This is a genomic window from Streptomyces sp. NPDC033177 (assembly GCF_055577715.1).
Genome location: NZ_JBVIPS010000010.1, coordinates 112,216 through 167,119, shown reverse-complemented (window position 1 = coordinate 167,119; position 54,904 = coordinate 112,216). Strand labels below are relative to the sequence as shown.

Sequence of the window (54,904 nt, the reverse complement as noted above, 5' to 3'; positions counted from 1 at the left end):
TCCCAAAATGAAAAATGGGATGCGCGCTAGCTCAACGGAAACACTCCGAAATACCGGTCTCCCGAAGGATCGCAGCGGCCTCGACGGCGACCTCCGTGTCGTTCCATTCCGGGCGCAGGATCTTGACCCGGGTGGCGGTCGACACGGCCTGTGCGCGGTTGAGCAGGTCGAGGGTTGTCGCGGTGTCCATCGGCGATTCGGCGACGCCGTCGGGGAACTCGACCCGCGGGCGTTCTGCGGGCGCCCTGCTGCCGAAGTGCACGGCGTCGAGTTCGAGCAGGGCGAACAGGGCGTCGGACATGCCCTGTTTCCAGTGGCCTGCCTTCTTCCTGCGCGTGGTCGTGCTCTTGTCGTCGTCGCTGTTGACCTCGGTCGCGGTCCGGGCGGCGCCTCCGTCCTGGTCGAGGCCGAACGACCGTGCCGCGTAACCGGCGGACTGGGCGGCCTGCCTGGTCAGTGCCTCGGCCGTGCGCTGGTGTTCCTCAACCCTGATCTCGAACTGAGACAAGGTGATCCCGCCGTTTTCGGTGGGCGGCATGTTGAGCTGGGCGTATACCTCGGCGTCCTCGTCGAAGGACGCTCCGCGGCCGGGCCCGTGGCTCCGTAGGTAGCCGTCGGGGACGATCAGGCGCGCGCGGGCGAGGCGTATGTCGCGCATCCAACTCGTCCAGACCTCGTCGAGGCTGTCGAGCTGGTCGTAGATCGGGGCGGCGTAGTCGCTGCGCCCGATCGGCGATCCCCGGTGCAGCCTGTTGGGGGTCATGTTCGGCACGTATGCGGCCGTGAGCTGCCGGATACCGGTCGTCGTCGACTCGCCGTCGCGCTCGATGCTGCCGACCAGGGCGGCTGTGTCGGGGTGCTCGGTGAGGGGGACGCGCCGACCGATGTTGTCGCCGCTGCCCTGGTAGAGCGCGTGGACGATCCGGCCGGGCTCGTGCCGCTCAACGTGGCGCCATACGGCCTGTGTCGTGCTGCCCGGCAGCTCACGCCAGAAGTTCACCGCGGCGAGCATGCCGAAACGCCACTCGGGGATGGCGTTGTCGGGCTGCACGGCGGTGAGTAGCGGCCGGTCGACTAGGTCGCGGTCCCACGTCGCCCGGAGGTAGACACCGGACAGGGCGGCGCACTGCTCGGCGGCCGACAAAAGCATCTGCTGTGTGTGTCCGTCGGTGAGCAGCTGGTCGAGGCGGGTCTGTGTCCGCGCGTCGTCGACGACGACGCGCGGCATGTCCGCGAACAGCATGTCGGCGGATGTCTGGGCGATGTCGCCGGCGAGGGGGACGTGTAGGCGGGTGTCACGGCCGGGACGGTGCGCGGTGCTGCGGCGGCCCCACAGACGGCGGCGCGGCGCCTTGGCCTCGCGTCCGTAGACCCGGGCGAGGCGCTGCCGGTCACCGGAGTACCACGCGTCGTCGACGGCTATCCGCTCGTAGTACGCGGCCCACTCGGGGGGCGGCCATGCTGCGCCGTTCTCGGGCAAGCTCATGTCGGGGCGACCTCCTCACCAATCGATGTTGTAGCAAACGCGTTCCGTCAGCCTTGAAGTTGGGCACCATGGCCACATGGATTCCGGGCTTGCCGCGGTACTGGGGGCGGTAGTGGGGGTCATCGGCGCGCTGGGTACTGCCTGCCTGGCTTTCATCGCTTCCCGCACTGCTGCGCGTCTTCAAGGGCGTGTGGATCACGGTCATTTGATGCGGGAGGAGAGGAAAGGAGCCTATCGAGAGTTCATTCGAGAAGCTAACGAATGTATGCTGAAACTCGGCCTCGCGGCGAGGTTTATAAATCGCCCAAATATGCAAGAGTTACAGGAATCTAAAGCCGATCTGTATGCACGACAAATCATGCTTTCTAATGCCGTTGATGAAGTGATCCTAGTGGGACCCTTGAGCGCTTCCGTCGCTGCGATTCAAGTGAGGGACGCGTTCGACACTGGATTTGGATATCTTCAAGAAGTTACCCCGGATCAGCTCGAATCCGAAGCGAGTGTCACGCGTGTAATCAACGGGGCGGTGAAGATCAAGAGGGTGGTCAATGATTTTATCATCGTCGTGCATGTGGTGCTTGGGACTCCGCCTGGTTAATAGGATTGCGTTGACCAGCGCCACTCGTGCGCCGTGGAATGGATGACATATCTGAGCGCGTCGCACGAGTGGTCATCCACCTTCAGCGGGGCGTCCTCGCCCCGTTCGGTGGCCTTGGGGTCCCAGGAGTAGCCGGGTAGTTCGGCGAGCAGGCCCTCGCACGAGTCGTGCACGAGCAGGCGGTCGGCGGCGAGCAGGCTCGACACGGACCGGATTCCGTCGGTGACGTCGTTGGTGGCGCGGGCGAGGCCGGGGTGCCCGTCCTGCCACATCTGCGTAGAGAAAGAGGCGGCGCTCGGGTCGATGAACGTCCACTCGGGCGTGATGCCGAGGGCGTCGAGCCATGCGCGGACGGCGGCGCTGTACTGCGCATCGGTCATGCTGCGGTGCGCGGTGCGGGAGTCGTGGCGCCACTCGGCGCACACGTACAGACGGCCGTCGGTGCCCTCGCCGAGCAGTACCGCAGCAAACGGGTTGGTGGTGCCGTAGTCCACGCCGCACCAGTGGCGGCGCATCTCGGGCAGCTCCTCGACGACGTGGCGGGCTTCGTCCCACATGTCGTAGATGGCGCCCTCGGCGACCACCCACGCGCCGTCGATCATGCGGCGGCGCCACAGGCCGACGTACTCGGCGGCGAGGTTGGCGACGTACTCGGGTGACAGGCTCGGGTTATCGGCGAGCTTGAAGTGCCAGGCCCGCAAGTTCAGTTCGCCCGCGCGGTCCAGATATCCGGTCTTGAGCCAGTGCCGCCCCGCGGGTGTGCACGACGTGCTGGGCGAGGGGCCCGAACAACGCGCGGTCTTGCAGGGGTTCGAGAATGTTCCTCTCGATCGTCTGGAGACTGCGCCCGCACACGATGATCAGGCCGGACGGTCCGGCGGTGGCGACGGCGATCACGAAAGCCAACAGGCTCGCGATCGTCTTGCCGCTGCGAACGCTGCCGTGCCACAGGTTGACACGGGCGGTCGCCTGCCCAATCGAGCGGAGTTGCTTGCGAGACAGGGGCAGACAGTCGAGGTCGAGCACAGCAGCTCACCCCCCGGCGTCGCCCCCGTCGTCGTGGGCCTGGTCGTCGTTGGCGGCCTGAGTCAGGGCCTCGCCGAGGGAACCGAGCATCGAACGCACCTGCTCGACGCCCTCGCCGCCCTCGACGGGGGCGAGGCGTAGCGATGTGCCGACGGCGGTCTGTACCGAGGCGACGATCGCCCGTTGATCGCCGAACCGCGGTTGCGGTAGGTGGGCTTCGTGCCACTCGCCCTCGCGGCCGGCGAACTCCCCGTGAGTGGTGGGCGCCCAAAGCTGGGTGCGTAGGCGCTCGGCGTCGTCCTGTAGGGCGAGGGCGAGGGCGGCGCGGCGTGCGGCGAGGTCTGCGGTGCGGGCGCGGGTGGCGGCTTCGACCTGCGGTGCGCGGTCGAAGGTGAGCGGTGGGTCGAACGCTGCGGCGATCTTCGACACGGTCGAGGGTGAGCGGCGGATGGCGCGGGCGATCTCGTTGCGGGCCTTGCCCTGGGCATGAAGGTGGCGGACCTGCTCCCGGTCGCGGTCGTCGATGGAGCGCGCCACGTCTCACCTCGATCACGGGTTTGTTCTGGCCCACTGATCGGGGAGCGGAGCCATCAAAGTAGAGGGGTGGAAGCTGCAGAGTTGGTCTTGAAGTATGTAGAGGCGCTGGTGTGGCCTGTCGTGACGGTCGCCCTTGCTTGGGGCTTGCGGGACCACATCCGGCAGGCCTTCACACGCATGAGCCGACTGGAAACCCCAGCTGGGGCAATCGACTTTGCAACGGATGCTCGCGAGGCGCGGCAAGAGGCAGAAGAGCTAGGACAGCGGGAAGAAGAGTCTGCGGAGGAGCCGGACCCGGACCCGGAAGAAGTGCCACGCCCACCCGAGGAGGAAGACCCAAGACTCGGAGCCTTTCAAGAGGCGTGGGAAGTGGCCTCCGCCTCCCCCACTGGAGCAGTCGTATCGGCATGGCTTTTGTTGGAAGACATCAGTCAAGCGACACTCCGGCAAAGGGGCGCGATGCCGACAACTAGGCATATCCGTGGTGTGGCGGCTGCATCGTTGCCACCTTTTGCACTGATTGATGCGTTGCTGACGATTGGGCTATCACCGCGCGGGGCCTCGCTGTTTAACAACCTGCGAGTCCTGAGGAACAAGGCCGTACACGGCGAAATGGTGACTCCGTCCGCGGCGCGCGACTTCGTCGAAACCTGCCGCTTTGTGGCACGTGAGGTGTACGGGCTGCGCTAGTTGCCCCCGCTCAGTGGGGCTGACCGTTGGTGGGTCTATATCTGCCGGGACAAGAACGCCCCGCCGCGGGGGTGCGGCGGGGCGTTCGGGAGGGCGTCCGTTTCCGGGCACGCCGAAGACGGGGCCAACTCTAGGTCACGGATCGATAACGACGCAAGTTCGTTCGAGCTGCCTCACGCGCGGGCGGAGCGATCGTCGTCCGGTCGCGGCTGCGGCCTTGTCGGACGGGCGAGCAGGGTCTCGGCGTACCGGGGACGCAAGTGGGGTCCGGGCGGCGGTCCGGGCAGCATTCGGTCCGTCGGCCGTGGCGCGAGAGTGTCGGACGTGTCATACGTCCTGGTGGCGGGCGGTGCCGTGGTCGGCCTGCTGAGTTGGTAGGCGAGCAGGTTCGGCGCGGTGCCGGGCGGGCACACGCGGTTCGCCCACGCGGTCCGGTACATGTCGGCGAGCTGTCCGACGGCCTGTCGGACGACGTCAGAGAAGTTGTCGCCCGTGCTCATCAGTACGGCGAGGTCGGCGGCGAGGGCCTCGTCGATGCGCACTGACGGGCGTTGTCCGGCCTTGGGCGGGGTCTGCTCCTTGGGCTGGTTAGGGTGGGCGGTAGCCATCGTTTGGGGTCGCTCCTGTTCGGTGGTCAGGGCCCGCCCAACGGTTTGTGAGGAACCGGGCGGGCCCGCTGCATGTGCGGGTCTACTGGGCGCCGTCGGCTCGGCGCTGCTTCTCCTCGCGGATGAACTGCGTGATCCGGCTCGCGGTGTATCCAGACTCGGCGGCGATCTCGTCGGCGCTCATGCCCTTCTCGCGGGCGGCGAGGGCGATGCGGCCCATGGCGTCGGCGGCGGCGTTGGCGGCCGTGCGTAGTGCACGCACGTCGGCGAGTTCGAGGACTTCCGCGGCGAGCAGGTCGAGGAGATCGGAAAGCGCCTCGGGCCCACTGACCTTGTGTCGGTCGTAGTCGTCGGCGATGTTCCGGACTTCGTCCAGAGGATCAAGGTCGTACGGGTTGGGGTCGCCCTCTGCGGCGCGGCGGGCGGCGGTGTCGCGCTCGTGCTGGATCAGTTCCGTGACTACGCGCTCGGCGATGGCGCGGGCGTCTTCGGTGGGCCTGAGTTTGCGGTCCCTGACCTTGCGGATGATCTCGGCTGACGAGTAGCTGCGGCCGGTCTCGTAACTGCTCTCGCTGTCGTCCTGGTTGTCGTCGCGGGGGGGCTGCTCGTTGCTCATCTGGGGTGCTCCTGTCGGTCCGGGGCGGGCCCGCCCTCGGGCGTGGGCGGGCCCGTGGGGTGGACTACTCGCGGGTGGTGGTGGGCGCGGTGGCGCGGCCGTCGAACAGAGCGCCTTGTTCGGTCGGGTGCTCGACGGTGAACAAGGTGTCGGCGGTGGGCTGTTCGCCGATCCATTCGCCGCGCCACGTGCCGTCGGCCTTGGTGGTGGTCCGCTGTCCCTCGGTGTCCGTGGCCGCGCTGGTCGGTTCGGCGTCGAGCAGTGCGGCAACGTGGGGGTGCTCGCGGGCTATGTAGGCGTCGGCGGACGCACGCGCGGCATCGGCGGCTTCGCGTTCGGCCGCCGAGGGGGCGGTAGCGGCGATCTGCTTACGGGCGTGTCCGGCCTGCTCGATCCACTTCCGTGCGGCCTTGCGCTCGGCGGGGGTGGCGTCGTCCACCGTGAGCAGGCTGTCGGCGTACTCGCTGATGACGTTCAGGACGACGGTGGACTGGGGCTTGATGATCAGGCTGCGGCCTCGGCCGCGGCGTCCGGCGTCGAGGGCCTCGCGGGTGGCCTTGCTGGCGGGGTCGTGGTCGTCGGCGCCGGTGGCGAGGTTGGTGTCGGCGAGGTGGTCGGCGAGGGCGCCGGGGATCGTGACCTCACCGGAGCGCGGGGCGGCGGGCGCGGCCGGGGCGGTCTGCTCGGCGGGGGCCATTGTGGCGGCGTCGAGCTTCTGCACGCACCGGGCGTGCAGGGTGCGCACCGGGTCGTCGTACCTGGCGCGGGTGCCCCAGTCGTCGTGAATCGTCGTGTCTGAGCGCGGCCGGATGCTGCGGTTGCACAAGGCGCGGCACTCGGAGTTGAAGGCGTGCGCCATGTGGCCGCTGTGCGCGGTCGACCATACGGTGTCGGTGTCGGAGTTGTACTTGCCCATGGGGTCGCTCCCTTGGTTGATGTTGCGCCGGGTGAGGTCCGGCGTTCCTGCCGGGTGAGGACCCGTCAGGAAGGCCAACAGTAGCCATTGCAGTAACCATTACAGCAATGATTGCAGTAAGCGTTACTACTTCGTGATCGGGGCCGCATTGGTGCGCGAAGACTCCCGAACTCCCCCTAGGTAGAGCTATGTTGAAGCCGTATCACTCCTCGAATGGGGGAGGAGTCCGCCGTAGCCGTGAGGCTGGCCGACCAACCGTCGACCGAACGGTCGAAGTTCGCACGTGAGGTTGCTTCACGTGTAGCGGTCGCACTGAGCGTTCGCGCTCTTGGGCTGTCATCGTGGAACTGTTTCGCGGTGATCTTTGACCGTCGCTCTTAGAGCGATCCGCGGCGCCGGGACCCCCAACCGTCCGCCGCGGAACCCCCACCTCTATGACCCGCTGCGCTATGCCGCGCTCCGCTGCTCAGCGCGCGTCGTTTGTAGCGCAGTCAACAGGTCGATCAGGACGGGCCCGCGCCACGCTCGGCGGCCTCGCTCGGCGTCGACCGGGGCCGGGCACGTCGGACCGGTCGAGCAGGTCGCCACGGCGGCTCGCGGGTCGCCTCCCCCGTTGTGCACGGTGATGCGGCCCGTGCGGCAGAACGGGCATGGCTCGTCGAGCGTGATTGTGCGCGCGGTGCGGCCAAGGGCGCCCTCGACCTGGCGGCGTGCGGTGCGGGCGACGTCGGCGACCTGGTCGAGCAAGGTCGCGGGGGTGGGGGCGAACAGGGCGCGGTCGGCCGTGTCGTCGAGGGCGCGGCCCTCCAGCCATACGGCGGCCCAGTGCAGACCGAACACGCGTGATCCGGTCGAGGCGATGGTCGTCGGGCCTGCGTCGCGGTAGGTGGGCAGGTGCCACAAACGGGGGTCGCTCGGGTCGCTGCCGAGGGTCCATCGGCCGTGGCGGTCGCGGGCGGGGAGCTGCACGCGCTCGGCGACGGCGTCGCACATGTCGAACACGGCGGCCTCGACGTCGAGGGCAGCGTCGAGGGCCCGCAAGTTCGCCGGCGCGGGGTGCTCGCGAAGGATGAGCGGCAGACGGCCGACGGCGGCCTCGTCGAGGGCCTGGTCGTCGTCGGCCCGGTCGTCGGCGGCGAGCTGGTCGAGGAAACCGCGGCGCTCGTAGGGCATCCACTCGGCGGCCCGCGGTGGTTCGGCGATGGCGGCGAGCAGGTCGCCCCACTGCTCGCGGACCGCGGCGAGGTCATCGGCGGCACGCTGGCCGGGGGTGGTCGTCATGCCTGCTACTCCTGGTGCTCGTCGGCGAGGGCCTGCTCGATGCGGTCGGCGTAGATGGCGGCGGCGCCGTGCGGTGATCCGGCGCGCATGCGGGCGGCGAGGTCGCGCACGCGCTCGACGGCCTGCGCGATGCCTACCTCGGCGGCCATGGCGGCACGGTCGGCGTAGCGGTCCCGGCGGGCGGCCAGCCACGCAACGTAGTAGCGGCCCGCTCGGCGTTCGGCGTCGCGGGCGTTGCGCTTCCATCCCTCGGTGCGGCGGCGCTCGGTGGCGAGGGCGATGTCGTGGTCTCGCTGCTGCTCGGCGAGGCGGGCCTCGGTGGTGTCGGCGCGGTCGAGCATGCGGCCGTGGATGTGGGCGGCGGTGGGTGAGAGTCCGTCGTGTTCGGCGACGGCGGCGAGGGCGTCGCCGAGGGACTGGGCGTTGCGGACGCGGGCGAGGACGGCGAGCGCCTGCTCGGCGCGCTGTTGCCATGCGGTGGCGGCACTGTTGGCGAGGTGCACCGTTGAGGAGTCGCCCTGCTCGACGTGGGCGAGCTGCTCCTCGGCACGCTCGGCACGCTGCAACAGGAGGTGACCCAGGGTCTCGGAGTCGGACAGTTTGCCCTCGGCAGTCTCGGCGCGCTGCTCGGCCTCGACGATCGCGGCGTCGGCGGCCTCGCGGTGCTGTTCGAGGGCCTGCGTGGTGCCTGCCATGGCGCGGCGGGTCTCGTCGGCGAGGCGCTGCTCTTCGCGTACGTGCTCGTCGAGTAGGGCGGCCTCGGCCGGGGTCAGGGCGCCGCGGTGAGTGCGGGCGAGCAGGACGTCGACGACGGCCCGCCGGTCGGTGCGGTCGCGGTCGCGGCCCTTGGGGGCGCGCTGCTGGGGGCGGGTGCTCATGCGGGTTGCTGCTCCTGGGCGTCGTCGAGGGTGGGGTGTTCGGGCGGGGCGGGGCGCGGCTGTTGGGCGAGGGCGTACAGGTCGCCCCCGTGTGCCCGGGCGTCGGGCGACTGGTGCTTGATGCGGCACGTGGGCCCGTATCCGTCGGGCGAGGGTGCGCGTAGCGGGCGGCGGCACGCCCGACACGTCCGGGCGGCGGTCACGGGTCGCCCTGGTTTGCGCGGTCGGGCTCGCCGGACAGTCCCCACGCGATCAGGCGTGCGCCGACGGCGAGCAGGGCGACGGCAACGGCGAGGTTCGCGGCGAGGGCGGCGGCCGGGGTCACGGCTCGACCTGGTCGGCTGCTGCGCCCTCGGCGAGGGCCTGTTCGTCGGCGAGGCGGTCGGCGTACGCCCGTATGGCACGCCGGGCGCCGCCGTATCCGGTGAGCAGGCCGCGGGAGCCGCGGTTGAGTCCCCATCGGCTTTCGGTGTTCCTGCGCTCGCGCTCGACCAGGGCGGCGAGGTGATGGGCGTGGGCGGTCAGGATGATGCGGGCGGCGGCGAGGGCCTGCTCGGGGGTGTGCGGAGCGTCGTCGAGCAGGACGTCGCGGAGCGTGGCGAGGGCGGGGTCGCGGTCGGGCTGGTTGAACTTGAGGGCGGCGCGCACGTCGTCGGCGGTGAGCGGGGCGTCGAGATCAGTGGGGCGGGTGGCGGCGGTCATCGTGGGGCGCTCCTGTCGTGAGGTGGTCATCGCTGCGCGTGTGCGGCGGTGCGGGCGCGGTGGACGTCGTGTCGGCGCTGGCGGGTGCCGCTGTGCGAGGTGCACAGGGCGTCGGGCTGCGCTCCGCATGCGGGGCACTCGACGCGGAGTGCGGGGAGGCGCAGCGCGGGGGCGTCGTCGGTGTCCGGGTCGGCGGGCGGGTGAGGCGTCATGGCGGGTGGCTCCGGGTGTCAGTGGTGGGCGCTACGCGTGCGGACCCGCGCGTGAGCGGGCCCGCGTCCGGTCGCGGCGAGGGTCTAGAACGGGGGCTCGTCGCTGTATCCCTGGCGGGGCTGCTGCTGGCCCCACGGGGCGCCCTGAGCGGCTCCGTATCCCTGCTGGGGGGCCTGCTGGCCGTATCCCTGGGGGTGCTGCTGTTGGGCGTTCTGGGTCGCGCCGTTGACCTTGGTGACGACCGCGGTTGCGCGCAGCAGCGAGGGGGCGACCTCGTCGGCCTGAACCTCGTAACTGCTGCGCTTGCTGCCGTCGTTGGCTTCGTACTGGCGTTGGGTGAGGCGCCCGACGACGATCACGCGCATGCCGCGCTGTACGGATTCGGCGACGTGCTCGGCCTGCTGGCGCCATACGGCCACGCCGAGAAACAGCGGGTCGCCGTCCTCCCACTCGTTGGTCTGGCGGTTGAACTTCCGGGGGGTGCTGGCCATGCGGAAGTTGCAGACGGCGGTGCCGGACGGGGTGAACCTGAGTTCGGGGTCGGCAACGACGTTGCCAGTCATGGTGATGGTGGTCTCGCCGGACATGGCTAGGCGGCCCTTTCGAGGGTGCGGTCGGTGCGGGGGCGAAGAGGCTCGACGAGGGCGAGCTGGGGGGCGCGCTTGGCGGCGCGGGCTGCGCGGTTGTGGGCGTTCTTGCAAGCGCGGCACTTGCGGGTGCCGTTGGGCGCTCGGTACGTGTTCGCCTCGTCGTAGGCGTGGCCGGCGGGGCAGTGCGTGACCGTGGCTCGCTGCGCGACGTGGTTCGAGCTGGCGAGGATGTTCTCGCGGTGCGTGAGGGCGCGGAGGTGGCCGGGGTTTACGCAGTCGCGGCGGCGGCACTGGTGATCGACTTCGAGGCCGTCGGGTATCGGGCCGTGGGCCTGCTCGTAGGCGAAGCGGTGGGCTTTGACGGTGCGGGTATGCCAAAAGGTGCCGTAGCCCTTGTTGTTGAGGCTTCCCGTCCACAGGTGGCACGGGCCGTGGGCGCCGCGGATGAGCGGGAGCGGGCCGCGCGGGTCGACCTTGGCGGCGAACCGCTGTGCGGGGGTGGGCCGTTCCACGGACGTACCTCCTGCGGGATGTAGTTGCGTTGAATGTTCTTCCATGAACGGTCGCGACCGTCCACGAGTGGACGATAGCGGACGGGGGATGGCTCTGCCGGTTGGGCTGCCACCCCCCCGTCGGGCGGCTACGCGGCTGCTGGGAGGCCGAGTTGAGCCTCGGAGAGGGTGAGCGTCCAGCCGTGGGCGGTGAGGACGTCGGCGACCTGCTCGGCGACCTTCCCGGCGTCGGCGGGGTCGAGGTGTTGCGTGTCCTCGACGGCGGCGCGGATGGCGGCGAGGGCGGCGGCCGGGATCACTGGCGCGGCCCGGAGACGTGCCGTACGGTGGCGCGTCCGCATGCGTCGCGGGCGACGGGCGGACGCGTCATCAGGCGTGCCACGGCGGCGAGTGCGCGCTCGGCGTCCTGCTCGCGGGCGGCCTCGTTCTGGGCGAGCTGGGCGGCGTACTCGGCGGCGAGGCGCTGCTCGCGCTCGGCAGCGAGGACGGCCTCGCGCTGTGCCTGCTCGGCCTGGTGGCGCTCGGCGAGCAGGGCGGGCCCGTCCACCTCGAACCAGGGCTGCCAGTTGCCGTGTGCGGCGTGCTTCTCGACGGCGACGCGGGCACCCTGATTGGCCATCTTGCGGGCGATCCGGCGTACGGCCTTGCGGTCCGAAGTCACGGCGACCGCGGGCCTGTTCGGGCGAGTAGCCCACGTGCCGGTGATCCGGTAGCGGGTGTTGTTCCTGGTCCGGTCGCCGGTACTGGCGTGGCGACGGTAGGGCGCCTTGCCGGGGTGCTTGCGGTTGCGGTTCATGCTGCCTGCTCCGGGGTGAGGGCGGCGGCGTAAGCGGCCTGCCGCTGGTCGTGGGTGTGGCTGCGGAGTTCGGCGCCGGACGGGCGCTTGCACGGCATCCCCCTGCGGGCGCGGCAGTTGGTACGCGGGCAGTCGACGGCCAGTTCGGGAAAGCGCACGCCTCGGACACCGATGCCGTGCTCGGCGAGCTGCTCGCGAAGGTGGCGCGGCATCTCGCCGATGCGGGCGATCCGGGCGGCGACGTCGGGGGCGGGACCGCCGGTGAGTTCGCGGTACGTGGTGGCGGGCGCAGCGCCGGTGGCTACGGCGTGCCGGGTGCCGAGCAGTTCGGCCCGGTAGGACGCGGGGTCGTCCGGGTCGGCCTGCGGGGTGGGGTCGGTGTGCCGGTCGAGAATGTCGCGCTTGAACACCCACCAGGGGCGCGAGACGTCCGCGGGCTTGATCGGGTACGGAGAGGTGGCGATGTGGTGGCGTACAACCTGGGAGGCGTCCCAGTGGCGGCCGTTGGGGTGCTGGGCGGTGGCCGCGACGTCGGCGAGCAGGTCGGCCCACTGATCGAGGACTTCCGCGGCGGCGCCCTGGTCGGCGGGCGCGCTGCGCGGGTCGAGCTTCACCGCGTAGGCGAGCAGGGCGGCGACTTCTCGGCGGTTCACTGGGCCTGCTCCTGGGGGTCGTCGAGGGCGGCGGCGAAGAGATCCGCGGCGCGCTGCACGCGGCCGGGGCGAGCGGCGGCGAGGGGGATCACCTCGGCGCCGGACGCGGGGGCCTTGCGGATGTCGGCGAGGGCGAATTGCAGCGTGCCGCCGGTGACGGGCTTCGAGGTGGCGCCGAGGCGGTCGAGGGCGGCCCACAGTTCGGGCGGGGCGATGCCGTTGCCGAGGGCTTCCTCGACGGCGCGGCGGATGCTGGTCTTGCCCTGCGCCGTGCCGCGGCCGTACTTGGCCCACCACGCGGTGAGCATCTCGGCCGCGGGCCCGCGCTCCCCCCGCTGAGGGGAAGGGGGGTTCCTACCTCCGTAGGAGGTAGTAGGGGACGGGTCGGGTCGGGGGGAGCGTGACGGGTCCATACCGTCACGCTGTGACGTACCGGCCTGACCTGCGATGTCGTCCGGAAACACGATCTGATTCGCGTGGCTTTCGCGGTTTTCCGGCGACGGATCGTCATCGAATCGCGGACGGTTCGCCGACGAATCGGCGCGATTACGTTCCTGGTTCCGCTGCTCGGTGGCGCGTTCGCGGGCGCGCTGCTGGCGTTCGGCGGCCTTGGCGCGGCTGTCCTCGACGGTCGCGCGGGTCGGGTTGTAGATCAGGAAGTCGTGCATCACGTAGTCGCCGACGGGCGGCTGGGTGCATCGGGGGCAGGTGTGGCCGTGGGTGTGCCACAGGCCGGCGGAGACCAGCTTCCGGGACTGCGGGGCGGTGCCGTAGAGCTGGGCGACCACGCCGGGTACCAGGCCCTCGGTGAGGTGCTGGGCGGCGTAGGCGCCTGCGCGCGTCCACAGACCGAGCGCGGCGTTTCCGGCTTTGAGCATCTTGGGGTGGCCGTACGCCGTGTCGTCGACCTTGAACCAAGTCACAGGGGTTGTGCTCCTTCAGGGGTGGCGCCTGGGGCGAGGGGTCCGGCGGCTCTCCCTCGCCCCAGGGGCCCGTCTAGGCGGCGGAGTAGAACGGGCGGGTGTGGGCGGGCTGGTGCTCGTCGCAGCGCGGCCCGCACGGGTAGAGGCGGACCGGGAGGGCGCCGCATCGGGGGTTGCCGTGTTCGCAGTCCGCGGCGGCGGCCGGGTTGTTGCACGCGTTGCAGTACCGCTTGCCGTTCTCGCGGTGGCGCCCGTGTACGGCCTGGTCGTGGTCGCAGGACGGCGGCCGGTGCTCGATGCCCTTGACGATGGCGAGGGCCGCGCGGTCGCGTTGGCGCGCGGCCTGGTCGTCGACGTGCCCCGGATCGCAGCATCCGGCGTGCTCGCACACGGGGCGGACCGTGCCGACCGGTTGGCGGCCGGTGCGCAGGATGAAAGCGGCCTGATAGGCGGTGTAGTCGCGGCCCTGGTGGCGGAAGCGACCGCCCCCGCTGGTGGGTCGGCCCATCCACTCGCGGTGCTCGCCCACGGCGCGGGTGCGCGCGACGAACTCCTTCGCGAGTTCCTCGGGCACGCCCTGAGTCGGCGTGGTGTCAGGGGTGCGCTCGGTCACTGCTCGCCCCCTGCCTGAGTGACGGGAGCGGGGGCGGGGGCGAGGGCGGGCAGATGGTCGGCGAGGGTGCCCGTGCGCCACGCGGCGGTGACCAGCTCGCGGCCCGCGGCCGGTTGCGTCTTGCTGCCTCGGGTGTAGGTCAGGCGGTGCGAGGCCGCCCGCGACGGGCGTATGTCGACGCCGGGCACGTCGTGCAGCACTCCGGACGCTTCGTCGAGGTAGCGGGCGGCACCGGCCGCGGTCGCCTCGGCGAGGACCCGTCCGGAGAATCCGGGGCGCACGCTGGTGCGGACCTGGGCGGGGACGACCTCGACGACGTGCTCGGTGGGGAAGTGGTCGCGCACCCACGCGCGGAACGCGTCGGCGTCGACAACCGTCGCTTCCCGTTCGCCTCCTTGGCGGGAGACAGAACCGATCTTCGTTCCGTCGGGCAGCGTCGCGTCGATCTTCGTGGTGCCGCTGGCCTTGTACTGCCGTTCGAGCAGGTCGTCGGCTTCGCGCTTGGCGTCCTTGTAGGCGTCCTTGACCTGGTCGAGCAGGGCGCCGAGGACGGCCTGTCGCGTGACGGCATCGCGGACGGCGGCCGGTTGCGGCGCCGCGGGGCCCGCGACGGCGGGCGCCGGGTCCGGGAGGTCGAGCGGGTCCTCGCCGCGGGCGGCGCGCTCCTCGGCCTCGATCCTGTTCAGCTCTATGCGCCCGGTGATGGTGTCGAGGTGGTGCTGTTCGATCTCGGTCAACGGCTTTGCGGTCGTGGTCACTTCGCACCCCCGGCGTTCTCGATCAGGGCGCGGAACTGGTCGAGCTGAGCGGCGAGGGCGTGCTCGATCGGCAGTCCGTAGGCGCGTTCGAAATCAGCGTCAAGGGTGGGCAGGTTGGCACGGGAGGCGGCGAGCCTGAGCGCGTTCTCGGCGTCCGCGGCGGCGGCTTCCATGCTCTTGGGCGGGTTCGGCGGCGGCGCCTGCTCTCGCTGTGGGGCGCTCTGCTGGGGTGTCTGCTGTGCCTGCTGGGCACTCTGGCGCTTCTCGGCGTCGATGCGGTCAAGGCGGGTGAGGAAGTCGGCGGGGGCGCCGGACTTCTCAGCTCGGGCGCGTACCTGGGCGAATGCCTCGGGCGAGGCGGCGGCCTGCGCCGAGGCGAGCAACTGCCGGGCTTGCTCTGACAAGTCGCTGTCCTGCTGGGGCCCCTGCGTCTCCCATGGCCCAGCCTCGGCGCGGTTGCTGCGGCGCGGCTGCTGCCCGCGCTGCTGGCGCTGGTGTCCGCGCTGCTGTTGGCGCTGTTGGCGCTCCGCGCGCTGTTCGGGTGTGGGCTCCGGGTGGTGGCGGTCGCCGTCGTCAATGCTGCGGCTGTCCACAGGCAGCATGAACAGAGCGAAGAGGAAGTACTTAAGAGCGGCGGATTGGGCCTTGTTCATCGACTTGTCCGCGTAGTCGAAAGCCTCGCCCGGCACGTCCGCGACCAGGCAGTCACCTGCGGGCCCGTAAACGCGGTACCGCATCGTGATCAGGGTCCGGGTCATCTTCCCGTCACGCGTCTGCGTGTGGCTGGCGATCGTCGGCAGGATGAAGACGCCGTGCGCCCGCATCGGGCCCGCCATGGCCGACATGACGTCGTCGATGCCGCGGAAGTTGTAGTTCTGCTGCTCGTTGCGCTGGTTCTTCCCGACGGGCATCGCGTCGCACATCACTGCGTTGATGGCAGCGAACACACGGGGGGAGTCGGCCGGGGCCCCTTCGGGGGCAGGGACGTATACGACATCGGTGGCGGGAATGGCGGTGAGCGGGGGCATGGTGGTCCGCTGCTCGGGGCGGGCGGTGGGCAGGGTGGTCACGGTCACGAGCGGGCGTTCCTGTTCTGTGCGGTGCGATGGCGAATGTGGGCGGCGGCCTTGGTGATGCGGGTGGCGAGGGTGATCGCGTCGTCGGGGTCGAGCAGGGGGTCGAGGGCGACGGCGGTAGGGCAGTCCTCGACCAGGGCCTCGCGGGTGGCGTCGGCCTGGGCGGCGCGCATGGCGCGGCCGTAGTCGGTGGCGTCCTCGCTGCACATCGCGGCGTCGAGGGCGACGACACTCGCGGCGTGCGCAGTGAGCAGGCGGCCGACGGCGTCGGGGTCCTGGGCGTAAGCGAGGGCGAGGTCGTCGAGCAGCGGCTCGACCTGCTCGGCGAGCGGGAGGCGGACGGCGAGGCCGTCGGCGGAGAGCTGGGGGCGGATCACTGGTGCAGCTCCTCGGGCATGGTCGGCTCATCGATGGCGAGGGCTCCGGTGATGGCGTCGTAGACGTGCGGGCGTCTCCAGTCGGCGGCGGGAAACGTCCGGCGCATCAGGTCGCGGGCGGCGCGGTGTGCTGCGCGGTCGGCGGTGAGGGGGAGGCCGAGGGCGTCGTCGAGGGCGACGGCCGTTGCGAGGCGCTGCTCGCCGTCGCGGGCCGCCGTCACGAGGACGGTCCGCACACGGGTGGCGCCGGGCGCGATGGCGTCCAACTGCCGGGCGAGCAGGGCGACGGGGTGGGCGAGGTCGGCGCGGGCCTGGCGGGCGCCCTGTACGGCGAGGGCGGCGCGGGAGGGGTGGCGGGTAATCTCGGGCGTGTTCACGATCGGGTCTCCAAGCGGTCGTGGCGGGGCCGCTCCGGGCGCAATCCGGGGCGGCCCCTTGGCGTTGTCAGGCGGCGGCGCGGTGGGAAAGGGTGCGTGCGGCTCGGTCGGCGCGTATGGCCCGTTCGAGGTCGTCCACGGACGGACCGCCGGGGGCGTAGCAGGCTCGGGCGGCGGCCTGGACGGTCATGCCGTCCATCGCGTCGCATCCGGCCCGCCAGACACGGGCTGCGGCTCGCATCGCCTGTCTCTGGGCCAGGCTCGGCGCGTTCACGCGGCGGCCCGCGACATCAGTTGACGTGCGGATACGCCGTAGTGGTCCTCAACGGCCGCGGCCACAGCGGCAGATGGGGCGGTACGCCCATGCCACAAACGCCACGCGGTGTTACGTGCAACCTTCAACCGCCGGGCGGTGTCTGAGGGAGTGCGGTCGCCTGCATTCCGGGCGGCGGCGACCAGGAGAGAGCGGTCGTACACGGCAGCATCGTGCTTCCGTGGCCGGATAGCTTCCGTCCACGAGTGGAACGTTAACACGATGCACGTACATACGTACGCCCCATGAGTCGCACAAGCGTCCGAAAATCCCAGCTGTCACCCTTGACCCACGGTCTAGGCTCCCGGACACTGAGTTACTCGAACGCATATTCGTATGGAAAGTGCAGGTGAGGGGGGACGGTGTCATTCCACGATCTGAAATCAGCTGCGCGCCTTGGGCGCTCTAGAACGCATCGTCCACGCGCGGTATGTTCCATCCATGGAACGAACAGACTCGGCCGCACCCCAACGCTTCGCCGCCTGGCTCCGAGATCAGCTCACCCAGCGCGGATACGACCTACGACCTAGGGGCGGCGGACAAACCAAGTTCGCCGACGACTCAGGCATCGGCCGCGCCACCATCAGCCGCATCCTCGCCGGCCAGGGCGCCACCGACACCGGCGTACTCGCAAACCTCGCCAAAGCCCTACACCTCCCACTGAGTGAAGTACTCGTGATCGCCGGAATCCTCGACGAGAACGAACTCCACGGCGTCCAGAACCCCGAAACAGGGCCACGACGCATTACCCCCGAACAAGCCGCCGACGAACTCGGCATCAAAGACGACCAGTCACGACGCTTGTTCATCAACATGACCCACACCCTGCAACGCCCCCCGAACCCCACTAACGGAGAGAGCCGCGCAGCAGAGCACTAACCGCACGGAGGCACAGTGTTCAGCCGGTACATGCCCGCCATCGCCCTCACCCTTCTTGGGACAGGAATCGCCGCGGGCGTCCTTGGCCTGCTCGGAGACAACGAAGACGTCTACAGAGTCGGCATCTTCGTGACCGTCACCTCACTGCCTCTGCTGATCCTGCGCACCCTCCGCAACGCCCAACGCGCCAGCACCCACCAACTCGCCGAGGCCGACAACGCCGGATACCTCCGAGCGCTCGACCACGTCGCCCGCGGCCTGCTCGACCAACACACCGCGCCGCCCAACCCACGGGACCGCGCCACGATCGAGCAGGTAGCGGGCAACGTGATCCACATTCGCCCGCTCCCCTACAAGAGAGAGGAACGGAAGGCGTTGTGACCAGAGCGCAAACGCCCCTACCGACCCAGGGATCGCCAGGCATACGCGAGCCCTGGGTCGGTTACATCAGGGTCAGTACCTACTACGAGGACAAGATCAGCCCCGACATTCAGCGAGCGGCGATCAACGCATGGGCCGACCGCACCAACCGCCGCATCGTCAAGTGGATCGAAGACCTCGACATATCCGGCCGCACGTTCAAACGCAAAATCATGAACGGCATCAAGACCGTCGAGGAGAGGGAAGCCCGCGGCATCGCCGTCTGGCGATACAGCCGCTTCGGGCGCTCCCGTCACGGCAACGCCGTGAACCTCGCACGGCTCGAACAGGTCGGCGGACGACTGGAGTCGGCGACAGAATCCACCGACACCAGCACCGCATTCGGGCGCCTACAAATGGGAATGGCGTTCAAGTTCGCCGAGTACGAGAGCGACCGCATCGGCGAAGTCTGGTCCGAGACCCGCGAACACCGCCGCGCGCACGGCCTACCGGCCACCGGCGGACAGCGATGGGGCTACAAATGGCACCGCCGCGTACTCGACGAGAAAGGCGTACTCCACCCCGAGTGGTACGAACCGGCCGAAGACCTCGGCCTGATCGCACTCGACCTCTACGAACGCGCCGCCGACGGCCAGCCCATGAACTCACTGACCAAGTGGCTAGGGCGCAACTGCTACACCGGCACCCGCGGAAAGCCGTGGAACCAAACCGGACTCACCCGCTACATGGACTCCGGATTCCCCGCGGGATGGCTCCGCTACCACCCCGACGATTGCGACTGCCCGCCGACAGACCCCGAGGGCAACGTGCACCGCGCCGCCCTGTGCAAGAAGAAGGTCTACATGCCGGGGTCACACGAGCTGATCGTCAAGGAAGACGTATGGGAGGAGTACCAGCGCAGACGCAAGCTCGCCAGCAACAAGCCAGCCACCAACCGAGCACCCGCCTACCCCACTTCCGGACTGGTCGTCTGCGGACGCTGCGGCGGCGCAACCGTGGCAGGGGGAGGCTCCACCTACGGCGCGGGCAAGGTGCTCATTCGGAAGAACGGATACGTCTTCCGATGCAGCGCGCACAAGGACAACGCCACCTGTGACGGCGTTTACATCCTCCGCACCGTCATAGAAGCCAAAGTGCGCGAACGCCTCGCAGAGTGGGCCGACGAGATCGAGGCCGAGGCCGCCAAGCTCGCGGACCAGGAGGCGGCCAACCCCAAGAAACCGAAGGAGGACCCGACCACACCAGCCGCACGACTTGAGGCCGCGCGCAAACGACTGCACGAGCGGCTCGCCGAGATCGAGACCGAACTCGACACGCAAACGAGCCTGGTCTCACGGGGCATCATCCCCGAGGACAGTTACACCCGCGAGCGCGACCGGCTCACGACGGAACAGAAGTCCGTCACTGAAGAGCTAGCCGCGCTCGACACGAGCACCGACCAGACCGAAGCCACCAAGGCCGACTATCTACCGGTGATCCGCGGCCTGATCGACCGTTGGGACATCACACCGGTAGACACCCGCCGGACCATGCTGCGCACGCTGCTTCGTGGCGTGTGGGCGTACCCGAAGGTGAAGGTCGCCGACGGCGAGGACATCGCGCCGTACGCGGTCCCTGTGGCCGTATGGGAAGAACCCCCGGCCACGATCGGGCGCCGCGCCGCGGCATAACCGCAGGTCACGCAACGAGCGTCCGTGCATCGCCTACTTGAGAAGGTTGGCCAGGCTTTCGTTGCTCACGACATCTCCCATTCCCAGGGTGTCCGTTGTGTCCAAAGCCACAGCTCATCAGACCCGAACCCCTGGTGACAAGAGCTTGCCGAAAATTGGTTTAGACCTTTACTCGGCTAGGCGGCTCCTCGCGGGGTTCTCCCTGGTGCGGTGACGGCGTCACCTGGTCGAATACGTCGTCCGGGCTGTCGGTCAGCAGATAGGCCTGCGCCTCGCCGACATGGAAGTACATGCCATGCAGTTCGAGGGAGCCCTCGGCCATGCGTCGCGCCACGGACTCGTGGCCACGCAGATGCGCCAACTGCTGGACCACATTGGTCAGGCAGAGCTGTTCGACCGTGTCGGCGGGCGCCCGCCCGGCGAGCCGCGTCCAGCCCTCCCGCTCGTGGGCCACCATGCGCTCGAGGCTCGGCATCCCGTGCCGCAGCCAACGCTTGAGGGGCGTCTGGGCGCCCCCGGGGGGAGTGGTGAGCAGCGCCTGCATCGCCCCGCATCCGGAGTGCCCGCACACGGTGATGGACCGCACCCGCAGCACGTCCACCGCGTACTCGATCGCCGCGGCCACCGAGTCGTCGCCGCTCTCTGCGCCCGGCAGCGGCACCAGATTGCCGACGTTGCGCACGACGAAGAGGTCGCCGGGGCCGCTCGACGTGATCATCGAGGTCACGAGCCGGGAGTCGGCGCAGGTCAGGAAGAGCTGCGAGGGCTGCTGCCCCTCGCGCGCGAGCCGGGCGAGCTCCCTTCGTACGTGCGGTGCGGTGTTCCGCTGGAAAGCGCTGATTCCGCTTGCCAGTTGATACCCGCTGGGCCCCGTCTCGCCCCGCGGTGTTTCCTGGGGGCGGTCGCAGTGGTGATTGCGCCAGGCCGTCCAGGGCCGGCAGCAGGAGTGCGACGAACTGGCGGGCTCGGCGATCCGCGTCCCGGCACGCCCGGTCACCTCGACGGCGCCACCCTGCGCGGTGTGCGCGTCCTGCCAGCACTGCAGGGCTTCGTACGCCGCGTGGTCCATGAACGATCCGTCCAGCTCGACGACGGCCGAAGCGCCGTGCGGGACGAGATGCAGCGCCCTGCTGAGGCGCGGCACGGCGAGGAAGGTCAACTGCCCGCGCACGCGCACGTGGTGGACGCCGTCCTCCTCGGTGTGCGTGATCCGGGTGCGGGCGAGGCGGTGCAGCGCGACGGCCACGGCGACGGCGACACCGATGCTCACGCCTTCGAGCACCCCGAGGAAGACCACACCGAGCGTCGTGGTCGTGTACACGAGGATCTCGCGGTGGCGGGTGATGGTGCGGATGTGGTTCAGGCTCACCATCTGGATGCCGACCGCCATCACCAGGGCGGCGAGCGCGGCGAGCGGGATCTGCTCAAGCAGGGGGACCAGCAGCAGGGCGGCCACTACTACCCAAACGCCGTGCAGCATCGTGGAGTTCCGGCTGACGGCACCCGCCCGGACATTGGCCACGGTGCGCACCGCGACCCCGGCGACGGGGAGCCCGCCGAGCGCTCCGGACACGGCGTTGGCGGCGCCCTGGCCGAGCAGTTCGCGGTTGAGGTCGGAGCGGACGCCGCCGGCGCGCGGGTCGCGTCGCGCGGAGACCAGCTTGTCCACGGCGACGGCGCCGAGCAGTGACTGCACGCTGCAGACCAGCGTGATCGTGAGGACGGCGGCCACGAGCCCGAGGGCGGGCCCTTCGGGCAGACCGACCAGCGCGTGACTGCGCCACGACGGCAGGTCGACCTTGGCCACGCTCAGCCCGGCGACCACGGCGACGGCCGTGGCGGCGGCGACGGACACCAGGGGGGCCGGTACGCCCCGCAGGGCTTTGCCCGTACGCCCGGGGATCCGCGGCCAGAGCAGCAGCAGCGCAAGGGTCAGCAGGCTGATCGACAGCGCCGCCGGATGTACGTCGGCCAACTGGGCCGGCAGGCCACGGAGGTTGTCGAGCACGGAGCTCTGCGGGGTGCCGCCGAGCACGATGTGCAGCTGGGCGACGGCAATGGTGACACCGATCCCGGCCAGCATGCCGTGCACGACGGCCGGGCTGACGGCGAGCGCCGTGCGGGCCACGTGCAGGCAGCCGAGGGCGAGTTGGCAGAGCCCGGCGAGAACGGTGATGGCGCAGGTGGTCCGCCAGCCGTACTGGTGGATGAGGTCGGCGGTGACGACCGTGAGCCCTGCGGCGGGTCCGCTGACCTGCAGCGGCGATCCGCCGACCCATCCGGCGACCAGGCCACCGACGGCGGCGGCGACGAGGCCCGCCTGGAGCGGGGCGCCAGTGGCGAGCGCGATACCGAGGGACAGCGGAAGGGCGATCAAGAAGACGGCGATCGACGCGGAGACGTCGGCGCCGGCGATGCGGAACTTGCGGACCTTGCGGAACTTGCCGGGCGGCGGCGCGTGCGGCTCGTGGTCGCGTGAGTCGTGGGCCGAGTCGGTGGCATGGGTGGGGACGCAGGCAGACATGGTTTCCCGTCTCCTCCGGGGCGGCGCGGTCGCGGGACAAGGGGCCCTCCGGAGGTCTCCGGTGGGCGGGGTCGCGGCCGTGGGTCACGGCGTTGCAGCGGCGGGATTTCTCAACTCTCGGTAAACGAATCGTAATGGAGAGTAAAGGCTATGGATAGACAAGCGGGGCAAATGGGGCACTAGATCACTCCGAAGGGTGAATAAAGCATTTTGTCGGCTTGTCGTACCACGTGGCTCATGACCCCGTGCGACGTTGGCGGCGCTGTGGTTCATTCCCGGGCATTACGGACCAATCGCTTTCCCGGTGGTGACCCCTGAAGTGCCCCTGTGGGCTCCCTGCAGTCCCCTGCAGCCGTGCCCCATTCGAAGCCGACTTGAAGGAAGAAGGTGGGCGGAAGATGGCCGCCACCCAGAGGATCCAGCGGATCGCCGCGGGCACCACCGCCCTCGTGGCATGCGTCGCGGTACTGGCCGGTTGCTCCAGCGGCGACACCGGCACCAAGTCAGGCGCCCCGGGCGCCAAGAAGGCATCTCCCGCCCCGGCGCCCAAGAGCGCGGTCCGCATGATCGGCGACGGCTCCACCGCCTTCACCGGCCGCCAGCCGCACCTGCCCGAGCCCGCCCGGCTGAGACCCGGCCAGAAGCCGCCCCAGTTCGTGGTCTTCTCCTGGGACGGCGCCGGCGAGGACAGCCAGAAGCTTTTCTCGCACTTCCGCAAGGTGGCCAAGCGGAACGACGCCACGATGACGTACTTCCTCAGCGGCGTGTACATGCTCCCCGAGGCGAAGCGGAAGCTCTACGACCCGCCGCAACACCAGTCCGGCGCCTCGGACATCGGCTTCAACGACCGCGAGGGAATCAAGGACACCGTGGAGCAGCTCCGCGGCGCCTGGCTCGAGGGCAACGAGGTCGGCACCCACTTCAACGGCCACTTCTGCGGCGCCGGCCGCGGTGTGGGCGAGTGGTCGGTCGACGACTGGAAGAGCGAGATCAAGCAGGCCAAGTCCTTCGTGAAGGCCTGGAAGACGAACACGGGCATGAAGAAGGCGCAGCCACTGCCCTTCGACTACGACAAGGAACTCATCGGCGCCCGCACGCCCTGCCTCGAAGGCCAGAAGAACTTCATGCGGGCCGCCCGCGACCTGGGCTTCCGCTACGACACCAGCGGCGTCAACAACCAGGTCTGGCCCAAGAAGAAGGAAGGCCTCTGGGACCTGTCGATGCAGCTGGTCCCCGTCCCCGGCCGCAAGTTCGAGACGCTGACCATGGACTACAACTTCATGGTGAACCAGTCGGGCACGACGTCACAGGGCGACCCCAGCAAGCACGAGTACTGGGGTGACCAGATGCGTGACGGGCTGCTCCAGGGCTTCGAGCGCGCCTACAAGGGCAACCGTGCCCCGCTGATCATCGGCAACCACTTCGAGTCCTGGAACGGCGGCACGTACATGCGCGCCATCGAGGAGACGATCGAGTCGGTGTGCACCAAGCGCGACGTGCGCTGTGTCTCCTTCCGCCAACTCGCCGACTGGCTCGACGCCCAGGACCCGCAGACCGTTCAGCGCCTCACCAAGCTCCCGGTCGGCAAGGCCCCGAAGGAGGGCTGGAAGTCCTTCCTCTCCGCCAGGCCCGCACCGGCCCCGAAGGGCGTACCGGGCGCTCCGGCAGACAAGCCGTAGCCCTTCGCCGCAGCGCCCTCTGGCGCGATTCAGGCCGTGGCGACGGTCCGCTCACGCAGCACGAAGTCGGGGTCGACCTGGGCAGCCAGGTCGGCACCCGTCCGTTCGTTGCCCCAGCTCTGCGCGTTCTTCAGGTGGAAGTGGACCATCTGACGGGTGTAGCGGTCCCAGTCCCTGCGGTCGTACGAGGTGTCGACGGCGCTCTGAAGTGCCCGCAGGGAACGGCGGTTGTCGTCCTCCAGGAACTCGAACCGGGGCGGGCGGCCCTTCTCCATGGCGCGCACCCAGTCCGAGTGCCCGACCGTCACCAGGAGGTCGTCGCCGACCTGCTCGCGCAGGAAGTCGATGTCGTCCTGGCCCTGCACCTTGTTGCCGACGACCTTGAGGTCGACGCCAAAGTCCCGTGCGTATTCCTTGTACTGGCGATAGACGGAGACCCCCTTACGGGTCGGCTCGGCCACCAGGAACGTCATGTCGAAGCGGGTGAACATGCCGGACGCGAAGGAGTCCGAACCCGCGGTCATGTCCACGACCGCGTACTCGTCGCGCCCGTCGACCAGGTGGTTCAGGAGCAGCTCCACCGCCCCCGTTTTGGAGTGGTAGCAGGCGACACCGAGGTCGGCTTCGGTGAACGGCCCTGTGACCATCAAACGCACGGCTGCGTCGTCGAGTTCCACCGGCCGCGCACACGCGTCGTACACGGGGTTGTCCTCGCGCACCCGCAGGATCCGCGAGCCCTCGCCGGGCGGGGTCGTCTTGATCATCGTGTCGGCGGAGGCGATCCGCGGGTTGGAGCCCCGCAGGTAGTCCTTGATCAGGGGGAGGCGCGCGCCCATGGCGGGCAGGGCGGCGGCGTCCGCTTCGTCGAGGCCGAGCGCGGGGCCCAGGTGTTGGTTGATGTCGGCGTCCACCGCGAGGACCGGTGCTCCGCTGGCGGCGAGGTGTCGGATGAAGAGCGAGGACAACGTGGTCTTGCCGCTGCCGCCCTTCCCTACGAAAGCGATCTTCATGTTCACCAAGGGTAGCCGGACGATCACCTGCCGTATCGATGCGGCGTGAAGAAGACCACTCCTTCGTGGGGCGGGCGCCGGGGGTGCGTAGGGTCGTACTCATGAGTACGACAGCCGATCCGCTCGCGGCCCTGGGCGCACTGCCCGGCGTGGCCGACTCCGTGGACTCCGTACGCAAGGCCGTGGACCGGGTCTACGGGCACCGGATCATGCGGCGCCGCAGCAATGAGGTCACCTCCGAGGCGGCGCTGCGCGGCGCACGCGGCTCGGCGGCCCTCTCCGGTGCCGACTGGGCCCTCGAAGAGGTACGCCGACGCAGCGACTTCGGCGGCGACGGCGAGGCCCGCACGATCGGCGCGGCCCTGCGGCTGACCGCGGAAGCCGGTCAACTCCTGTCCATCTGGCGGCAGTCACCGCTCCGGGTGCTCGCGCGCCTCCACCTCGTGGCCGCCGCCGAGAACGACGAGGCGGCGGGGCGGCCCCGCCTGGCCGGTGAGCCGGTCGACGAGCCGCTGGTGGAGCTGGCTGTCCCGGACTCCGACGAGGTGGCGGGCCGCCTGGAGGGGCTTTCGCAGCTGATCATCGCGGGCGGCTCCGCGCCGGCCCTCGTGACGGCAGCCGTGGTGCACGGCGAACTGCTCAGCCTGCGCCCCTTCGGCTCGCACAACGGCCTGGTCGCGCGCGCGGCCGAGCGCATCGTCCTGGTGGGCAGCGGCCTCGACCCGAAGTCCGTCTGCCCGGCGGAGGCGGGGCACGCGGAACAGGGGCGCGCGGCCTACGTGGGGGCGCTCGACGCCTACGCGTCCGGGACTCCGGAGGGGATGGCGGCCTGGATCGCCCACTGCGGGCGCGCGGTCGAACTGGGGGCCAGGGAGTCCACGGCGGTCTGCGAGGCGATGCAGCGCGGCGCCGCGTAGGAGGGCCTCACGCGGGGGTGCGGCGGCCCTGCTAGAGGTCGGCCTGCACAGGGATGCGGCGGTACGAAACTTCTCGTACCGCCGCTGGCATGTTCACCGGGTTACCAAGCGTCCTCGGAGTTGCCCATCAGGTCGGGAACTTGGCCCGTCACCTGGTGCGGCTGGCCCGTAATCGACGGGTCGACGTCGCGTGGGTGCCCTGTGTTCATGCTTCGGTCCGTGGGGCCGTGGTTGCGTTTAAAGGTAATCCTCTCGGATGTCCTTGGTCTCGCGGGCCGTTGACTCCTTTGTACTCCTGTCCTGGGGTAAGCGGAAGTCCTGGCACTGGTTCTTTACTTTTAGGTTCAAACAAGGGTGAATCGGGCGCGTGAGGTCCTGCGACGGCTCACGAACCACACCAAGCCTGCCGTGGCCGCTGCGGCGCCCACGGCCGCCGCCGCGACGAGCGCGGGCCGGGAGGGCGTCTGGCGCCGCTCCTTGAGCCGGACCGGGCGGTGGAAGTCGAGAATCGGCCACCCGCGCGCGAGGGCCTCGCGTCGCAGGGCCCGATCGGGGTTGACCGCGTGCGGATATCCCACGGATTCGAGCATGGGGACGTCGGTCGCGGAGTCGCTGTAGGCGTGGCAGCGGTCGAGGTCGTATCCCTCGGATTCCGCGAGTTCCTTGATCGCGGCCGCCTTGGTGGGGCCATAGGCGTAGTACTCCACCTCGCCGGTGAAGCAACCGTCGTCACCGACCACCATCCGGGTCGCCACCACCCGGTCCGCTCCGAGCAGTTCACCGATCGGCTCGACGACCTCGGCGCCCGACGTCGAGACGATGACGACGTCACGACCTGCGGTGTGGTGCTCCTCGATCAGGGAGGCGGCCTCGTCGTAGATGATCGGGTCGATCAGGTCGTGCAGCGTCTCGGCGACGATCTCCTTGACCTGCTCCACGTTCCATCCACGGCACAGCGCGGAGAGATACTGGCGCATCCGCTCCATCTGGTCGTGGTCGGCTCCGCCGGCGAGGAAGACGAACTGTGCATATGCGGTGCGAAGAACCGCCCTGCGGTTGATCAGCCCGCCTTGGTAGAACGACTTGCTGAAGGTGAGTGTGCTCGACTTCGCAATGACCGTCTTGTCCAGGTCAAAGAAGGCAGCTGTGCGAGGCAAGGAGTGGTTTTCCACGAGGCCGAGCATAGGCGCCCACCATTCGGCGTAAGGTGAGGCGCGTGGGTTTGCTTGAGAAGGCTCTCGGGTACACCATGGAAGTCACGGATCGTTCGCGACCGTGCTAACCCGGTCTGGCTCCTCCCCCCCCGAGTCGGACCGTGGGGACGACCCCCGCTCTCCCCCCCGGCGGGGGTCGTCGCATGTCCGGATGGGTTTTCCGGGCCTCTCTCGACCCTTATCTGATCGCCTGGCGCCGTCTCGCGGCCGTTTTGGGCGATCTTTCGCATGTCCAAGATCCGTCACGTTGTGTAGTCGTCAGGCTGCTCTATGGAAGCCTTCGAGATGTCACCGGTATGGGTGAAGGGGATATTCACAGCCTTCGTCTTGTCCACAGTTATTGACCAAGATCCACACGTTATCCAGGACCGCTGCACGCTGATTCCGCCGCTTCTGCACGTGAAGTTCATGGCCGGATTGCTTTGGCCGGCTCATCGCTGATGTGGAACGCGGCATTCAACGGGCTTGCAGTGAGAGGGGGCTGGAGATCGTGGCTGGAGTGATGACACGTGACGGGTCGCCGTCGTCCGACGGACGGCAGGGCGGACCACTGATCGTCACGGAAGACGTGGACCTGCTGGACGACCTGCTGCGGCTGTGCGCCGCGGCGGGGGCGCGACCAGAAGTGCAGCACGGCGTGCCGGAGCGCAGAGGCGGCTGGGACGCGGCGCCGCTGATCCTTGTCGGGGACGACGCGGTCGACCGGGTGCGGGGTGCCGTGCGCAGGCGCGGGGTCGTACTGGTCGGCCGGGACCAGGACGACTCGGGGGTCTGGCAGCGCGCGGTGGAGATCGGGGCCGACCATGTGCTGGTCCTGCCCGACGGCGAGCGTTGGCTGGTCGACCGCATCGCCGATGTCGCCGAGGGCGTGGGGCGGCCCGCCCTCACGGTGGGGGTGATCGGCGGCAGCGGAGGCGCCGGTGCCTCGACGCTGGCGTGCGCCCTCGCCGTCACGGCGGCCCGCGCGGGGCGGCGCACGATGCTTGTGGACGCAGATCCGCTCGGTGGCGGGCTCGACGTACTGCTGGGCGGCGAGGCGGCCGACGGACTCCGCTGGCCCGCCTTCGCGCAGTCCAGGGGCCGGGTCGGCGGGGGCGCCCTCGAGGAGTCGCTGCCCGAGCTGCACTCCCTGCGGGTCCTGAGCTGGGATCGGGGCGATGCGGTGGTCATCGCGCCCGAAGCCATGCGGGCGGTGGTCGCCGCGGCCCGCAGGCGGGGCGGGGTGGTGGTCGTCGACCTGCCGCGCCGGGTGGACGAAGGAGTGGCCGAGGCGCTGGCCCAGGTGGATCTGGGGCTCCTGGTGGTGCCCGCGGAACTGCGCGCGGTCGCGGGCGCCCGGCGGGTCGCCTCGGCGGTGGGGATGGTGCTGCGGGACCTGCGGGTGGTGGTCGGCAGGGGCGGCGCCGGTCGCGCGGGAGGCGGCGGGCTCGGAGGGCACGACGGGCTCGGGGAATTCGACGCGGAAGAGGTCGCGCGGCTGCTCGGGCTGCCGCTCGTCGGCGAAGTGCCGACGGAAGCGGACCTGTTGGCCGCGCAGGCCGGGGGCATGCCGCCCGGGGGCGTCGCGCGGGGCCCGCTCGCCCGCTTCTGCACGGCCTTCTGGGACCGGGTCCCGGTGGACGCCACCGGGGGCGGCTCATGAGTGCCGTCGTCGGGGCCCGGATGCTGGACGGGGTGCGCCAGTGGCTCGCGGAGAACGGCACGGAGCCGACCCCGGCCCGCGTCGCCGAGGCGCTGCGGGCCCAGGGCAGGGTGCTCGGCGACGCGGAAGTCCTCGGGACGGCTGCGCGACTGCGGTCGGAGCTGGTGGGCGCCGGGCCCCTTGAGGCCTTGCTCGCGGACGACTCGGTGACCGATGTGCTGGTGTCCGCGCCCGACCGGGTGTGGGTGGACCGCGGCGGCGGCCTGGAGCTGACCGCGGTGTCCTTCGAGGACGCGACGGCCGTGCGGCGGCTCGCACAGCGGCTCGCGGCCGTGGCGGGGCGGCGCCTCGATGACGCCAGGCCCTGGGTGGACGCACGGCTCCCCGACGGCACCCGCCTCCACGCGGTGCTGCCCCCGGTCGCCGTCGGATCGACGTGCCTCTCCTTGCGCGTCGTACGCCCCCGGGCCTTCACCCTCGCGGAACTGACCGCGGCGGGGACGGTGCCGCCGGGCGGGGACCGGGTGCTGCGGGCCCTGATCGACGCCCGGCTCTCGTACGTGATCAGCGGCGGGACGGGTTCGGGCAAGACGACGCTCCTGAGCGCCCTGCTCGGTCTCGTCGGGCCGGGCGAGCGAATCGTGCTCGCCGAGGATTCGGCGGAGCTGCGCCCCGATCACCCGCACGTGGTGCGCCTGGAATCCAGGCCCGCGAACCAGGAGGGGGCCGGTCAGGTGGGCCTCGACGACCTGGTGCGGCAGGCGCTGCGGATGCGCCCCGACCGGCTGGTCGTGGGTGAGGTGCGAGGCGCGGAGGTGGCCCATCTGCTGGCTGCCCTGAACACAGGGCATGAGGGCGGCTGCGGCACGGTCCACGCCAACGCCGCGGGGGATGTGCCCGCCCGCCTGGAGGCCTTGGGGACGGCGGCAGGGCTCGACCGGGCAGCGCTGCACAGTCAGTTGGCGGCCGCGCTGTCCGTGGTCCTCCACCTCGTACGGGACCGGGCAGGACGGCGGCGGATCGCCGAGGTGCATGTCCTGGAACGAGACCCCTGCGGCCTCGTGGTGACGGTGCCGGCGCTGCGGTGGGGCGAGAAGGAGTTCGTCCGGGAGCAGGGCTGGGAGCGGCTGAAGTCGCTTCTGGTGAGCGGCGGTTGGAGTGAGGGGCCATGAGCGCGGTGGGCTTGGCGGCGGCTGTGTGCGCGGGAGCCTCGGCCTTTCTGGTGGTCGGGCGGGACCGCGAGTGGCGGCGGCGAACGCGGGCGGTGCTCGGGGGAGAGGTCTCGGCGGGGCCTTCGGCATGGCGGCGGGCGATAAACCGCGTCGGTGGCCGGGTGGGGCACGAGTGGTGGGCGCTGGCGGGCGGGGCGGTGGTCGCGCTGCTCGGGGAGTCCGTGCTGCCGCTGGTACTGGGAGCGGCCGGGGTGCCGCTGATGCGGCGCGTACGGCGGGGCAGGGACGCACGGCTCGACGAGGAGCGCCGGGCCACCGAAGTGATCGCGCTGTGCGGGTCGCTCGCGGGCGAGGTGCGGGCCGGGCGGCAGCCGGGGGAGGCGTTGAGGACCGCGGCGGCCGGGACTGGCGCCGGGCTCGGTGAGGCGCGGGCCGGGGTTCTTGCGGCGGCGCGGTTCGGCGGTGATGTGCCGGGGGCGCTGGAGGACGCGGCGCGGGCGCCGGGGGCGCGAGGGCTTGTGGGGCTCGCGGCGTGCTGGCGGGTGGCCGTGGACCGTGGCGCCGGACTCGCAGCGGGGCTCGAGCGGCTGGAGGGCGCTCTCCGGGTGGAGCGCGACCAACGCGCTGACCTGCGCGCTCAGTTGGCGGGGCCTCGGTCGACCGCGGTGATGCTCGCGGGGCTGCCGGCCCTCGGGCTGCTGATGGGGAGCGCGTTGGGTGCGGAGCCTTTGCGGGTGTTGCTGCACACCGGGGCGGGGTTCGGATGCCTGGCGGTGGGCGGGGTGTTGGAGGGGGCCGGCGTGTGGTGGGCCCTGCGGATCGTACGAGGGGCGGAGGAGCGATGAGCGTTGTTGTTGTCCACAGGCTGGGGGTGGCCGTGTGGGGTGTGGCGGCTGTGCTCTGGCTGGTGTCGGCTGCGCTTGCCGCGCGGCGTGAACGGGCGGTTCGGGGGCGTACGGGAGTCGTACTTGGGGTGATGGAGCGGCTGCCGGGGGATCGGCGGAGGCATGGGTTCCGGTGGCGGGGCGCGGTGCGGGGGTGGCCGGCGGTGGCCGGGGCGGTGAGTGCCGGGTGGGTGCTGGTGGGCGGCGTCGTGGGGCTCCTGGCGGGGGCGGGTGCCGGGTACGGGGTGTGGCGTTGGTGGCGGGGGCGTGGGCCCCGCGTCGCTGAACTCGACGCGGTGGAGGCCGCTCGGCAACTTCCGCTGGCCGCGGATCTGTTGGCGGCATGTGTTGCTGCCGGCGCGGGGCCTGTCGTGGCCGCTCAGGCTGTCGGCGACGCGCTGAAGGGGCCGGTCGGGGAACGGCTGGCGCAGGGCGCGGCGGAGGTGCGACTAGGCGGCGAACCAGCCGACGCCTGGAGGGAATTGGGCGCGATACCGGGCGCGGCTGCGCTGGCCCGCCTGCTGGAGCGGGCGGGGGACTCGGGGGCTCCGGCGGCCGAGCAGGTGGCCCGTCTCGCTGCGGACTGCAGGGCGGAACGGAGCCGTGCGGCGACGGCGGCGGCGCGCAGGGCCGGAGTGCTGATGACGGCTCCGGTGGGGTTGTTCTTCCTGCCCGCGTTCATCGCGGTGGGGGTGCTGCCGGTGCTGATCGGCCTGGCAGGTGGGTTGTTGAGCGGCGTCTGAGCGGCTCGACCGACTGAAGTCTCGATGGCTGAACGTGATGACAGAACGTACGGAAATTTCACGGGGGTTGCGATGTGGGGACAGCTGTGTGCGCGGGCGTCGAAGGTCTGGTCGCGCGGGGTGCGAGGGGACGCGGGGATGGTCACCTCGGAGTACGCGATGGGGCTCATCGCGGCGGTGGGGTTCGCCGGACTGCTCTACAAGGTGGTGACGAGCGGGCAGGTCAGGGCGGCGTTGCAGGCGGTCGTGGAGAAGGCGCTCGATGTCCAGTTCTGAGCGGGCCCGGGGCGGCCGGTGCTGCGGTGACCAGGGCTTCGTGACGGCTGAGGCGGCCGTGGTGCTGCCCACGCTCGTGCTGTTCACGATGGCGCTGGTCTGGGCGTTGCTGACCGCGTCCGCGCAGATCCAGTGCGTGGACGCGGCTCGGGCAGGAGCGCGGGTGATGGCCAGGCAGGACCCCGAGAGCGCGGCCGTGGCTGCGGCTCGGCAGGCGGCGCCACGGGGCGCGGCGGTGGCCGTGCGGCGTGACGGCGACCTGGTGCGGGTGGAGGTCGTGGCGGACTCGCCGGGGCCGGGGGCGCTGGGGCTCGGGCTGCGCCTGCGGTCGGAGGCGGTGGCGTTGGCGGAGGAGACGGTGGGGGTGGGCGCGTGAGAGGGCGGGCCGGATGGCGGGCTGTCGGGAAGGCGTCGGACCGGGGAGCCGCCACGGTGTGGGTCGTCGTCGTGATGGCCGTGCTGTGTGTGGTCTGCGGCGCGGTCCTCGCGATGGGGCAGGTGATCGTGGCCCGCCATCGGGCAGGCAGCGCGGCGGACTTGGCGGCGTTGGCGGCCGCCGACCACTGGATGCAAGGACGTTCGGGGGCGTGTGCCGCTGCCGGTCGGGTGGCCGAGGCGCAAGGTGCGGGCCTCGTGCGGTGCGCGGTGCACGGCGAGGTCTCGGACGTCACAGCGGCGGCGGGCTTCGGCCCGTTCGTGACGGAGGTCAGATCCCGGGCGGGTCCGGCGGGTCCGGCGGGTCCGGTCGCTCCGGAGCCGGAGCCGAAGCCAAGACCGGGAGCAGGGGCTGTGGCGCTTGCTGGGTGGCGACCGGAGGTGCGGGCGCCGCGAGGCGCCGGAGGGCGGCCAGACGCCCTTGAGGGGCTTGCTGGGCAGAGACAGGAGGTGAGGGCGGGGCCCGCGCCCCGGCGAGCCGGCCAGGAGCGAGTCGCGTGGCGGACGGCACGCGGCTCCTCAGGGCGTGGGCGCGTCCTTGAGGAGCGTGGTGAGAAGGCGGATCGCGCCGCGCTTGTGCAGGGGGTCGTTGCCGTTGCCGCACTTCGGGGACTGGATGCAGGAGGGGCAGCCGGCCTCGCACTCGCAGGAGGCGATGGCCTGACGGGTGGCGGTCAGCCACTCGCGGGCCGTGTGGAAGGCCCGCTCGGCGAAGCCCGCCCCGCCCGGGTGACCGTCGTACACGAAGACGGTCGGCAGGAGCGTGTCCGGATGGAGCGGCACGGAGACGCCGCCGATGTCCCACCGGTCGCAGGTCGCGAAGAGCGGCAGCATGCCGATCGAGGCGTGCTCGGCGGCGTGCAGGGCGCCGCCGAGGATCTCCGGATTGACCCGGGCGGCGTCCAGCTGGTCCTCGGTGACCGTCCACCAGACCGCGCGGGTGCGCAGGGTGCGGGGCGGCAGGTCCAGCTTGGTCTCGCCGAGGACCTCGCCGGTGATCAGCTTGCGGCGCAGGAAGGAGACGACCTGGTTGGTGACCTCCACGGAGCCGTAGCAGAGGCGGCCCGAACCCCAGGGGATCTCGGTGTCCGTCTCCAGGACGGAGATGGCCGTGGTGTCGCGGGCGGTCGTGGAGTAGGGCGGCCGAGCCTCCTCGACCAGGGCCGCCGAGTCCTCCAGGTCCAGGCGGCGCACGAGATACGTACGGCCCTGGTGAAGGTGGACCGCGCCCTCGTGGACGGCGGTGTGCGCGGCGGACGCGTCGACGGTGCCGAGGAGCCGGCCAGTGCCCTCCTCGACGATCTGGACGGGCCTGCCGCCCTCGCCGCGGATGTCGGTGAGGTCGGCGGCCCGCTCCCTGCGGGTCCAGTGCCAGGCCTTCGTGCGGCGGCGCAGCAGCTTCGCGGCCTCCAGCTGCGGGAGCAGGTCCTCGGTGGCCGGGCCGAAGAGGGCCAGGTCGTCGTCCGTGAGCGGAAGTTCCGCGGCGGCCGCGCAGAGGTGGGGTGCGAGGACGTACGGATTGTCGGGATCGAGGACCGTCGACTCCACCGGCTGCTGGAACAGCGCCTCGGGATGGTGGACGAGATACGTGTCCAGCGGGTCGTCGCGGGCGACGAGGACGGCCAGCGCGCCCTGCCCGGAGCGTCCGGCACGGCCCGCCTGCTGCCAGAGCGAGGCGCGGGTCCCCGGATAGCCGGAGATGATCACGGCATCGAGACCGGAGACGTCCACGCCGAGTTCGAGGGCGGTGGTGGCCGCGAGGCCGAGAAGTTCCCCGGAGTGCAGCGCTCGCTCCAGGGCGCGGCGTTCCTCGGGGAGATATCCGCCCCGGTAGGCGGCCACGCGGGGGGCGAGGGAGCGGTCGACCTCGGAGAGGCGTTCCTGGGCGATCACCGAGATCAGCTCGGCGCCGCGCCGGGACCGTACGAAGGCGACCGAGCGGACGCCCTGGACGGTCAGGTCGGTCAGGAGATCCGCCGTCTCGGCGGTGGCGGTGCGGCGGACCGGCGCGCCCTTCTCGCCGTGGAGCTCGGTGAGCGGCGGTTCCCAGAGGGCGAAGACGAGTTCGCCGCGGGGCGAGGCGTCGTCGGCGACCTCCTTCACGGGAAGCCCGGTGAGGCGCTCCGCGGCGATGGCCGGCTCGGCGGAGGTGGCGGAGGCGAGGAGGAAGACGGGGTCGGAGCCGTAGCGGGCGCAGAGGCGGCGCAGGCGACGCAGGACCTGGGCGACGTGGGAGCCGAAGACGCCGCGGTAGGTGTGGCACTCGTCGATGACTACATAGCGCAGGGAGCGCAGGAAGGAGGACCAGCGGGGGTGGGACGGGAGTATCCCGCGGTGCAGCATGTCGGGGTTGGTCAGGACGTAGTTGGCGTACTGACGTACCCATTCGCGTTCTTCGACGGGTGTGTCGCCGTCGTACACGGCGGGGCGGATCGCGTTGCCGAGGGGCTCCGCGAGCTCGCGTACGGCGCGGCGCTGGTCGGCGGCCAGGGCCTTCGTCGGGGCCAGGTACAGCGCGGTCGCGCCACGTCCGTTGGGGGCCTCGGAGCCGTCCAAGAGGGCCGACAGCACGGGAGTGAGATACGCCAGCGACTTTCCCGAAGCCGTTCCGGTGGCGACGATGACCGACTCGCCGTCCAGGGCGTGCTCGGCGGCGAGCGCCTGGTGGGCCCAGGGGTGCTCGATCCCGGCCGACTGCACCGCCGCGACGACCTCGGAACGAATGCGATCAGGCCAGACTGCATACCGGGCCTCGCGCGGGGGCAAGTGCTCCGTATGAGTGACGCGCGAAGCACGGCTCGGCCCCGCGGTGAGCCGGTCCAGGACCGTCCGTGGAGACGTGCGTACCGGGGCGCCCGCGGCGGGTCCTCCGGGCGGAGAAAAGTTGGCCATCGGCACCGAGTGTGTCACTGGCGGGATGGACAATGGTCCCAAGGCGTCGTGCACGCCTGCCGGTAAGTGATTGAATGCCATCGCGGCTGGCGATCCGTCCTGGGGGCTCTGCCGAGGTGTCCCGAGGGATGACCGCTCGATAGCAAGGTGCTGGAGGATCCGTGGACCTGTCCCTGTCGACCCGTACCGTCGGCGATCGTACGGTCGTCGAGGTCGGTGGCGAAATCGATGTTTATACCGCGCCCAAGTTGCGCGAACAGTTGGTCGAGTTGGTGAACGACGGCAGTTTCCACCTGGTCGTCGACATGGAGGGCGTGGATTTCCTCGACTCCACCGGGCTCGGCGTACTGGTCGGCGGCCTGAAGCGGGTGCGTGCCCATGAGGGCTCGCTGCGCCTGGTCTGCAACCAGGAGCGCATTTTGAAGATCTTCCGCATCACCGGCCTGACCAAGGTGTTCCCCATTCACACCTCGGTCGAGGAAGCGGTCGCGGCCACCGACTGAGAGCCGGATGTCCCGGGTCGCCTGCTTGCGCGGCCCGGGGGTGGCAGTACAGCAGGGGACCGGGCCTCGGCCCGGCCCCCTGACAGCACGCGCGTATGTCCGAGGGGGAATGCATGGCCACCGTTGAACTCCGCTTCAGCGCGCTGCCCGAGCACGTCAGAACCGCTCGGCTCGTGGCGGCGGCGGTCGCGCGCAGGGCCGGAGTGGACGAGGCCGTCCTCGACGAGGTCAGGCTTGCTGTCGGTGAGGCCTGCACGCGCGCCGTCGGGCTACACCAGAGCAGCGGCGTCTCGGCGCCGGTGCGGGTGGCCCTGATCGAGGACGAGAAGCAGTTCTCCATCGAGGTCGGTGACGAGGCCCCCCACGCGACTCCCGGCGACCGGACATCCGGCTCGGGGTCCGGTACGGCCGACGATCTGGAGGCCGAGGGTGAGGACGAGATGGGTCTCGCCGTCATCAGCGGTCTCGTGGACGACGTGGAGGTCACCGCCGGCGAGGGCGGCGGTCTCATCCGGATGACGTGGCCGACGGCCCCGGTGCCGCTCGTCTGAGCCAATCCCTGAGCCGTCCACGCGCCGGTTCCTGAGTCGGACTCCGGTCCGGCACGCTTCGGCCCACCCCATCACATCAAGGTCTTGCTCCCAGCCCGGGAGCAGGGCCTTTTTCCTTTTGGATCATTGCCCCGGTCAATTGCCTCGGGACTGCCGGTCGGCGTCAACGCTTTTGGGGCATTAGCGCTTTCGGGGTCAATCTGTGGGCGCGATCATTTGCTGGGAAGCAATCTCCCGCCAATTCCGTTTGCGGCGCTCTGTTTTGATCAGGTTCCGCTACCTACAATCCGTCCACATCTTGAGCTCAGCACAGGCGTCAAGGAGGACGAATGGCGGGGCTTTCTACCCCTCATCAGTTTGACCATCCCTCAACCTTCGCAGCCGCAGTACTGACCGACGACAACCGCCTCATCGTGATGGTCATCGCGGCCGTCGCGGTGGCGGCTCTCGTGGTCGCCTGGGTGCTTGTACGCCAGGTACTCGCGGCCGACGAGGGCACCGACAGCATGAAGAAGATCGCGAAGGCGATCCAGGAGGGCGCCAATGCCTACCTAGGCAGGCAGCTGCGCACTCTCGGTGTTTTCGCCGTCGTGGTGTTCTTCCTGCTCATGCTGCTGCCCGCAGACGACTGGAATCAGCGTGCCGGCCGATCGATCTTCTTCTTGATCGGTGCGGTGTTCTCGGCGACCACCGGCTATATCGGCATGTGGCTCGCCGTACGCAGCAATGTTCGGGTGGCGGCAGCCGCCCGAGAGGCCACGCCGGCGGAAGGTGAACCCGAAAAGGATCTCACCGCCGTTTCGCACAAGGCCATGAAGATCGCTTTCCGCACGGGCGGCGTTGTCGGCATGTTCACGGTGGGGCTCGGTCTTCTGGGCGCCTCCTGTGTGGTGCTCGTCTACGCGGCCGACGCGCCGAAGGTCCTCGAAGGTTTCGGCCTCGGGGCGGCGCTGATCGCGATGTTCATGCGTGTCGGCGGCGGCATCTTCACCAAGGCCGCCGACGTCGGCGCCGACCTGGTCGGCAAGGTCGAACAGGGCATTCCGGAGGACGACCCGAGGAATGCCGCGACCATCGCCGACAACGTGGGCGACAACGTCGGCGACTGCGCGGGCATGGCCGCCGACCTCTTCGAGTCGTACGCCGTGACCCTGGTCGCCGCGCTGATCCTCGGCAAGGTCGCCTTCGGCGACTCCGGACTCGCCTTCCCGCTGATCGTTCCGGCGATCGGTGTCGTGACGGCGATGATCGGGATCTTCGCGGTGGCGCCCAGGCGCTCCGACCGCAGCGGCATGACCGCCATCAACCGCGGATTCTTCATCTCCGCGTTCATCTCGCTGGCGCTCGTGGCCGCGGCGGTCTACGTCTACCTGCCGGGCTCGTACTCCGACCTGAACGGTGTCACGGACGCGGCGGTCGCCGGGCACGACGGAGACCCGCGGGTTCTCGCGGTCATCGCCGTCGCGATCGGCATCGTCATGGCCGCGCTGATCCAGCAGCTCACCGGCTACTTCACGGAGACCACCCGGCGCCCGGTGAAGGACATCGGCAAGACGTCCCTCACCGGACCGGCCACCGTCGTCCTGGCCGGGATCTCGATCGGGCTGGAATCGGCCGTCTACACCGCGCTCCTGATCGGGCTCGGCGTCTACGGGGCGTTCCTGCTCGGCGGTACGTCGATCATGCTCGCCCTGTTCGCGGTGGCGCTCGCCGGAACCGGCCTGCTCACCACGGTCGGCGTGATCGTCGCCATGGACACCTTCGGTCCGGTCTCCGACAACGCGCAGGGCATCGCGGAGATGTCCGGTGACGTCGAGGGCGCGGGCGCGCAGGTGCTCACCGACCTGGACGCCGTCGGCAACACCACCAAGGCCATCACCAAGGGCATCGCCATCGCCACGGCCGTACTCGCGGCCGCGGCGCTCTTCGGCTCGTATCGCGACGCCATCGCGACCGCGGCCAAGGACGTCGGCGAGAAGATGGGCGACGGCGCCCCGATGAACCTCGTGATGGACATCTCACAGCCCAACAACCTGGTCGGCCTGATCCTGGGCGCCGCGGTCGTCTTCCTCTTCTCGGGGCTCGCGATCAACGCGGTGTCGAGGTCCGCCGGATCGGTGGTCTACGAGGTGCGGCGGCAGTTCCGCGAGCGCCCCGGGATCATGGACTACTCCGAAGAGCCGGAGTACGGGCGCGTCGTCGACATCTGCACCAAGGACGCGCTGCGCGAGCTGACCACGCCAGGTCTGCTCGCCGTCCTCACGCCGATCGCCGTCGGGTTCTCGCTCGGCGTCGGCGCGCTCGGCTCGTTCCTGGCGGGCGCGATCGGCACCGGCACGTTGATGGCGGTCTTCCTCGCCAACTCCGGCGGTGCCTGGGACAACGCGAAGAAGCTCGTCGAGGACGGCCACCACGGCGGCAAGGGCAGTGAGGCCCACGCCGCGGTGGTGATCGGTGACACCGTCGGTGACCCGTTCAAGGACACCGCGGGGCCCGCGATCAACCCGCTCCTGAAGGTGATGAACCTGGTGGCGCTGCTCATCGCGCCCGCGGTCGTCCAGTTCAGTTACGGGGAGGACGCGAGCGCGGGAGTGCGGGCGGTGATCGCGGTGCTCTCGATCCTGGTCATCGTCGGCGCGGTGTACGTGTCCAAGAGGCGAGGCATCGCCGTGGGTGACGAGGAGGCAGGTGGTGCGGAGCGAGTAGGCAACTCGCCTGACCCGGCCGTGGTTTCGTAACACCGGGTCAGACTCTGCCCAACACAGGGGCGGGCGGCGCGTTTTGACGCGGCGTCCGCCTCTCGTGTGTGCCGTGCGCTGACTGGTGAGCCTTCTCATGCGCCATCTGCTTGGTGCAAATGGCTTTAATAGGGGTGGTACCGGACCCCCGGCATGCGGTTGTAGCCCAGTTGGCGTGTAAGTTCCGGGGCCGAGAGCCATGGAAGGGACCAATCCGGTGAACAAGAAGCTTGCAGCCGCACTGTCCGGCGGTGCGGTACTGGTACTGGCGCTGTCGGGCTGCAGCGACGACGGCAACGAGAAGCTGGACTCCTGGGCCAAGGACGTCTGTGACTCGGTTCAGCCGCAGTCGAAGAAGATCGCTTCCGCCAACGCGGCCATCCAGAAGGAGACGTCGGACAACAGCTCGCCGGAGGATGTCCAGAAGACCGACTCCAAGGCGTTCCAGGACATGTCCGACGCCTACAAGGCGATGGGCACCGCGGTGAAGGACGCGGGCGCCCCTCCGGTCGACGGCGGCCAGAAGAAGACCGACGACGCGGTCAAGGAACTGAACGCCATCTCCAAGTCGTACGGCGACCTGAAGAAGAAGGTCGACGGCCTGGACACCAAGAACCAGGCGGACTTCGCGGACGGGCTCAAGAGCGTCGCGGGCGAGCTGGACAAGCTGAGCAAGAGCGGCAACGAGGCGCTGGAGAAGTTGCAGGAGGGTGAGGTGGGCAAGGCGATGGGCAAGCAGGACAGCTGCAAGTCCGCTAGCGCCACGCCTTCCGCCGCGTAGGGGCTGCCCCCCCCCCTTCTCGCCCGCTGCCCCGGAGCCCTGGGAGAGATCCCCCGGCGTCGGGGCAGCGGCGTATACGAGCGTATGCGGGTCACAATGAAGGGGTGAGTATCGCTAGCGCCCCCCTGCCCTCGTCCGATCGTGCCGACGTCCTGGCCCAGTTGCGGGAAGCCCTGCTGGAGGCGGACTTCACCGCTGACGGGCTGCTGGAGCTCCTCGGGGCGCCCGCCTACACGGCGCTCGCCCGCAGCGAGACCGTGCCCGCGCTGCGGGCCACCCGCGGCGAAGGGCCGCTGGAGACGCTCGTACGGCTCTTCCTGCTGCAGCGTTCCGTGCCGCACGCGCGCGTGGCGGCCGTTCTGCCGGTCGGCCCTCTCCAGGAGAGCGGCTGGCTGTCCGCGGCGGACGGTGAGGGCGCGCTGAAAGCGACGGTGGACGTGCGGCCCTACGGCGGGCCGAGCGGCGAGGACTGGTTCATCGTCTCGGACCTGGGGTGCGCGGTCGGCGGCGCCGGTGGTATCGGCAGCCATGACGAAGGCGTCGTACTCGGTGTCGGTGGGGCCTCGACGACCCTCGCCGGGCTCACCGTGCGTACGCCGGTGGCCAGTGCTCTCGACCTCGGCACCGGCTCCGGGATCCAGGCGTTGCACGCCGCGCAGCACGCGACGCGGGTGACGGCGACCGACCTCAACCCCCGTGCGCTGCACATCACGCGGCTCACGCTGGCGCTGTCCGGCGCTCCCGAGGCGGACCTGCGCGAGGGCTCCCTCTTCGAACCCGTGGGCGAGGAGACGTACGACCTGATCGTGTCCAACCCGCCGTTCGTGATCTCTCCCGGAGCGCGGCTCACCTATCGCGACGGCGGGATGGGCGGGGACGATCTGTGCCGGTCGCTCGTTCAGCAGGCGGGGGAGCGGTTGAACGAAGGGGGGTATGCGCACTTCCTCGCCAACTGGCAGCACGTGGAGGGCGAGGAGTGGACCGAGCGGCTCCGGTCATGGGTGCCGCGCGGGTGCGACGCGTGGATCGTGCAGCGTGAGGTGCAGGACGTCACGCAGTACGCCGAGCTGTGGCTGCGTGACGCCGGGGATCACCGCACGGACCCGGAGGAGTACGCGGCGCGGTACGACGCGTGGCTCGACGAGTTCGAGGCACGCAAGACACGCGCGATCGGGTTCGGGTGGATCACGCTGCGCAAGTCCGGTGCGGCCGAGCCGACGGTGACCGTGGAGGAGTGGCCCCACCCCGTCGAGCAGCCGCTGGGCGAGACGGTGCGGGAGTTCTTCGCGCGGCAGGACTTCCTGCGGACGCACGACGACGCCGCGCTGCTGGCAGGGCACTTCAAGCTCGCGGACGAGGTCGTGCAGGAGCAGGTCGGGCTGCCCGGCGCCGAGGATCCCGAGCACGTCGTGCTGCGCCAGCACCGCGGGATGCGGCGGGCCACCAAGGTGGACACGGTGGGCGCGGGCTTCGCCGGTGTGTGCGACGGCACGCTGAGCGCAGGGCGGATTCTCGACGCCATCGCGCAACTGGTGGGAGAGGACCCCGTATTGCTGCGGGACCGCACGCCCGCGCAGATCCGGCTCCTTGTCGAGCAGGGCTTCCTGGAGCCGGTCGGCGCGTAGCGGGATGGACGTCGGCGACCGGTTCCGGTCGAGTTGGGCGGGGTGGCCGGTGACTGAAGCGGCCGGTGACTGAATCCGGGCGCCCTCCGTTCACCCGAGGTTCGCGCCCCGGTTTTCCGGGCGTGTCAGTTTGCCGATCCGGGAACTCAGTACGGGGAGGCAAAGACATGGAGAGTGGACCAGCGATCTTCGCGGGCGCGGTGTTCGCGCTGTTCGGAGCGGGACTGCTGCTGTGGACCGGAGCACGCGTGGCACACCGTGCGCCCGTCGCCGACGGTGTGAACCCTGTCGCATCGGCGACGCTCGCCGCGCTCGCCGGATCGGGCGCACTGGTGCTCGGAGTGTGGTGTTTCACTCGTCTCTGACCGGAAGCGGCCGGTGGTCGCGGGGCGCGTACGGGCCGTAGGCCCGGCGCCGGTGCAGAGCCGGTGGTGAAGCCGGTGGTGAAAGGGCAGGTCGCCACTCCGGGCGGCAGGAATGGCGGTAGTCGGGTTACCGTTCGAGTGGCCGTTGCGGGCTTTTCCCGTTTGACACGGGGGCGGGATGTACCGTCACACTCCGCAGCGTCAGCGCAACTCAAGCGCACCGAGCGAGGCCACGCAGCATGGCCCCGAAGCCACGCAGCACGGCCACCGAGTACCGACCGGAGAGAAGAGCGAAGTTGTCCCCGACCAGCGAGACCGCAAAGGGCGGCCGCCGACTCGTCATCGTCGAGTCGCCTGCCAAGGCGAAGACGATCAAGGGTTACCTCGGCCCCGGCTACGTAGTCGAGGCGAGCGTCGGGCACATCCGCGACCTCCCCAACGGCGCCGCGGAGGTACCCGACAAGTACACCGGCGAGGTGCGCCGCCTCGGCGTGGACGTCGAGAACGACTTCGAGCCCATCTATGTCGTCAACGCCGACAAGAAGGCACAGGTCAAAAAGCTCAAGGACCTGCTGAAGGACTCCGACGAACTCTTCCTCGCCACCGATGAGGACCGCGAGGGCGAAGCCATCGCGTGGCACCTCCTCGAGGTCCTGAAGCCCAAGGTCCCGGTCAAGCGGATGGTCTTCCACGAGATCACCAAGGCCGCGATCCAGGGCGCAGTCGCCAACCCGCGCGAGCTCAACAAGCGCATGGTCGACGCACAGGAGACCCGCCGCATCCTCGACCGTCTGTACGGCTACGAGGTCTCGCCGGTCCTGTGGAAGAAGGTCATGCCGCGCCTGTCGGCCGGCCGTGTCCAGTCCGTGGCGACCCGCCTCGTCGTCGAGCGTGAGCGCGAGCGCATCGCCTTCCGCTCCGCCGAGTACTGGGACCTGACGGGCACCTTCGGCACCGGCCGCACCGGTGACGCCTCCGACCCCTCGCAGCTCGTCGCGCGCCTCACGGCGGTCGACGGCAAGCGCATCGCGCAGGGCCGCGACTTCAACTCCGTCGGACAGCTCAAGTCCGACACCCTGCACCTGGACGAGACCAACGCCCGTGCGCTCGCCGCGGCCCTGGAGAACACCAGGTTCGCGGTCCGCTCCGTCGAGTCCAAGCCCTACCGCCGCTCTCCGTACGCGCCGTTCCGTACGACGACGATGCAGCAGGAGGCCAGCCGCAAGCTCGGCTTCGGTGCGAAGGCCACGATGCAGGTGGCCCAGAAGCTGTACGAGAACGGCTTCATCACCTACATGCGTACGGACTCCACGACGCTGTCCGACACGGCGGTCACCGCCGCTCGCGCGCAGGTCACGCAGCTGTACGGCAGCGACTACCTGCCGGACAAGCCCCGTACGTACGCCGGGAAGGTCAAGAACGCGCAGGAGGCGCACGAGGCGATCCGCCCCTCGGGTGATCGTTTCCGCACGCCCGCCGAGACCGGCCTGACCGGCGACCAGTTCCGTCTCTACGAACTGATCTGGAAGCGGACCGTCGCCTCCCAGATGAAGGACGCGACCGGAAACTCCGTCACGGTGAAGATCGGTGGCACGGCCGCCGACGGCCGCGACGCCGAGTTCAGCGCGTCCGGCAAGACCATCACCTTCCACGGCTTCATGAAGGCCTACGTCGAGGGCGCGGACGACCCGAACGCGGAGCTCGACGACCGTGAGCGCAGGCTCCCGCAGGTCAGCGAGGGTGACGCACTGACCGCCGACGAGCTCACCGTCGACGGCCACGCGACGAAGCCGCCGGCCCGCTACACCGAGGCCTCGCTGGTCAAGGAGCTCGAAGAGCGCGAGATCGGCCGCCCGTCGACGTACGCGTCGATCATCGGCACGATCCTCGACCGCGGTTACGTCTTCAAGAAGGGCACGGCCCTCGTGCCCTCCTTCTTGTCCTTCGCCGTGGTCAACCTCCTGGAGAAGCACTTCGGGCGGCTCGTCGACTACGACTTCACCGCACGCATGGAGGACGACCTCGACCGCATCGCGCGGGGCGAGGCGCAGGCCGTGCCGTGGCTGAGGCGGTTCTACTTCGGCGAGGGCGACGACTCCGGTGTCGCCTCCAGCGCGGGCAACGGCGACGGCGACCACCTCGGTGGGCTCAAGGAACTGGTGACCGACCTCGGCGCGATCGACGCCCGGGAGATCTCCTCCTTCCCCGTCGGCGACGGCATCCTGCTGCGCGTCGGCCGCTACGGCCCGTACATCGAGCGCGGCGAGAAGGACGCGGAGGGCCACCAGCGCGCCGACGTGCCCGACGACCTGCCGCCGGACGAGCTGACCGTCGAGTACGCCGAGGAGCTGCTCGCCAAGCCGAGCGGTGACTTCGCGCTCGGCACCGACCCCACGTCGGGCCACGAGATCATCGCCAAGGACGGCCGCTACGGCCCGTACGTCACCGAGGTGCTCCCCGAGGGCACTCCGAAGACGGGCAAGAACGCGGTCAAGCCGCGGACGGCCTCGCTCTTCAAGTCCATGTCGCTCGACACGGTGACGCTCGAGGACGCCCTGAAGCTGATGTCCCTGCCGCGGGTGGTCGGGGCGGACGCCGAGGGCGTGGAGATCACCGCGCAGAACGGCCGCTACGGCCCGTATCTGAAGAAGGGCACGGACTCGCGGTCCATCGACACCGAGGAGCAGCTCTTCAACATCACGTTGGAAGAGGCCCTCGCGATCTACGCCCAGCCCAAGCAGCGCGGGCGGGCCGCCGCCAAGCCGCCGCTCAAGGAGCTCGGCGAGGACCCGGTCAGCGGGAAGCCCGTCGTCGTCAAGGACGGCCGCTTCGGGGCGTACGTCACGGACGGCGAGACCAACGCGACGCTGCGGGCCGCCGACAGCGTCGAGGACATCACCGCCGAGCGGGGCTACGAACTGCTCGCCGAGAAGCGGGCGAAGGGTCCGGCCAAGAAGACCGCCAAGAAGGCGGCGAAGAAGGCCCCGGCCAAGAAGACCGCCGCCAAGAAGACGGCTGCTTCGACTGCGAAGAAAACGGCCGCCAAGAAGACGACGGCCGCGAAGAAGACCACTACGAAGACGGCGGCCGCCAAGAAGACCGCTGCTTCGGCCGCGAAGGCGTCCGACGCCGAGTAGTCGGCTCACGGCGCCGTTCCGGCCGGTGCTGTGAATGAGTGAGTTGTGAAGGTGTGAACCGAAGGGGCGCCCGTTTGTTCGGGCGCCCCTTCGGAGTGTCACACCCTCCGGATAGGCTGGACGGATGACGCGTGCCGAGCAGCCAACGGTCGGAAACCCGGCCCCCGACGACGCCCTGGTCGCAGATTCCCGAGAGCGTGCTGTCCGCGCCTTGCTGCGCGTGCCGCAGCTGAAGCGGCTCTGGAGCGCCCAGCTCGTCGGCGGTGTCGGCGATGCCCTTGCCCTCTTCGTCCTGGTGGTGCTCGCTCTGCAAGCGGCCATCGCCGAAGGGGCGTTCGGGGGCGGTTACCGCGGGGTCGCTTTCGCGGTCACCGCCGTCTTCGGGGCACGCGTTCTCGCGACGCTGCTCTTCGGGGCGGTGCTTCTGGGGCCACTGAGCTCCCTCACGTCACCGGACGGGCCGCTCGACCGGCGCTGGACGATGGTCGTCTCCGACGGCCTGCGGGCCGCGCTCCTGATCGTCGCGCCGCTGTGGATCGACTGGACCCCGGACAACGCACTCGCGATGCTCCTCGTGACCGCCTTCGTGATCGGCGTCGCCGAACGCTTCTGGACGGTCTGCCGGGAGAGCGCGGCGCCCGCGTTGCTGCCCGCGCCGCCCCTGGAGGGCGCCACGGTGCGGCCGCTGCCGGACCACATGGACGCACTGCGTCGCCTGTCGCTGCGTACGGGCTTCGTGGCGCTGCCCGTCGCGGCTGCCGCGCTCGTCGCCGTCACGCTGATCGGGAACCTCCTCGGCGCCGGGCTCGACTGGTTCGAGGTGCACCAGGCGGGGCTCGCCTCGTTCGTCGCCGCCGGGCTCTTCGCGGCCTCGCTGTCGATCGTCTACTTCCTCGAACTTCCCGCCACGCAGACGCCACGCGCGCGTAGCCCGCTCGAAGGGCTGCGCAGGCCGCGCACCGGCAGCGGCACCGACCAGGGCCGCACCGGCGCGATCCCGCTGCTCGTCGCCGCCTGCGCCGCGATCGCAGGGGCCGTCGCGGCCTCCGTCGCGGTCGCCGTGCTGCACGCCAAGGACCTGGACGGCGGGCCCGTCACGTACGGCCTGATCGTCCTCGCGCTGACCGGCGGCACCGTCGTCGGCATCCGTACGGCACCCTCGCTGCTGCCCTCGCTCTCGCGCCGCAGGCTGCTCGCGCTCGCCATCGCCCTCACCGGCGTCGCACTGCTCGCCGCGGGCCTCGTGCCCGACGTGACGACCGTGCTGCTGCTCCTGGCGCTCGCCGGGGTGGCCGCCGGCATCGCCGCGCACACCGGGCACGCGCTGCTCGACCAGGAGGTCGAGGACTACCGCAGGGCGCGCACGACGGAGCATCTCCAGGCGGTCGTACGCCTCTTCATCGCGCTCGGCGCGCTCATTGCCCCCGTGGTCGCGGCGGCGATCGGGCCGCACCGCTTCGTCAACGGCAAGTTCGTGTTCGACCACGGAGGCGCCGCCTTCACGCTGATGCTGGTGGGCGCGCTGCTCCTGCCGGTGGCCGCGCTGGTCCTCGCCAAGATCGACGACCGGCAGGGTGTGCCGCTGCGCCACGACCTGCGCGACGCGCTGCGCGGCGGCGACGACCCCGAGCAGGGGATCGCCGCCACGGGCTTCTTCATCGCCCTGGAGGGCGGCGACGGCGCGGGCAAGTCCACGCAGGCCGAGGCGCTCGCCGAGTGGATCCGGGCCAAGGGCCACGAAGTCGTCGTGACGCGCGAGCCGGGGGCCACCCCGGTCGGCAAGCGACTGCGGTCGATCCTGCTCGACGTGTCGTCGGCCGGCCTCTCGCACCGCGCCGAGGCACTTCTGTACGCCGCCGACCGCGCCGAGCACGTCGACACGGTCGTACGTCCCGCCCTTGAGCGGGGCGCGGTCGTCATCTCCGACCGGTACATCGACTCGTCGGTGGCCTACCAAGGTGCGGGCCGTGATCTGTCCCCGACCGAGATCGCCCGAATCTCGCGGTGGGCTACGGCCGGGCTCGTACCGCATCTGACGGTGCTGCTCGACGTGGCGCCGGAGGCGGCCCGCGAGCGGTTCACGGAGGCCCCCGACCGCCTTGAGTCGGAGCCCGCCGAGTTCCACGCGCGCGTGCGGTCCGGTTTCCTCACGCTCGCCGCGGCCGACCCGGGGCGCTATCTGGTGATCGACGCCGCCCAGGAGCCGGAGGCGGTCACGACCGTGGCCCGGCACCGGCTCGACCTGATGCTGCCGCTCTCCGAGGCCGAGGTGAAGGCACAGGAAGAGGCCCGCAAGGCCGCCGAGGAAGAGGCACGCCGCAAGGCCGAGGAAGAAGCCGCGCGCAAGGCCGAGGAGGAGCGGGTCGAGCGCGAGCGCCAGGCGCAGCTCGCCAAGCTCCGCGCCGAGGAGGAGGAGCGAAAGCGCCGCGAGCTGGAGGAGGCGCAGCGCCGCGAGGCCGAACGGCAGGCGGAGGAGGCCAGGCAGCGCGCCGAGGAGGCCAAGCGCAAGGCCGAGGAGGAGCAGGCCCGCCTGCTCGCCGAGGAGAAGGTGCGGGCAGCCGAGGAGGAGCGGCGCCGCCAGGAGGCGGAGGAAGAGGCGCGGCTCCGGGCCGAGGCCGAGGCGCGCCGCGTCGAGAAGCAGCGCAAGGCGGAAGAAGCGCTGCTGCGGGCCGAGGAGGCGCGGCGGCTTGCTGCGGCTTCGGCGGAGGCTGCTGCCGCGGCTGCGGCGAGTGCGGCGGCTCCGGCTCCCAAGGCGGCTCCGGCTCCGAGGCCGGCTGCGGCTCCGAAGGCGGCTCCCGCTTCGGCTCCTAAGGTGGATCCCGCTCCGAAGGCGACTCCCGCTGCGTCCGCGTCAGCGGCCCCTTCGGATGCCGTGCCGGACAACGAGACGACGATTCCCACGCCCGTCGTGAAGCCCGGTGCACCCGCGCCGTCCGCGCCGTCCGCGCCCGCGCCGAGTGCGGCCGACGAGACCGCGGTGCTTCCGCAGGTGCAGGACACCCGCGGCTCGGAGGAGACCGAGGTCCTGCCGCAGCCGCCGGTGCCGGGTGCCGCCGACGAGACGGCAGTGCTGCCTCCCGTACGGGAGGACAAGGTGCCGCCGGGGTACTTCCGCGACGAGCGGCCCGAGGGCGGCAACGACCGGACCCGCGAGCTGCCCCAGGTCGACGAGAACGGCGAGCCCGTCCAGCGGCCTCGCTCGGACTGGGCGGAGGAGACTCCGCTGGACGATCTGCCGTCCCTGGCTGACGAGTTGCTGGGGGATCGGGACAACGACGAGGACGGCCGGGGCGATGGCCGCGGCGGCCGGGGCCGGAACAAGCGCTGAGCCTCGCCGGGCAGGCGGGCGGACCGCGTTGGCACTGCGTTGGCGCCGCGTTGTCAGTGGCGTGCCGCGTTGTCAGTGGCGTGCTCCACAATGAATTCGACAGCGTGACGTGACGTGCGGGGCGCGACGCAGGTGCAGGGCGGAGGCGGTGACCGATGACCGTATGGGACGACCTGGTGGGCCAGGAGCGGGTGAGTGAGCAGCTCGGCGCCGCCGCCCGGGACGCCGACACGCTGGTCACCGCCGTGGCCTCGGGCACCCCGCGGCCCGAGTCGTCGAAGATGACGCACGCCTGGCTGTTCACCGGGCCGCCCGGCTCCGGGCGGTCCACCGCCGCCCGCGCCTTCGCCGCCGCGCTCCAGTGCACGAGCCCCGACCGCGCGCTCGGCGGCGCCCCCGGCTGCGGCTTCTGCGACGGGTGCCACACGAGCCTGGTCGGCACGCACGCCGACGTCGAAGTGGTGCGTACGGACCTGCTGTCCATCGGCGTCAAGGAGACCCGCGAACTGGTCAGGCGGGCCCAGCTCTCGCCCGCCGGCGGCCGCTGGCAGGTCATCGTCCTGGAGGACGCCGACCGCCTCACCGAGGGCGCGGGCAACGTCCTGTTGAAGGCCGTGGAAGAGCCCGCCCCCCGCACCGTATGGCTGCTCTGCGCGCCCTCCCTTGAGGACGTGCTGCCCACCATCCGCTCCCGCTGCCGCCATCTGACGCTGCGTACGCCTCCGGTGGACGCCGTCGCCGACGTACTCATCCGGCGTGACGGCATCGAGCCGGACGTCGCCTCGGCCGCCGCGCGCGCCACCCAGGGGCACATCGGCCGCGCCCGCCGCCTCGCGACCGACCCGCGGGCCCGCGAGCGCCGTGCCGCCGTGCTCAAGCTGCCGATGCGGGTGCAGGACATCGGCGGCTGCCTCAAGGCCGCGCAGGAACTGATCGACACGGCGGGCGACGACGCGAAGCAGGTCGCCGAGGAAGTCGACGTCAAGGAGACCGACGACCTGAAGGCGGCGCTCGGCGCGGAGAAGGGCGGCCGGATGCCGCGCGGCACGGCGGGCGTCATGAAGGAGCTCGAGGACCGGCAGAAGCGCCGCAGGACCCGCACCCAGCGGGACAGCCTCGACCTCGCGCTCATCGAACTGACCGGCGTCTACCGCGACGTGCTCGCCCTGCAGCTCGGCTCGCGCGTGGCCCTGGCCAACACGGAGGTGCTCGACATGCTGGAGCGCCTGGCACGCGGCACGACACCCGAGTCCACCCTGCGCCGCATCGAGGCGATCAGCGGCTGCCGCACCGCACTGGACCGCAATGTGGCGCCGCTGCTCGCGGTGGAGGCGATGACGGTGGCGCTGCGGGCGGGTTAGGCGAAGCCGGTGACGCTGAGAGCTGACGGAGTCCGTTGGCGAGTCACCCATACGAGTACATTGCGTAACACAGCCAACGCGTAGCGTTAGTCTCGCGTGATGCGCATCAGAGGACTCCGCACCCCCGCGACCGTGTTCCTGGCCGCCGGACTGCTCATTTCCGGCTGCTCGGCCGGGAGCTCGACGGCGGACGCGTCCATGGCCGCGCTGCCCCGCGCCACCCCGCAGGAGCTGTCTCCGTACTACGGCCAGAAGCTGAGCTGGCGCGAATGCGGCGTCCCCGGCTTCCAGTGCTCCACGATGAGGGCGCCGCTCGACTACGCGAAGCCGGACGGCCCGCAGATCAAGCTCGCCGTCTCCCGGAAGAAGGCCACGGGCCCCGGCAAGCGCCTGGGCTCGCTCCTGGTCAACCCGGGCGGCCCCGGCGGTTCGGCGATCGGCTACCTCCAGTCGTACGCGGCCCTCGGCTACCCCGAGGAGGTCCGCGCCCGGTACGACATGGCCGCGGTCGACCCGCGCGGTGTGGCCCGCAGCGAACCCGTCACCTGCCTCGACGGCAAGCAGATGGACGCGTACACGCAGACGGACGTCACCCCCGACGACGAGCGCGAGGCCGCCGAACTGTCGGCCTCCTTCAAGAAGTTCGCGGCGGGCTGCGAGAAGCGCTCCGGCGAGGTGCTGCCGCATGTCTCCACGGTCGAGGCGGCCCGCGACATGGACATCCTGCGTGCGGTGCTCGGCGACGAGAAGCTGAGTTACGTGGGCGCCTCGTACGGCACGTTCCTGGGAGCGACGTACGCCGGGCTCTACCCCGACCGTGTCGGCCGCCTGGTCCTGGACGGCGCGATGGACCCGTCCCTGCCGGCGCGCCGCATGAACCGTGACCAGACGGCGGGCTTCGAGACGGCGTTCAAGTCGTTCGCGAAGGAGTGCGTGAGCCGGTCGGACTGCCCCCTGGGCACGGAGGACGAGACGGACGCGGGCAAGCGCCTCAAGTCGTTCTTCGACGAACTGGACCGCGCGCCGCTCCCCGCCCGCGACTCCGGTGGCCGCAGACTCGGCGAGGCGCTCGCCACGACCGGCGTGATCGCGGCGATGTACGACGAGGGAGCCTGGCCCCAACTGCGCACGGCACTGTCCGCCGCGATGAAGGAGAAGGACGGCGCGCCCCTTCTCTCCCTCTCCGACAGCTACTACGAGCGCGACGCCGACGGGACGTACGCGAACCTCATGTTCGCCAACGCCGCAGTGAACTGCCTGGACCTGCCCCCGGCCTTCAAGACGGCCGCCGACGTGAAGAAGTCGATCCCGGACTTCGAGAAGGCGTCCCCGGTCTTCGGCGAGGGCCTGGCCTGGGCCTCGCTGAACTGCGCGTACTGGCCGGTGAAGGCGACGGGCGAGCCGCACCGCATCAAGGCGGAAGGCGCGGCTCCGATCGTCGTGGTCGGCACCACGCGCGACCCGGCGACCCCCTACCGCTGGGCCGAGGCCCTGGCCGGCCAGCTCTCCTCCGGCAAGCTGCTCACTTACGAGGGTGACGGCCACACGGCGTACGGCCGGGGCAGCAAGTGCGTGGACTCGGCGATCAACGCCTACCTGCTGGACGGCAAGGCCCCGGACGACGGAAAGCGCTGCTCACAGGGTTGATGCGGGCCCAAGCGGGCCGCCCGCCGGGGGTGTGCGGAGCACCCCCGGAAACTGTGTAGACTTGGCGTCGCTGCTGATCGCACCATAGGTGCGGGACGCGTGCGCCGCCTTAGCTCAGATGGCCAGAGCAACGCACTCGTAATGCGTAGGTCTCGGGTTCGAATCCCGAAGGCGGCTCTGTGGAAGCCCCAGGACTCACTCGCCGTGACCTGGGGCTTTTGCTTTGCCGTTTTGCGGGGTGTTCTCAGCGGGCGTAGGTGCCCAGGCCTATCAGGCAGTAGACGTACTCGTTGATGGTCGAGCCGTTGAGGGTGTAGCGGTACGAGAAGGCGTACTGCGTTCTGGGGTTGTCGTTGCAGCGGCTCATCTCCGAGGTCATCGGGATCGTCTGGATCACCTCGTAATGGGCGTCGGATGCCGAGCACGACACCTCCTCCACGTCGTTGACCTCCTGCGCCGTCGTGGAGTCCGGCAGCGTGCCGTTGAGGCAGGTTCCCGACCTGAAGGGGGTGGGGGCCTGGGTCGTGGGGGTGGCTGTGGCCGCGGAGGTCGGGGTGCTCGTGTACGAAGGCGCGCTTGTGGGTGGGGTGTACGGGGTCTGGCTCGTCGAGGGGGTGGGGGCGGCGTTGTCGGTGGTGGTGCCGGTGTCGTCGTCCTGCCCCTGGGTCAGCAGCAGGATGAGGACGACTACGGCGCCGACGGCGCCCAGCGCTGTCAGGCAGCCGCGGGCCGTGGAGCCGGGGCTGGAATTGCGCGGGCGGGGGGCTGGCCGTGGTGCTGGCGGTGTGGGTTCGGGCACCGGGTCAGTATGTGTCCCGGGGGAAGATTGGTGGAGTGTTTTTCTAGAAAATTGCTCTAGAAGTGGCCTGGCTGGGCCTAGGGGGTGGGTGCTCTAGGCTGGGGCCACCATGAGCCCCAAGCAACAACGTGGCGAAGAGACCGCCGATCGACTCCTGGATGCCGCGCTCCGGGTGTATGCCGACTCCGGCGAGCAAGGCGTGACCGTCGGTGCGCTCACCAAGGCCAGTGGTGTCAGTCTCGGGAGTCTCTACCACCACTTCGGCAGCGTCGACGGGCTCATGAGCGCCCTGTTGCAGCGCTGGCTCGGTCGGCTGCTCGTCGAGATGTCCACTTCCGTGGAGCGGTCCCGTACGGCCAGGACCGGTATCCGCGCCCTCGTGCGGGCCTACCTGAAGTTCATCCAGGAGAACCCTGACGCCGCCCGGCTCCTGCACTCCTCGTACGCCGACCGGCTCGGGATGGCTCAGGCTCGGCAGCTCCGTGACGCCCAGGAGGCCAGGTTGTCGCCGCTGACCGCCTGGATGCAGCAGCACGTCGACTCGGGTGAGGTCGCCCCGCTTCCCATGTCCCTGATCGAGGGGCTGGTCCTGGGGCCCGTCGTCGCCACCGCCCGCCGTTGGCTCGCCGGGTTCGAGGACGTGGATCTCGATCAGGCCGCGCGTGTTCTGCCGGAGAGGGTCTGGCGTTCGATCACTCCTTGAGGGGCGGGGAGTGAGTGGGGCGGGCGGACTGGTGGTCAGTGGCGTAGCGCCCTGCTGATTTCCGCCTTGGGGGTGTCGGAGAGGGAGCGGTTGCTGCGGGCCGTGCCCGTCTTCGACTTGCCGGGGTCCACGTCGGTGATGTTGAGGACGGCCGTGTCCAGAAGATTGCCGTCGCTGCCGCGGAAGTTGACGGAGATGGTGTAGTCCGCCTTCTTGTCCTTGGGGTTGGTGGCCGTGATCTCGGCTGTTGCCCGGTCGCTCTCGGTCTTGGTGGGGCCCTCGACCTTTACGTCGCCCTTCGAGTCCACCCCGTCTTTCACCTCGGCCATCTTGGATGCGGCGGCTTCCGTCGCGGACGAGACGGCTTCGCCCGCCTTGGCCGTGGCGGAGGCGGCCCTGTCCTTGGCCTTGTCCACGTCGCTCTCCGAGCAGGCGGTGGTGGGGAGGGCGAGCAGGGCTGCGGTGGCCGCGGCGGTGGCGATGCGGGTGGCGTGGGTGCGGGCGTGGGCGGTCTGGGTGCGGTTCATGCGGACCACCTTCGGGGGCGTGCGGGGTGGGCGCGAGGTGGGGCGGGCCGTATGGGTACGGGTCCTTGCGGGCGCGCGGCATCCCGCGCAGTGCGGTGCTGCGTGGCCGCGCGAGTGTTCGCCTCGCTGTCGTCCGGGGGCCGTGGGCTCCCGCTACCCCAGCTCGCCTCGCCTCGCCGGGTGAGCCACCCACCTGCAATGAAATCCCGCCACCGCCCGGCAATCGGGCGGGCGCGTAGGGACTTTCGTGCATTCGTCCGCGTCGGAGAGTGCGAGTATGCCGCGATGAGTGATGACCTTGCCGCCGCTTACGTTCGTTATGAGTCGCCCGTGCGCCATTCGCGGGGGCACTATCCCGGAGTGTTTGTTCTCGTCAACGGGCTGGCCAGGGAAGGTAAGTTGACGCCGGAGCAGGAGCGGTTCCGGCGGGCCAACAACGACTGGTACGACGCCGCGTACCCGACCCCGTCGAAGGTCGACCCGATGGTCTACGACCACGACGTCACACCTGGAGCCGTCGCCTGGTTCAAGGTCACCGCCACCCATCTCATCGAGCGCGTCCCCGGCTATCTGGAGATTCTGGACGCGCACGGCGTCGAGTGTCGGGTGGTGCGGTCCTCGGATCCTGGGCGGGTCGTGTACGAGGACGAGTTCCAGGTCGTGGTCGTGCCTTACGCGGACGAGGCGTAGGCGGCCGGCCCGGAGTTATGTGGATCCTGTCAGGCCGCTGTCCGATTCCGGTTAAGCCCGCGCGGGCCCGCTTATGCTCGACGCCATGTGCGCTTTTGTCCTGGTCGCGGAGGATGACGAGAAACAGGCCGAGCTGGTCCGCCGCTATCTGGAGCGCGAGGGCCACACGGTCGCCGTCGTCCACGACGGGCGCGCCGCGATCGACGAGGTGCGGCGCAGGCCGCCGGATCTGCTCGTGCTCGACGTGATGATGCCGCGCGTCGACGGGCTCGGCGTCACCCGCGTCCTCAGGGGCGGGAACGGGAGCGGGGTCGGGCATGGGGGTGGGGGAGGGGTCGGCCCCACCCCCGGGATTCCGATTCTGATGCTTACCGCCCGGTCCACCGAGGACGATCTGCTGCTCGGGCTCGATCTCGGCGCCGACGACTATCTGACGAAGCCGTACAGCCCCCGCGAGCTGATGGCTCGCATCCGTACGCTGCTCCGGCGGTCCCAGGGCACGCACCATCCCGTCGTCGAGGGCGGCGAGGACGTGCCGCGGGTGCTGCGCGTCGGTGGGCTCACCGTTGATCCGGTGCGGCACGAGGTGACCGTCGACGGGCGGCTCGTCGAGTGCACTCCGGGGGAGTTCGAGCTGCTCGCGGCGCTGGCTGCGGAGCCGGAGCGGGTGTTCACACGGCCCCAGCTGCTCGATCGTATTCATGGGTCGTCCGGGTACATATCGGTGCGTACCGTCGACGTACACATACTGAATCTGCGCAAGAAGATCGAGGTCGATCCGCGCAGGCCGCGCCATCTCGTGACGGTCTTCGGCGTCGGTTACAAGATCACGGGTGCGGCGGCCTTCGGTGCGGCTGCCGGGACGTCCCCCGGGGCGCCCCTCGGGGCGGCGGCGCGTCGTGGCGCGTGACATACCGTTCCGCAAGAGCCTGTTGCCTCGGCTGCTCGCCGTTTCCGTGCTCGTTTCCGTCGTGTCGATCGCCGCCACCGCCTGGCTCGCCGCGCAGACCACGTCCGGCGCCATCCGGCAGGAACAGGGGCAGGTGCTCGCCGACGACGCGCGTGTCTACGACGAGTTGCTCGGCCTCGCGGCGTCCGCGCCCGGGTGGCAGGGCGCCGAGAAGACCGTGCGGGAGCTGGCCCGGAAGACCGGGCGGCGAATCACCCTGACCACCCAGGACCGAGCCGTCATCGCCGACTCGCGGACAACTGACGGGAGCGAGGGGAGCGAGGGGAGCGAGGGGAGCGCGGGCAAAGGTGGTGGGGCCGGCGTCGGTGCCGAGCTGCCCTCC

Annotated in this window: 58 protein-coding genes, 1 tRNA gene and 1 pseudogene (2 of these 60 running past the window's edge); 30 read left to right on the top strand and 30 right to left on the bottom strand. The window is 70.5% G+C overall.

Features of this window, described 5'->3' with window-relative positions:
• On the top strand, positions 1-30 hold the final stretch of the coding sequence (locus ACZ5U5_RS31480; protein ID WP_469028415.1) for a hypothetical protein. Its footprint begins 483 nt before the window's first position; the window shows 30 of its 513 coding nt (coding positions 484-513); its start codon lies off the left edge, out of view; it ends in the stop codon at positions 28-30.
• A 1-nt stretch (position 31) separates the two neighbouring features.
• Here the strand turns inward: ACZ5U5_RS31480 and ACZ5U5_RS31475 are convergent, their stop codons facing one another.
• Complete coding sequence (locus tag ACZ5U5_RS31475; protein ID WP_469028413.1) at positions 32-1,486, bottom strand: phage portal protein; 1,455 nt, start codon at positions 1,484-1,486, stop codon at positions 32-34.
• Between the two features lie 76 nt (positions 1,487-1,562).
• Here ACZ5U5_RS31475 and ACZ5U5_RS31470 point away from each other — a divergent pair, with 76 nt between their 5' ends.
• Positions 1,563-2,084 carry a hypothetical protein gene (locus ACZ5U5_RS31470; protein WP_469028410.1) on the top strand — a complete coding sequence of 174 codons (522 nt, stop codon included), beginning with the start codon at positions 1,563-1,565 and terminating at the stop codon, positions 2,082-2,084.
• Here ACZ5U5_RS31470 and ACZ5U5_RS31465 read toward each other — a convergent pair.
• From ACZ5U5_RS31465 to ACZ5U5_RS31455, 3 genes are read right to left on the bottom strand one after another with little or no spacing between them, the layout of a single operon-like run.
• On the bottom strand, positions 2,081-2,785 hold the full coding sequence (locus ACZ5U5_RS31465; RefSeq protein WP_469028408.1) for a terminase: 705 nt from the start codon (positions 2,783-2,785) through the stop codon (positions 2,081-2,083). The two genes, ACZ5U5_RS31470 and ACZ5U5_RS31465, sit on opposite strands and share 4 nt — an antisense overlap.
• A complete protein-coding gene (locus ACZ5U5_RS31460; RefSeq protein WP_469028406.1) occupies positions 2,754-3,110 on the bottom strand; it encodes a hypothetical protein in 357 nt (118 codons plus the stop codon). The genes ACZ5U5_RS31465 and ACZ5U5_RS31460 overlap by 32 nt, the downstream gene beginning before the upstream one ends.
• 6 nt (positions 3,111-3,116) lie before the next feature.
• Positions 3,117-3,647 carry a helix-turn-helix domain-containing protein gene (locus ACZ5U5_RS31455; RefSeq protein WP_469028403.1) on the bottom strand — a complete coding sequence of 177 codons (531 nt, stop codon included), beginning with the start codon at positions 3,645-3,647 and terminating at the stop codon, positions 3,117-3,119.
• A gap of 66 nt (positions 3,648-3,713) precedes the next feature.
• Between ACZ5U5_RS31455 and ACZ5U5_RS31450 the strand changes: the two genes are divergently transcribed.
• Positions 3,714-4,337, top strand: coding sequence for a hypothetical protein (locus ACZ5U5_RS31450; RefSeq protein ID WP_469028400.1), 624 nt, complete (start codon positions 3,714-3,716; stop codon positions 4,335-4,337).
• A gap of 173 nt (positions 4,338-4,510) precedes the next feature.
• Here the strand turns inward: ACZ5U5_RS31450 and ACZ5U5_RS31445 are convergent, their stop codons facing one another.
• The 20 genes from ACZ5U5_RS31445 to ACZ5U5_RS31350 form a co-directional block, all read right to left on the bottom strand.
• Positions 4,511-4,945 (bottom strand): hypothetical protein, encoded by a 435-nt coding sequence (locus tag ACZ5U5_RS31445; protein ID WP_469028398.1) that lies wholly within the window; start codon positions 4,943-4,945, stop codon positions 4,511-4,513.
• Between the two features lie 82 nt (positions 4,946-5,027).
• A complete protein-coding gene (locus ACZ5U5_RS31440; protein WP_469028395.1) occupies positions 5,028-5,561 on the bottom strand; it encodes a hypothetical protein in 534 nt (177 codons plus the stop codon).
• 64 nt (positions 5,562-5,625) lie between these two features.
• Positions 5,626-6,477 (bottom strand): hypothetical protein, encoded by an 852-nt coding sequence (locus ACZ5U5_RS31435; RefSeq protein WP_469028393.1) that lies wholly within the window; start codon positions 6,475-6,477, stop codon positions 5,626-5,628.
• 447 nt (positions 6,478-6,924) lie between these two features.
• On the bottom strand, positions 6,925-7,758 hold the full coding sequence (locus ACZ5U5_RS31430) for a hypothetical protein (protein ID WP_469028391.1): 834 nt from the start codon (positions 7,756-7,758) through the stop codon (positions 6,925-6,927).
• Between the two features lie 5 nt (positions 7,759-7,763).
• Complete coding sequence (locus ACZ5U5_RS31425) at positions 7,764-8,636, bottom strand: hypothetical protein (RefSeq protein WP_469028388.1); 873 nt, start codon at positions 8,634-8,636, stop codon at positions 7,764-7,766.
• Positions 8,637-8,835: 199 nt separating this feature from the next.
• Positions 8,836-8,961: a hypothetical protein gene (locus tag ACZ5U5_RS31420; protein WP_469028386.1), complete on the bottom strand. Its 126-nt coding sequence runs from the start codon at positions 8,959-8,961 to the stop codon at positions 8,836-8,838.
• Positions 8,958-9,368 (bottom strand): hypothetical protein, encoded by a 411-nt coding sequence (locus tag ACZ5U5_RS31415; RefSeq protein WP_469028384.1) that lies wholly within the window; start codon positions 9,366-9,368, stop codon positions 8,958-8,960. The genes ACZ5U5_RS31420 and ACZ5U5_RS31415 overlap by 4 nt, the downstream gene beginning before the upstream one ends.
• Positions 9,365-9,550, bottom strand: coding sequence for a zinc finger domain-containing protein (locus ACZ5U5_RS31410; RefSeq protein WP_469028381.1), 186 nt, complete (start codon positions 9,548-9,550; stop codon positions 9,365-9,367). The genes ACZ5U5_RS31415 and ACZ5U5_RS31410 overlap by 4 nt, the downstream gene beginning before the upstream one ends.
• An 84-nt stretch (positions 9,551-9,634) precedes the next feature.
• Complete coding sequence (locus tag ACZ5U5_RS31405; protein ID WP_469028379.1) at positions 9,635-10,138, bottom strand: single-stranded DNA-binding protein; 504 nt, start codon at positions 10,136-10,138, stop codon at positions 9,635-9,637.
• Between the two features lie 2 nt (positions 10,139-10,140).
• On the bottom strand, positions 10,141-10,653 hold the full coding sequence (locus tag ACZ5U5_RS31400) for an HNH endonuclease signature motif containing protein (RefSeq protein ID WP_469028377.1): 513 nt from the start codon (positions 10,651-10,653) through the stop codon (positions 10,141-10,143).
• 128 nt (positions 10,654-10,781) lie between these two features.
• Entirely contained in the window at positions 10,782-10,952 is a 171-nt protein-coding gene (locus tag ACZ5U5_RS31395; protein WP_469028374.1) for a hypothetical protein, read from the bottom strand.
• Positions 10,949-11,449 carry a hypothetical protein gene (locus ACZ5U5_RS31390; protein ID WP_469028372.1) on the bottom strand — a complete coding sequence of 167 codons (501 nt, stop codon included), beginning with the start codon at positions 11,447-11,449 and terminating at the stop codon, positions 10,949-10,951. Before ACZ5U5_RS31390 ends, ACZ5U5_RS31395 begins: the two co-directional genes overlap by 4 nt.
• Positions 11,446-12,102 (bottom strand): zinc finger domain-containing protein, encoded by a 657-nt coding sequence (locus tag ACZ5U5_RS31385; RefSeq protein WP_469028369.1) that lies wholly within the window; start codon positions 12,100-12,102, stop codon positions 11,446-11,448. Before ACZ5U5_RS31385 ends, ACZ5U5_RS31390 begins: the two co-directional genes overlap by 4 nt.
• Positions 12,099-13,025, bottom strand: a complete 927-nt coding sequence (locus ACZ5U5_RS31380) for a mucin-2 (protein WP_469028367.1) — start codon at positions 13,023-13,025, stop codon at positions 12,099-12,101. Before ACZ5U5_RS31380 ends, ACZ5U5_RS31385 begins: the two co-directional genes overlap by 4 nt.
• A gap of 73 nt (positions 13,026-13,098) precedes the next feature.
• Positions 13,099-13,638, bottom strand: coding sequence for a hypothetical protein (locus tag ACZ5U5_RS31375; protein ID WP_469028364.1), 540 nt, complete (start codon positions 13,636-13,638; stop codon positions 13,099-13,101).
• Positions 13,635-14,396, bottom strand: a complete 762-nt coding sequence (locus ACZ5U5_RS31370) for a hypothetical protein (protein WP_469028361.1) — start codon at positions 14,394-14,396, stop codon at positions 13,635-13,637. The genes ACZ5U5_RS31375 and ACZ5U5_RS31370 overlap by 4 nt, the downstream gene beginning before the upstream one ends.
• Positions 14,393-15,472, bottom strand: coding sequence for an ERF family protein (locus ACZ5U5_RS31365; protein ID WP_469028358.1), 1,080 nt, complete (start codon positions 15,470-15,472; stop codon positions 14,393-14,395). The genes ACZ5U5_RS31370 and ACZ5U5_RS31365 overlap by 4 nt, the downstream gene beginning before the upstream one ends.
• Positions 15,469-15,849, bottom strand: coding sequence for a hypothetical protein (locus ACZ5U5_RS31360; protein WP_469028356.1), 381 nt, complete (start codon positions 15,847-15,849; stop codon positions 15,469-15,471). Before ACZ5U5_RS31360 ends, ACZ5U5_RS31365 begins: the two co-directional genes overlap by 4 nt.
• A complete protein-coding gene (locus ACZ5U5_RS31355; RefSeq protein ID WP_469028353.1) occupies positions 15,846-16,226 on the bottom strand; it encodes a hypothetical protein in 381 nt (126 codons plus the stop codon). The genes ACZ5U5_RS31360 and ACZ5U5_RS31355 overlap by 4 nt, the downstream gene beginning before the upstream one ends.
• Positions 16,227-16,293: 67 nt before the next feature.
• On the bottom strand, positions 16,294-16,467 hold the full coding sequence (locus ACZ5U5_RS31350) for a hypothetical protein (RefSeq protein WP_469028351.1): 174 nt from the start codon (positions 16,465-16,467) through the stop codon (positions 16,294-16,296).
• A gap of 513 nt (positions 16,468-16,980) precedes the next feature.
• Here ACZ5U5_RS31350 and ACZ5U5_RS31345 point away from each other — a divergent pair.
• Genes ACZ5U5_RS31345 through ACZ5U5_RS31335 form a run of 3 tightly spaced genes read left to right on the top strand, consistent with a single transcriptional unit; the run spans position 16,981 to position 19,469 of the window.
• Positions 16,981-17,418, top strand: a complete 438-nt coding sequence (locus ACZ5U5_RS31345; protein ID WP_469028348.1) for a helix-turn-helix domain-containing protein — start codon at positions 16,981-16,983, stop codon at positions 17,416-17,418.
• Positions 17,419-17,433: 15 nt separating this feature from the next.
• Positions 17,434-17,799, top strand: coding sequence for a hypothetical protein (locus ACZ5U5_RS31340; RefSeq protein WP_469028345.1), 366 nt, complete (start codon positions 17,434-17,436; stop codon positions 17,797-17,799).
• On the top strand, positions 17,796-19,469 hold the full coding sequence (locus ACZ5U5_RS31335) for a recombinase family protein (RefSeq protein ID WP_469028342.1): 1,674 nt from the start codon (positions 17,796-17,798) through the stop codon (positions 19,467-19,469). Before ACZ5U5_RS31340 ends, ACZ5U5_RS31335 begins: the two co-directional genes overlap by 4 nt.
• A gap of 160 nt (positions 19,470-19,629) precedes the next feature.
• Here the strand turns inward: ACZ5U5_RS31335 and ACZ5U5_RS31330 are convergent, their stop codons facing one another.
• Positions 19,630-21,993, bottom strand: a complete 2,364-nt coding sequence (locus ACZ5U5_RS31330; protein ID WP_469028339.1) for a bifunctional SulP family inorganic anion transporter/carbonic anhydrase — start codon at positions 21,991-21,993, stop codon at positions 19,630-19,632.
• Between the two features lie 398 nt (positions 21,994-22,391).
• Here ACZ5U5_RS31330 and ACZ5U5_RS31325 point away from each other — a divergent pair, with 398 nt between their 5' ends.
• On the top strand, positions 22,392-23,672 hold the full coding sequence (locus tag ACZ5U5_RS31325) for a polysaccharide deacetylase family protein (protein ID WP_469028337.1): 1,281 nt from the start codon (positions 22,392-22,394) through the stop codon (positions 23,670-23,672).
• A 29-nt stretch (positions 23,673-23,701) separates the two neighbouring features.
• On the opposite strand, the gene ACZ5U5_RS31320 is transcribed toward ACZ5U5_RS31325, so the two are convergent.
• Positions 23,702-24,682, bottom strand: coding sequence for an ATP-binding protein (locus ACZ5U5_RS31320; RefSeq protein WP_469028335.1), 981 nt, complete (start codon positions 24,680-24,682; stop codon positions 23,702-23,704).
• A gap of 101 nt (positions 24,683-24,783) precedes the next feature.
• Here ACZ5U5_RS31320 and ACZ5U5_RS31315 point away from each other — a divergent pair, with 101 nt between their 5' ends.
• Positions 24,784-25,599, top strand: coding sequence for a Fic family protein (locus tag ACZ5U5_RS31315; protein WP_469028333.1), 816 nt, complete (start codon positions 24,784-24,786; stop codon positions 25,597-25,599).
• Between the two features lie 344 nt (positions 25,600-25,943).
• On the opposite strand, the gene ACZ5U5_RS31310 is transcribed toward ACZ5U5_RS31315, so the two are convergent.
• Entirely contained in the window at positions 25,944-26,783 is an 840-nt protein-coding gene (locus ACZ5U5_RS31310) for an HAD family hydrolase (protein ID WP_469028330.1), read from the bottom strand.
• Positions 26,784-27,315: 532 nt separating this feature from the next.
• Here ACZ5U5_RS31310 and ssd point away from each other — a divergent pair.
• From ssd to ACZ5U5_RS31275, 7 genes and pseudogenes are all read left to right on the top strand, one after another.
• Positions 27,316-28,455 carry a septum site-determining protein Ssd gene (gene ssd / locus ACZ5U5_RS31305; RefSeq protein ID WP_469028328.1) on the top strand — a complete coding sequence of 380 codons (1,140 nt, stop codon included), beginning with the start codon at positions 27,316-27,318 and terminating at the stop codon, positions 28,453-28,455.
• Positions 28,452-29,627, top strand: a complete 1,176-nt coding sequence (locus tag ACZ5U5_RS31300; protein WP_469028326.1) for a TadA family conjugal transfer-associated ATPase — start codon at positions 28,452-28,454, stop codon at positions 29,625-29,627. The genes ssd and ACZ5U5_RS31300 overlap by 4 nt, the downstream gene beginning before the upstream one ends.
• Complete coding sequence (locus ACZ5U5_RS31295; RefSeq protein ID WP_469028323.1) at positions 29,624-30,472, top strand: type II secretion system F family protein; 849 nt, start codon at positions 29,624-29,626, stop codon at positions 30,470-30,472. Before ACZ5U5_RS31300 ends, ACZ5U5_RS31295 begins: the two co-directional genes overlap by 4 nt.
• Complete coding sequence (locus ACZ5U5_RS31290; RefSeq protein ID WP_469028321.1) at positions 30,469-31,254, top strand: type II secretion system F family protein; 786 nt, start codon at positions 30,469-30,471, stop codon at positions 31,252-31,254. The genes ACZ5U5_RS31295 and ACZ5U5_RS31290 overlap by 4 nt, the downstream gene beginning before the upstream one ends.
• A 72-nt stretch (positions 31,255-31,326) precedes the next feature.
• Positions 31,327-31,530: a DUF4244 domain-containing protein gene (locus tag ACZ5U5_RS31285; protein ID WP_469028318.1), complete on the top strand. Its 204-nt coding sequence runs from the start codon at positions 31,327-31,329 to the stop codon at positions 31,528-31,530.
• Positions 31,517-31,906 carry a TadE family type IV pilus minor pilin gene (locus tag ACZ5U5_RS31280; RefSeq protein WP_469028315.1) on the top strand — a complete coding sequence of 130 codons (390 nt, stop codon included), beginning with the start codon at positions 31,517-31,519 and terminating at the stop codon, positions 31,904-31,906. Before ACZ5U5_RS31285 ends, ACZ5U5_RS31280 begins: the two co-directional genes overlap by 14 nt.
• Positions 31,903-32,244: pseudogene (locus ACZ5U5_RS31275) on the top strand (Rv3654c family TadE-like protein); the annotation flags it as partial. The gene ACZ5U5_RS31280 and the pseudogene ACZ5U5_RS31275, both read left to right, overlap by 4 nt.
• Before the next feature lie 240 nt (positions 32,245-32,484).
• On the opposite strand, the gene ACZ5U5_RS31270 reads toward ACZ5U5_RS31275, so the two are convergent.
• Positions 32,485-34,938, bottom strand: a complete 2,454-nt coding sequence (locus ACZ5U5_RS31270; RefSeq protein ID WP_469028313.1) for a DEAD/DEAH box helicase — start codon at positions 34,936-34,938, stop codon at positions 32,485-32,487.
• Between the two features lie 80 nt (positions 34,939-35,018).
• Between ACZ5U5_RS31270 and bldG the strand changes: the two genes are divergently transcribed.
• The 11 genes from bldG (at position 35,019) to ACZ5U5_RS31215 (ending at position 51,070) form a co-directional block, all read left to right on the top strand.
• Positions 35,019-35,360, top strand: a complete 342-nt coding sequence (gene bldG, locus ACZ5U5_RS31265) for an anti-sigma factor antagonist BldG (RefSeq protein ID WP_003975386.1) — start codon at positions 35,019-35,021, stop codon at positions 35,358-35,360.
• 113 nt (positions 35,361-35,473) lie between these two features.
• On the top strand, positions 35,474-35,911 hold the full coding sequence (locus ACZ5U5_RS31260; RefSeq protein WP_469028311.1) for an ATP-binding protein: 438 nt from the start codon (positions 35,474-35,476) through the stop codon (positions 35,909-35,911).
• 329 nt (positions 35,912-36,240) lie between these two features.
• Positions 36,241-38,649 (top strand): sodium-translocating pyrophosphatase, encoded by a 2,409-nt coding sequence (locus ACZ5U5_RS31255; RefSeq protein ID WP_469028308.1) that lies wholly within the window; start codon positions 36,241-36,243, stop codon positions 38,647-38,649.
• Positions 38,650-38,848: 199 nt separating this feature from the next.
• Positions 38,849-39,430: a small secreted protein gene (locus ACZ5U5_RS31250; RefSeq protein ID WP_453639118.1), complete on the top strand. Its 582-nt coding sequence runs from the start codon at positions 38,849-38,851 to the stop codon at positions 39,428-39,430.
• A 104-nt stretch (positions 39,431-39,534) separates the two neighbouring features.
• Positions 39,535-41,055 (top strand): DUF7059 domain-containing protein, encoded by a 1,521-nt coding sequence (locus ACZ5U5_RS31245; RefSeq protein ID WP_469028305.1) that lies wholly within the window; start codon positions 39,535-39,537, stop codon positions 41,053-41,055.
• Positions 41,056-41,222: 167 nt separating this feature from the next.
• A complete protein-coding gene (locus ACZ5U5_RS31240; protein ID WP_469028303.1) occupies positions 41,223-41,420 on the top strand; it encodes a hypothetical protein in 198 nt (65 codons plus the stop codon).
• Positions 41,421-41,716: 296 nt separating this feature from the next.
• Positions 41,717-44,557 carry a type I DNA topoisomerase gene (topA, locus tag ACZ5U5_RS31235; RefSeq protein ID WP_469028300.1) on the top strand — a complete coding sequence of 947 codons (2,841 nt, stop codon included), beginning with the start codon at positions 41,717-41,719 and terminating at the stop codon, positions 44,555-44,557.
• A gap of 124 nt (positions 44,558-44,681) precedes the next feature.
• Positions 44,682-47,885: a dTMP kinase gene (gene tmk, locus ACZ5U5_RS31230; protein WP_469028298.1), complete on the top strand. Its 3,204-nt coding sequence runs from the start codon at positions 44,682-44,684 to the stop codon at positions 47,883-47,885.
• A gap of 155 nt (positions 47,886-48,040) precedes the next feature.
• Positions 48,041-49,246 (top strand): DNA polymerase III subunit delta', encoded by a 1,206-nt coding sequence (locus tag ACZ5U5_RS31225; RefSeq protein WP_469028296.1) that lies wholly within the window; start codon positions 48,041-48,043, stop codon positions 49,244-49,246.
• A 99-nt stretch (positions 49,247-49,345) separates the two neighbouring features.
• A complete protein-coding gene (locus ACZ5U5_RS31220) occupies positions 49,346-50,893 on the top strand; it encodes an alpha/beta hydrolase (protein ID WP_469028293.1) in 1,548 nt (515 codons plus the stop codon).
• 103 nt (positions 50,894-50,996) lie between these two features.
• Positions 50,997-51,070: transfer RNA gene (locus tag ACZ5U5_RS31215), tRNA-Thr, on the top strand.
• Between the two features lie 67 nt (positions 51,071-51,137).
• On the opposite strand, the gene ACZ5U5_RS31210 is transcribed toward ACZ5U5_RS31215, so the two are convergent.
• On the bottom strand, positions 51,138-51,692 hold the full coding sequence (locus tag ACZ5U5_RS31210; protein WP_469028291.1) for an LppU/SCO3897 family protein: 555 nt from the start codon (positions 51,690-51,692) through the stop codon (positions 51,138-51,140).
• Between the two features lie 109 nt (positions 51,693-51,801).
• On the opposite strand from ACZ5U5_RS31210, the gene ACZ5U5_RS31205 reads away from it, so the two are divergent.
• Positions 51,802-52,395: a TetR/AcrR family transcriptional regulator gene (locus tag ACZ5U5_RS31205; protein ID WP_469028288.1), complete on the top strand. Its 594-nt coding sequence runs from the start codon at positions 51,802-51,804 to the stop codon at positions 52,393-52,395.
• 35 nt (positions 52,396-52,430) lie between these two features.
• Here ACZ5U5_RS31205 and ACZ5U5_RS31200 read toward each other — a convergent pair whose 3' ends face one another.
• Positions 52,431-52,922 carry a hypothetical protein gene (locus ACZ5U5_RS31200; RefSeq protein WP_469028286.1) on the bottom strand — a complete coding sequence of 164 codons (492 nt, stop codon included), beginning with the start codon at positions 52,920-52,922 and terminating at the stop codon, positions 52,431-52,433.
• Positions 52,923-53,207: 285 nt separating this feature from the next.
• On the opposite strand from ACZ5U5_RS31200, the gene ACZ5U5_RS31195 reads away from it, so the two are divergent.
• The 3 genes from ACZ5U5_RS31195 to ACZ5U5_RS31185 all read left to right on the top strand — a co-directional run.
• Positions 53,208-53,612, top strand: a complete 405-nt coding sequence (locus ACZ5U5_RS31195; protein ID WP_469028283.1) for a hypothetical protein — start codon at positions 53,208-53,210, stop codon at positions 53,610-53,612.
• An 85-nt stretch (positions 53,613-53,697) separates the two neighbouring features.
• A complete protein-coding gene (locus ACZ5U5_RS31190; RefSeq protein WP_469028281.1) occupies positions 53,698-54,522 on the top strand; it encodes a response regulator transcription factor in 825 nt (274 codons plus the stop codon).
• A protein-coding gene (locus tag ACZ5U5_RS31185) for a sensor histidine kinase (protein WP_469028278.1) crosses the window boundary here: on the top strand, positions 54,512-54,904 show its 5' portion. It continues 1,857 nt past the right edge of the window; the window shows 393 of its 2,250 coding nt (coding positions 1-393); the start codon lies at positions 54,512-54,514; the stop codon falls past the right edge of the window. Before ACZ5U5_RS31190 ends, ACZ5U5_RS31185 begins: the two co-directional genes overlap by 11 nt.

Excerpts from the sequence above, each read along its gene's own strand:
- ACZ5U5_RS31475 (WP_469028413.1), bottom strand. The coding sequence starts at position 1,486 with ATGAGCTTGCCCGAGAACGGCGCAGCATGGCCGCCCCCCGAGTGGGCC.
- ACZ5U5_RS31470 (WP_469028410.1), top strand. The coding sequence starts at position 1,563 with ATGGATTCCGGGCTTGCCGCGGTACTGGGGGCGGTAGTGGGGGTCATC.
- ACZ5U5_RS31445 (WP_469028398.1), bottom strand. The coding sequence starts at position 4,945 with ATGGCTACCGCCCACCCTAACCAGCCCAAGGAGCAGACCCCGCCCAAG.
- ACZ5U5_RS31440 (WP_469028395.1), bottom strand. The coding sequence starts at position 5,561 with ATGAGCAACGAGCAGCCCCCCCGCGACGACAACCAGGACGACAGCGAG.
- ACZ5U5_RS31435 (WP_469028393.1), bottom strand. The coding sequence starts at position 6,477 with ATGGGCAAGTACAACTCCGACACCGACACCGTATGGTCGACCGCGCAC.
- ACZ5U5_RS31430 (WP_469028391.1), bottom strand. The coding sequence starts at position 7,758 with ATGACGACCACCCCCGGCCAGCGTGCCGCCGATGACCTCGCCGCGGTC.
- ACZ5U5_RS31425 (WP_469028388.1), bottom strand. The coding sequence starts at position 8,636 with ATGAGCACCCGCCCCCAGCAGCGCGCCCCCAAGGGCCGCGACCGCGAC.
- ACZ5U5_RS31415 (WP_469028384.1), bottom strand. The coding sequence starts at position 9,368 with ATGACCACCTCACGACAGGAGCGCCCCACGATGACCGCCGCCACCCGC.
- ACZ5U5_RS31410 (WP_469028381.1), bottom strand. The coding sequence starts at position 9,550 with ATGACGCCTCACCCGCCCGCCGACCCGGACACCGACGACGCCCCCGCG.
- ACZ5U5_RS31405 (WP_469028379.1), bottom strand. The coding sequence starts at position 10,138 with ATGTCCGGCGAGACCACCATCACCATGACTGGCAACGTCGTTGCCGAC.
- ACZ5U5_RS31390 (WP_469028372.1), bottom strand. The coding sequence starts at position 11,449 with ATGAACCGCAACCGCAAGCACCCCGGCAAGGCGCCCTACCGTCGCCAC.
- ACZ5U5_RS31350 (WP_469028351.1), bottom strand. The coding sequence starts at position 16,467 with ATGCGAGCCGCAGCCCGTGTCTGGCGGGCCGGATGCGACGCGATGGAC.
- ACZ5U5_RS31345 (WP_469028348.1), top strand. The coding sequence starts at position 16,981 with ATGGAACGAACAGACTCGGCCGCACCCCAACGCTTCGCCGCCTGGCTC.
- ACZ5U5_RS31330 (WP_469028339.1), bottom strand. The coding sequence starts at position 21,993 with ATGTCTGCCTGCGTCCCCACCCATGCCACCGACTCGGCCCACGACTCA.
- ACZ5U5_RS31325 (WP_469028337.1), top strand. The coding sequence starts at position 22,392 with ATGGCCGCCACCCAGAGGATCCAGCGGATCGCCGCGGGCACCACCGCC.
- ACZ5U5_RS31320 (WP_469028335.1), bottom strand. The coding sequence starts at position 24,682 with ATGAAGATCGCTTTCGTAGGGAAGGGCGGCAGCGGCAAGACCACGTTG.
- ACZ5U5_RS31315 (WP_469028333.1), top strand. The coding sequence starts at position 24,784 with ATGAGTACGACAGCCGATCCGCTCGCGGCCCTGGGCGCACTGCCCGGC.
- ACZ5U5_RS31310 (WP_469028330.1), bottom strand. The coding sequence starts at position 26,783 with ATGCTCGGCCTCGTGGAAAACCACTCCTTGCCTCGCACAGCTGCCTTC.
- ssd (WP_469028328.1), top strand. The coding sequence starts at position 27,316 with ATGACACGTGACGGGTCGCCGTCGTCCGACGGACGGCAGGGCGGACCA.
- ACZ5U5_RS31300 (WP_469028326.1), top strand. The coding sequence starts at position 28,452 with ATGAGTGCCGTCGTCGGGGCCCGGATGCTGGACGGGGTGCGCCAGTGG.
- ACZ5U5_RS31295 (WP_469028323.1), top strand. The coding sequence starts at position 29,624 with ATGAGCGCGGTGGGCTTGGCGGCGGCTGTGTGCGCGGGAGCCTCGGCC.
- ACZ5U5_RS31290 (WP_469028321.1), top strand. The coding sequence starts at position 30,469 with ATGAGCGTTGTTGTTGTCCACAGGCTGGGGGTGGCCGTGTGGGGTGTG.
- ACZ5U5_RS31285 (WP_469028318.1), top strand. The coding sequence starts at position 31,327 with ATGTGGGGACAGCTGTGTGCGCGGGCGTCGAAGGTCTGGTCGCGCGGG.
- ACZ5U5_RS31280 (WP_469028315.1), top strand. The coding sequence starts at position 31,517 with ATGTCCAGTTCTGAGCGGGCCCGGGGCGGCCGGTGCTGCGGTGACCAG.
- ACZ5U5_RS31270 (WP_469028313.1), bottom strand. The coding sequence starts at position 34,938 with ATGGCATTCAATCACTTACCGGCAGGCGTGCACGACGCCTTGGGACCA.
- ACZ5U5_RS31260 (WP_469028311.1), top strand. The coding sequence starts at position 35,474 with ATGGCCACCGTTGAACTCCGCTTCAGCGCGCTGCCCGAGCACGTCAGA.
- ACZ5U5_RS31255 (WP_469028308.1), top strand. The coding sequence starts at position 36,241 with ATGGCGGGGCTTTCTACCCCTCATCAGTTTGACCATCCCTCAACCTTC.
- ACZ5U5_RS31250 (WP_453639118.1), top strand. The coding sequence starts at position 38,849 with ATGGAAGGGACCAATCCGGTGAACAAGAAGCTTGCAGCCGCACTGTCC.
- ACZ5U5_RS31240 (WP_469028303.1), top strand. The coding sequence starts at position 41,223 with ATGGAGAGTGGACCAGCGATCTTCGCGGGCGCGGTGTTCGCGCTGTTC.
- tmk (WP_469028298.1), top strand. The coding sequence starts at position 44,682 with ATGACGCGTGCCGAGCAGCCAACGGTCGGAAACCCGGCCCCCGACGAC.
- ACZ5U5_RS31225 (WP_469028296.1), top strand. The coding sequence starts at position 48,041 with ATGACCGTATGGGACGACCTGGTGGGCCAGGAGCGGGTGAGTGAGCAG.
- ACZ5U5_RS31220 (WP_469028293.1), top strand. The coding sequence starts at position 49,346 with ATGCGCATCAGAGGACTCCGCACCCCCGCGACCGTGTTCCTGGCCGCC.
- ACZ5U5_RS31205 (WP_469028288.1), top strand. The coding sequence starts at position 51,802 with ATGAGCCCCAAGCAACAACGTGGCGAAGAGACCGCCGATCGACTCCTG.
- ACZ5U5_RS31200 (WP_469028286.1), bottom strand. The coding sequence starts at position 52,922 with ATGAACCGCACCCAGACCGCCCACGCCCGCACCCACGCCACCCGCATC.
- ACZ5U5_RS31195 (WP_469028283.1), top strand. The coding sequence starts at position 53,208 with ATGAGTGATGACCTTGCCGCCGCTTACGTTCGTTATGAGTCGCCCGTG.
- ACZ5U5_RS31190 (WP_469028281.1), top strand. The coding sequence starts at position 53,698 with ATGTGCGCTTTTGTCCTGGTCGCGGAGGATGACGAGAAACAGGCCGAG.